Raw genomic sequence first — 56328 nt, 5'->3', positions numbered from 1 at the left:
TTAAAAATAAAACGTTGTTTAAACAATATGTGCAGCCGTTTCATGCGTGGTTTACCCGCGCAGAACAAAAAAAGCTTCGTTTTCTTGGCGCGCTATTAAAATTTGCTTACAGTTTAAACGATACGAAGCGAAACATCGTTGATCGTGTGCAGCTTGAGCTTCAAGATGAAACCGTCGTCGTACATCTTTTTTGCAGTCAATCGTTTAAAGCGGAAGAATATCAAGCGGAAAAACATAAGAAGCATGTCGAAAAAATGTTAAAACGCCCGATTCAATTACAGTTTCATTTGGAGGGATGAATATGGATTTAAGCCATCCGCGTTATTATAATAACCGCGAATTAAGTTGGCTTGCGTTTAACGAACGCGTTTTGCAAGAGGCGATGGACGAGCGCAATCCGCTGTTGGAACGGTTGAAATTTTTAGCCATTTTCAGCTCGAATTTAGATGAGTTTTTTATGGTGCGCGTCGCTGGGTTAAAAGATCAAGTGAAAGCCGGATTTAATAAGCCGGAAAATAAAGCGGGATTAACGCCGAAAGAACAGTTGAAAAAAATTGCGAAAAAAACGCATGCGCTTGTGAAGTGGCAGTACGACATGTACAACGAAACGTTGTTGCCGATGTTAAATAAAGAAGGGGTACATTTGCTTGCGCCAACCGAATGGAGCGCTGAACAAATGACGTACTTGCAGTCGTATTTTATGAAAAATATTTTTCCGGTATTAACGCCGATGGCTGTCGATGCGTATCGCCCGTTTCCGATGTTGTTGAACAAAAGTTTAAATTTAGCGATCGTCCTTGACGATGAAGAAGATGAAGAAGATCGGAAAAAATTAGCGATCGTGCAAGTGCCAGCGGTGTTAAATCGCTTCATTCCATTGCCAGCAAACGACGGCATGCATGTGTATGCGCTGTTAGAAGACGTCATTACGATGTTTATTCATACGTTATTTAAAGGGTACAACGTTTCGTCTGTGACGCAATTTCGCATTACGCGCAACGCCGATTTAACGATTCACGAAGAAGGGGCGCGCGATTTATTGAAAGAAATTGAAAAAGAGTTAAAAAAGCGAAAATGGGGAGCAGCGGTTCGGCTTGAAATGAGCAAAAAAGGGTTTGACGAATGGGTGCTCGATTATTTATTAGATGAGTTAGAAATTCACGAAAAAGATGTGTATCAAATTGACGGGCCGATTGATTTGACATTTTTATTTTCGTTTTATTATGAAGTGGCGAAATATAAAGAACATCTCATTTTCCAAACGCTCATTCCGCAACCGCCAAAAGATGTAGATGATGATGAAGATATATTTGAAAAAGCGAAAGAGCGTGATTTATTGTTTCACCATCCATATGAATCGTTTGAGCCGGTCATTGATTTTATTTCCGATGCCGCAGACGATCCAGACGTGTTAGCGATCAAACAAACACTTTATCGCGTCAGCGGAGATTCTCCAATTATTGAAGCGTTAAAACGGGCGGCGGAAAACGGAAAACAAGTGACCGTTCTCGTTGAATTGAAAGCGCGGTTTGATGAAGAAAATAACGTGCAATGGGCGAAAGAGCTTGAAAAAGCAGGCTGCCACGTCATTTATGGCATGACGCATTTAAAAACGCATAGTAAAATTACGTTAATTGTGCGCCAAAAACATGGGAAAATTGAGCGGTTCGTTCATTTAGGAACAGGCAATTATAACGACGCGACTGCCAAAGTGTACACTGATTTCGGTTTGATTACGGCGAATGAACAATTTGGTGAAGATGCGACAAACTTTTTTAATTATTTAAGTGGCTATATGGAAAAACCGGAATTTCACCATTTAGTCGTCGCCCCGTTTGATTTACGGCAACAATTTTTACAGCTCATCGACGAAGAAATTCGCTATCATAAACAATATGGCGATGGGCGCATCATTGCGAAAATGAACTCATTAACAGATAAACAGCTCATCATGAAGCTATATGAAGCGTCTCAAGCAGGGGTACAAATTGATTTAATTGTGCGTGGCATTTGTTGTTTACGTCCACAAATGAAAGGAGTAAGTGAAAACATTCGCGTCCGCAGCATCGTCGGTCGCTTTTTAGAGCATAGTCGCGTATATTATTTTCATCACCACGGACAAGCGCGCGTCTTTTTGTCATCTGCCGATTGGATGACGCGCAATATGGACCGCCGCATTGAAATTTTATTTCCGATTTTTAACAAAGAATTAAAACAGCGGCTCATTGACGTATTGCACATTTTGCTTGCGGATAACGTGAAAGCGCGCGAGCAAAACGAAGAGGGAGAATACGATTACGTGAAGCGAAAAGAAGGAGAAGAAGAAGTAGATAGCCAAATGATTTTATTTCAAATGGCATACGATGTTGCAGACGATGAAGAATAAGGAGATGATGACATGAAAGAAAGCGGAGCGGTTGCTCTTGGCGGAGCGCTAGGGGCGCTATGTCGATACGGTGTAGCGATCGTATTCCCGTTTCTTTCGTTTCCGTGGGGAACGTTGCTCGTCAATTATGTCGGTTCATTTTTGCTTGGGGCGCTTACGTCTTACGTCGGAAAGAGAAACATGGCGGAATGGTTGCGTCTTGCCATCGGAACAGGGTTTTGTGGCGGATTGACGACGATGTCAACGTTTAGTAAAGAGACGATCGCGCTATGGCATGACCATGTCGGACTGGCAAATGTATATGTGCTCACATCTTTTGTTGGAGGCTTGCTTTTTTGTTATGCAGGCGTGTATGTAGGGGAACGAATGGGTATGAAAAAAGTAGGTGAGGCGTCATGATTACCGTTGCGCTTGGCGGAGCGTTTGGGGCGTGGTGCCGCTATCAGCTTGGCATATGGCTATTACGTTGGACGAAAAAATCATCTGTGCCGGTTTCCATTTTGTTCATTAATTGGCTCGGTTCGTTCGGGCTTGGCATGACGCTTGCCCACGACGTGCAAGCCGTCGGGGTAACGATTGGCTTTTTCGGAGCGTTTACGACGTTTTCGACATTTAGCGTCGAAGCACTGCAACTATTGTTGCGAAAACAATATAAAGAAGCGTTTTTTTACATCGTTGCTTCGCTTATCGGAAGCATATGTATGTTTCAAGCCGGGTTTATGTTATAACCCGGCTTTTAATGTGAACAACGTTAATTCTGGTGGGGTCAAAAAGCGAAACGGCATGCGCGTCGTTCCAAGTCCGCGATTGACGTATAAGGTGAGTTGCTGTACATCGTAAAACCCTTCGACATATTGTTTTGCTAGCGGAGGGGTGACGAGCGGTCCAATCCACGGCAGTTGAATTTGTCCCCCGTGGCTATGACCAGACAGCTGAAGATGAAACGGATAGACGCTCGCTTGCGTCACGAGGTCGGGTTCATGAATAAGCGCAATCGTATACGTTTCCTTTGGCAACTGTTGCACCGTTTTTGCGAAATTCGGCTGACCGAGCATAAAATCGTCTAACCCTGCGATGACAATTTGTTCGTTGCCTTGACGAACACGTACCCATTCGTTCACAAGGAGACGAAATCCGGCGTTCTCCATCATGTCTTTATATATATTTGTTCCGTATCCGCCGTGATCGTGATTTCCATAAATACAGTACTTTCCAAGCGGAGCATGAAGCGTTGTCAATAACGATGTAATCGTAGCGACATGTTCGTATTCATTCGGTTTATCAAGCAAATCGCCTGTAAAACAAATGAGATGCGGATCGAGGTCGTTCATTCGTTGGACGACACGTTGAAAATGGTCAACAGAATAATGATACCCTAAATGCACATCGCTAAATTGAAGAAGCCGACATCCATCAAAGCTTTTTGGAATGAGTGGGTGCACGATGTCATAACGCCGTACTGTCAACTGCCTCGGCTCAATATATTTTGCATACATATATCCCGCTGTTGAAAGCAATGCTCCTTTAACGAATAAAGAAAAAAACGTGCGTAAAAAATCTCGTCGTTTCATGTCTCAAACCTTACCAAATGAAAATGTTCTTCATTCATTATAAAAGAAAAAAGTTGATAAAAACAGCAAAAACAATGTTAAAAATTTTCTAAATATATAGTACAATAAAAATGAATGAACAACCATTCATAAAAGGGGATGAGAAGATGAAGGGGAAAGTCGTGATTGTGACAGGCGGTTCAAGCGGCATGGGGAAATATATGGCGAAGCGTTTTGCAGATGAAGGAGCGCATGTCGTCATTACCGGAAGAAGAAAGGAAGCGCTTGAAGAAGCGGCGAAAGACATTGGGGGAAGCGTGCTTCCGATCGTCATGGACGTGCGTCAACCGGAATTAGTCGCAGCGATGGTGAAAGAAACAGATGAACGGTTCGGAAAAATTGATGCGTTAATTAATAACGCCGCAGGCAATTTCATTTGTCCAGCAGAAAAGTTATCGATTAACGGCTGGAATAGCGTCATCGACATCGTTTTAAACGGAACGTTTTATTGTAGTCGAGAAGTCGGAAACTATTGGATTGAAAAAGGACAAAAAGGATCGATCATTAACATCGTGGCTACATATGCTTGGGGAGCAGGAGCGGGCGTCATTCATTCGGCGTGCGCCAAAGCAGGTGTGCTAACGATGACGCGCACGTTAGCGGTCGAATGGGGGAAAAAATACGGATTTCGCGTCAACGCCATCGCTCCCGGTCCAATTGAGCGAACAGGTGGAGCAGAAAAGCTTATTTTATCAGAGGAGATGGAAAAGCGCGTCAAAGATAGTGTGCCGCTCGGTCGTTTCGGTACGCCAGAAGAAATTGCAGCAGTCGCCTCGTTTTTACTTTCTGATGCGGCCGCATACATTAACGGCGAGTGCATTACGGTCGACGGAGGGCAATGGCTGAATCAACATCCGTTTTAATGCGACGTTTGCTGACGTCGCTTTTCTTCTGTTTCCCGACAAGCACTTTTATTTTTCTTATGGTATAATGGGTGAAAAAACGGGGGAGGAAGCGTCGCTTTGGATGCACTAGACATTTTAACACACATCGATCAAGTCGTTCCGTATTACCAACCGATTTTTAGCGCCGACGAGCAATGCATCGTCGGATACGAAGTGCTTGGGCGCTTTCAACAAGGGGATGAAGTGATCAGCCTCGGCCCATTTTTTCACGACGAAACGATTCCAGAGGAGTTTCGCATGGAAGTCGATGTGGCAGTGACGACGAAAGCGCTCGAACAGTTTGTTCACGAGCAGCCTGCATCGCTTATTTTCATTAATCGTGATGCGAACGTGTTAATGATCGATCGGGGAGAATCGTTTTTGCAACTTCTTCTTCAATATAAAGAAAAAGGATTACAATTAAACCAAGTCGTTCTTGAAATTACGGAGCATCATTTTAAAGGCGACATTCAACAGCTCGGGCACGTATTGACGTATTTGCGTACATACGGTATTCAAATTGCAGTTGATAATATTGGAAAAGAAAGCAGCAACTTAGACCGCATTCGGTTGTTAGCGCCCGATTTATTAAAAATTGATTTGTATTCGTTGCGCACGTCAGCGACGACGGTATCGTACGATGATGTGCTTTATTCCATTTCGCTTTTAGCGCGAAAAATTGGGGCGACGCTTTTGTATGAAGATATCGAAAACGCCTTTCAACTCCAATATGCGTGGCGAAACGGCGGCCGATATTATCAAGGCTACTATTTGCACGAACCGTCACCGTCGTTTCTTCCACCGCATTTATTAAAAGAAACGTTGCGCACTCAGTTTCATACGTTCATTCAACATGAAAAAAAGAAACTGCAAACGTTATACGATATTTCCGAACAATTTCAAGCGCGCGTATCCGAGCTTGTGGCAAAACATAAAAAAGCTTCATCGTTTAACGAACTCATTTCTGTCTTAGCCAAACATTTGAGCGATTGTAGTTTTCGCATTTACGTATGCGATGAAGACGGATTTCAACAATCCGCAAACATATTTAAACGAGGCGAAACGTGGGAGTTACAGCCACAATACGAAATGAAAAATTGGAGCTGGCGTCCGTATTTTTTAGAGAACATTATTCGCATGCGTTCTCGCAAACGCGGCATTTTATCTGATTTGTACAGCGACATTGAAACAGGTGAAACGATTCGCACATACTCCTATCCGATTGATGAACATCATTATTTGTTTATCGATTTAACGTATGAGTATTTGTTTGAGCATAACGCCCATTTGTAATAAAACATCGCTCGCGGTGGAAAAGTAAGCGTAAGGCGCAAACGTTATGTCACAACAAGGCGATGTTTGCGCTCCGTTTCCTAGAGAGGTGAGCGATGATGGATACATTTTCTTGGATGCTTTTACTTGTTGCTAGCGGGGTATTAGTCGGGGGACTTGTTTATACGTATCAAGTAGGAAAGCGACAAAAAGTACAAGGCGAATACGATACGCCCGTCGGTGAAAAAGTGGCTGCTCATCCGTATGTGCGCAATCCGATTTTTATTGCATACATCGTGTTTGTCGCTCTTTTGCTCGGGTATATCGCATACGTCGCCTTTCAAACGTAAGCCCGCTTTTGTGGGCTTTCGTTTTTGTTTACTTTTTTCGCGAATCTTGGTACAGTAGTGAATAGTCGTTGAAATACGTATCGGAAAGGAATGAATGTCATGTCGCAATTATTAGGCATTATCCAACGGTTAATTAGCTTACAAGAACAAAAAACAGGAACGAACGAAGCGCCACAACGCAACTTTGAAGTGAATGGTGAAAAAAAATGTAGCGTGACATATTATGAAAAAACGAACACGTTCGTATTAGAAGTGTACGAAAAAGGCGAGAAGCCGAAATCGTATCAATTCGACAACATTGATATGATCGCCATTGAAATTTTCGATTTGTTGAATTAAGTCTTCACATAGGTGAAGGCTTTTTTATTGCACTTCTCGCTTTTCCATATCGAAACGAACATGATACAATGACAAATGGGGATTATATTGTGAAAGGCGGAATGACGATGCAACAACCATCGCTGACTGAACTGATGATTCCGTCCGATAAAGTGGCGCACGTGCAAGTGGGGAATCATTTACAACACGCGTTACTCGTCTTAACGCGCACAGGATACTCGGCTATCCCAGTATTAGATATGACGTATAAACTGCAAGGGCTCATTAGTATGACGATGATTATGGATGCCATTTTAGGCATTGAGCGGATCGAGTTCGAGCGGCTTGACACGATGAAAGTGGAACAAGCGATGCAGCGCAACATCCCGCGTCTACATGTAAACGATTCATTTTTAAAAGCGTTAAAGTTGCTTATTGATCACCCCTTTTTATGCGTAGAAAATGATGACGGTTATTTTGTAGGCATCGTGACGCGCCGTGAAATATTAAAGCGGTTCAATCGCTCGATGTACGAAAAGCGACAATAGGCTTGTCACCGTTTATATCATTTGTTAAAGTAAAAAAATAAAACGATAAGGAGGAAGTTGCGATGATGATGGATGCAAATGAAATTATTTCCTTTATTCAAAATAGTAAAAAGAAAACACCTGTGAAAGTATACATAAAAGGAGACGTCGCTGACATCGATTTTGGCCCGAGCGCGAAAACATTTATTACAGGTCAGACAGGCGTCGTATTTGGCGAATGGGCGGACATTGAAGCAGCGCTTGAAGCGAACAAACATAAAATTGAAGACTACGTCGTGGAAAACGACCGTCGCAATTCTGCCATTCCACTTCTTGATTTAAAACATATTAAAGCGCGCATCGAGCCGGGAGCGATCATTCGCGATCAAGTGCAAATTGGCGACAATGCCGTCATTATGATGGGTGCGGTCATTAACATCGGTGCGGTTGTTGGTGAAGGAACGATGATCGATATGAACGCTGTGCTTGGCGGACGTGCGACAGTCGGGAAAAACTGCCACGTTGGTGCAGGGGCAGTACTTGCTGGTGTCATTGAGCCACCGTCAGCCAAACCGGTCATTGTGGAAGATGATGTCATGATCGGAGCAAACGCGGTCATTTTAGAAGGAGTGACGGTCGGAAAAGGTGCTGTCGTTGCCGCAGGTGCGATCGTGACAGAAGATGTGCCTCCATATACCGTTGTGGCAGGCGTGCCAGCGCGCGTCATTAAACAAATTGACGAAAAAACAAAAGCAAAAGTAGAAATTAAACAAGAACTTCGCCAACTGTAAAGCGTGGAATGGATCCACGCTTTTTTCAAAAGGAGGATCGAAATGTTTATAAACATCCGCCGCGATTTGCATCAAATTCCTGAGCTCGGCTTTCAAGAGTGGAAAACACAACGATATATATTAGATTACTTAGCTAGTCTCCCACAAGAACGGTTGCAAATCAAAACGTGGCGCACAGGCATTTTCGTGCGTGTTCTCGGCATGGCGCCGACGAAAACGATCGGTTATCGGGCGGATATGGACGGATTACCGATTGACGAACAAACAGACGTGCCGTTTCGCTCAACGCATGAAGGACGTATGCATGCATGCGGACACGATATGCATATGGCAATCGCCCTCGGTGTGCTCACTCACGTCGTCCATCATCCGATTGACGACGACATGCTTTTTATTTTTCAACCAGCGGAAGAAGGGCCGGGCGGGGCTCTTCCGATGCTTGAAAGCGATGAAATGAAACAATGGATGCCTGATATGGTGATCGCTTTGCATATCGCTCCTGAATATCCGGTCGGAACGATTGCGACAAAAGAAGGGTTGTTGTTTGCGAATACGTCCGAGCTTTTTATTGATTTAATCGGCAAAGGGGGACATGCCGCCTTTCCGCATGAAACGAAAGATATGGTCGTTGCCGCAAGCGCCCTCATTATGCAGCTGCAAACGATCGTCTCTCGCAACGTCAATCCGCTTGATAGCGCGGTCATTACGATTGGCAAACTGACGAGCGGCAACGTACAAAACGTCATTGCCGAGCGGGCAAGACTAGAAGGGACGATTCGCACGCTATCTCCGGAAGCGATGGAAAAAGTAAAAGGGCGCATTGAAGCGATCGTGCGCGGCATCGAAGTCGCTTACGACTGCGAAGCGCATATCGATTACGGTTCGATGTATTACCAAGTGTATAACGATGAGGCGTTAACGAATGAATTTATGCAATTTGTGGATCAAAAAACAGACGTTCGTCTCGTTCGTTGTCAAGAAGCGATGACGGGCGAAGATTTCGGCTACATGCTCGCACGCATTCCTGGTTTTATGTTTTGGCTCGGCGTGCAATCCCCGTTCGGTTTGCATCATGCGAAGTTAAATCCGAACGAAGAAGCGATCGATGTGGCCATTGAACTTTTGACTCGCTATGTCGCATGGAAAGGAAATCATAAAGTAAAGGAAGAAGAATGATGAAATTACGAGAGCCTATGCCATCATTAGACGGAGCAACAGTCGTACTAAACGGAAACGTCACTCGCGAACAGCTCATCGGCAAACCGACGCTCATTCATTTTTGGGCGGTGAGTTGCCATCTTTGTAAAGACGGAATTAAACAAGTGAACGAATTTCGCGATCGCTATGAAGGACAATTAAACGTTCTTTCGATTCATATGCCGCGCCGCGACGGTGATGAAAACGTTGAAGTCGTGAAGCAGCTTGCTGAACAATACGGCATCACGCATCCGCTTTTCATTGACAACGATCACCGGTTAAAAGAAGCGTTTGATAATCGATGTGTACCGACGTATTACGTATTTGATGCAGACGGTATATTTCGCCATTATCAAGCAGGAAGCGGTGGAATGAATATGTTAGAAAAACGAATCATCCGCGTCATGGATGAATATCGAACAAGAGGGGATATGTCGTGAAGAAAAAAGAATTTGCGGTTATCGGTCTTGGGCGTTTTGGAGGTAGCGTATGTCGCACGTTAAGCGAGCAAGGAATGGAAGTGCTTGCGATTGATGTAGACGAAGAGAAAGTGAACGAATATGCATCGATTGCGTCCCAAGCCGTCGTTGCCGATTCAACGGACGAAAACGTTTTGAAAAGTTTAGGCATTCGCAACTTTGACCACGTGATCGTTGCCATCGGTGACAACATTCAAGCGAGCATTTTAACGACGCTTATTTTAAAAGAGCTTGGCGTCGAAAAAATTACGGTAAAAGCGACAAACGATTATCATGAAAAAGTGTTGAAAAAAATTGGTGCCGACCATATCGTTCATCCCGAGCGAGATATGGGTGAAAGAATTGCGAACAATATGATTTCAAACAATGTGCTTGATTATTTAGAGCTGTCCGATCGCCATAGCATCGTCGAAATTGTCGCAAATGAACGGCTCCATGGCCATTCGCTTCTCGAATTAGACATTCGCGCCAAATACGGCATTAACATCGTTGCGATTAAACGAAACAACGACATTATCGTTTCACCGCTTGCCTCAGAAGTCATTTACACAGGTGATATTTTAATCGTCATCGGTGCCGATCAAGACATTGACCGGTTTGAAAGCGAAGTCGTTGGAGAATAAAAAGAAGGTGTCACAAACGACACCTTCTTTTGCTATACTTCCATAATAATTGGTAAAATCATTGGCTTGCGTTTCGTTTTTTCGTATAAAAACGGTGCGAGCGTATCGGTAATTTCCGTTTTAATGTCCGACCATTGATTTGTTCCTTGTTCAAGTAGCTGTTGTAAATGTTTAGCAATCAGTTGTTGGGCATCGCTAATTAAATTGCCGGATTCACGCATATAGACGAATCCGCGTGAAATAATGTCTGGTCCGGAGGCGATTTTCATTTCTTTCATGTTAATGCTTACAACGACGATCACTAATCCTTCTTCTGACAAAATGCGACGGTCGCGTAAGACGATGTTGCCGATATCACCAATGCCGCTTCCGTCGATATACACGGAACCGGACGGAATTTTGCCGACGATGCTTGCTCCTTCTTCACTAATGCCGAGCACGTCTCCATTGTCCATAATAAAGCAGTTTTCTTCTGGGACACCGCAATCGACCGCAAGTTTTACATGCATTTTTTGCATGCGATATTCGCCATGAATCGGCATGAAATATTTCGGTTTCATTAAGCGAATCATTAATTTTTGTTCTTCTTGTCCCCCGTGACCAGACGTATGAATGTCGCTAAGCGGTCCGTGAATGACTTCCGCTCCTGCGCGCGCCAGCATATTAATAATACGATTGACGCTTACGGTATTGCCTGGAATTGGCGAAGATGAAAAGACGACTGTATCGCCTGGCATAATTTGAATTTGACGATGTGACCCGTTAGCAATGCGCGACAACGCTGCCATCGGCTCCCCTTGACTTCCGGTACAAAGAATCGTGACGCGATGGGCAGGGAGGCGATTAATTTGTGCCGCATCGACAAACGTATCTTTCGGACATTTAATGTAGCCGAGCTGTTGTCCAATTTCAATAGCCGCTTCCATGCTTCGTCCGAATACGGCAATTTTTCGATTGTTTAATACAGCGGCTTCCGTCACTTGTTGCAAGCGGTGAATGTTCGAAGCGAACGTGGCAAAAATAATGCGTCCTTGCACTTTTCGGAAAATGTCGTGAATGCTTTCGCCGACGCGCCGTTCCGACATTGTAAAATGCGGGATTTCGCTATTTGTACTATCAGACAATAAACAAAGAACGCCTTCTTTTCCGATTTCGGCCATTTTCGTTAAGTTCGCTGGCTCGCCAACAGGCGTAAAGTCGAATTTAAAATCGCCCGTATGAACGATTTGACCGACTGGCGTTTTGACGACGATGCCGTAGCTATCTGGAATGCTGTGCGTTGTACGGAAAAATGTCACCGCTGTTTTTCCGAACGAAATGACGTCGTCTTCTTTTACTTCGATTAGTTTCGTTTGACGCAACAATCCGTGTTCTTCTAGCTTGTTGCGAATGAGCCCGAGAGCCAATTTGCCGCCGTAAATCGGGACGTTCACTTGGCGAAGCAAATACGGAATGCCGCCAATATGGTCTTCATGTCCGTGCGTAATAAATAACCCTTTAATGTTTTCGGCATTTTTCACTAAATAGCTGTAATCAGGGATGACGTAATCAATTCCGAGCAACTCGTCTTCTGGGAACTTAATGCCGGCATCAATGATGATGATTTCATCTTCATATTGCACGCCATATGTATTTTTCCCAATTTCGCCTAGACCGCCGAGAGCGAAAACACCGACTTGCTTATTTTTTAACATGTTCATCGTTCAATCTCCAATACGTGAAAATCAGCGTTTTGTTGTTCGTACGCTAAATGTGCTCCCTCAAGCGGTTGAATGTATTCAATATTGATATGACGGTCTTGTAATTTTCGGCGCACATCTCGCTCGCTATCCGCTTCAATGTATAGCGTCTTCGTTTTTTCTCTTACAGGTACTTCATCGATCGTATCTTGGTAAAACACTTTAAAAATCAACGTCCATCTCTCCTTTTCATCATTTGTTTAAAAAATAAAGTGTTAGCCCCGAGCGTTTTCCGCTTTTCTTATTATATATAAAAAGTGTGGAATAGGAAACAAAATTGAAAAGAAGCCCTTCAACCGAAGGGCTCGTACAACTATGCAATCGATTTTCTGCGCAAAAGTTCTTTCCATTGTTTGAGCAGCTTGCGTTTCAACTTTTTCAACATGACGCATCACTCCTCACTTTTATTGTATCCGATTTTGCAGGAAAGTAAATGTCTTCTCTATGATTTATTATAAGAAGATCATCGACAAATTTTGCATAGGAAAATATGCCATTGTTTAACCGATTCGTTGACAATGTGATGCAATTCGGTTACGGTAGGCTTGTGAACTTTTACACGAGGAGCGAGAAACATGGAGAGAAAGATCGTTTTTTTCGATATTGACGGAACGTTGTTAGATCATGAGAAACAGTTGCCGACATCGACATATGAAGCGATACATGAATTAAAAAAGCAAGGGGTATATGTGGCGATCGCGACGGGGAGAGCGCCATTTATGTTTGAATCGCTTCGAGAACAGCTCGGGATTGAATCGTTTGTTAGCTTTAACGGACAATATGTCGTTTTTGAAAAAGAAGTGATTTACAATCAACCGCTTGATCGCGAACGGCTTCACGCCTTAAAACAAATGGCGCACGACAATGAACATCCGCTTATTTTCATGGACGCTGACACGATGCGGGCGAGTGTAGCCGATCATCCGTACATTCACGAAAGCATGGGAAGTTTAAAATCTGTCCATCCGCCATACGATGAAACGTATTACGAACAAAACGATATTTATCAAGCGCTTTTGTTTTGTAAGCCGGAAGAAGAACAGATGTACGTTACAGCGTTTCCGATGTTTCATTTTGTGCGCTGGCATGCGGTATCTACAGATATTTTACCGTATGGCGGCTCTAAAGCAGAAGGGATTAAAAAAATGATCGAGCAGCTCGGCATTGCGCGCGAAAACGTATATGCGTTCGGCGACGGGTTAAACGATACGGAAATGTTGCGCTTTGTCGGCACAGGGGTAGCGATGGGGAACGGCCATGAAGAAGCGAAAAAAGTAGCCGATTTCATTACAAAACCGGTCGATGAAGATGGCATTTTATTCGGTTTACGTCAGCTCGGATTGTTGAAATAAAAGGTGTCCGCAATGGACACCCTTTTTTTAACGTTCAATCGGAATGGCGCCAGCTGGCACGTCGTACGGATGTTGTTTATTAATATGATCATAAAACATAATGCCGTTTAAATGGTCAATTTCATGTTGAAATACGATCGCAGGCAATCCTTTTAAACGTAGCTTCACCGTTTCGCCTTCAAGCGTCGTCCCGGTGACTGTAATGCGCATATAGCGAGGAACGTAACCGGGGATCGGCTCGTCGACGGATAAACATCCTTCTCCGCTCGTTAAATAACACATTTCAACGGAATGGCTTACAATTTTCGGATTAAATAACGCATAGCTATGTAACGTTCCTTTTTCGTCCGTCACATGCACCGCAATCATGCGCTTCGAGACATTAATTTGCGGCGCAGCTAAGCCGATGCCCGGACGAAGTCCATACATTTTCGCTAACTCTGGATCTTGGCTCATTTTTACATATTCCAACAAGCTTGCTAAAATGCGGCGATCTTCTTCGGATGGGGGAAGCGGCACTTCTTCAGCTACTTTTCGTAACGTCGGATGACCGTCTTTAATAATATCTTTCATCGTAATCACGTTGTTTCCTCCTCACACGCAGTATAACCATTTTTATTATGAAGGATGGAATGAAAAAGTGCAATTGCGTGAGAAACATACATATTCACGTTGTAAAACAGAAATAATACAGATTAACGAAAAATAGTATAACAGATTCATAACACAGTTAAAATTTTCTAATTTTCATTTTTATATAGAAGGTGGCAAGCAAACTGATTGACGAGCGTTGTCGAACGGTGTAAACTGAAAGATGTAAAAAAACAGTTGTATTAATCACACTTGCTTTTCTCATTAATACAGCTTTCAATACACAACGTGTGGTAAAAAGAAACCGTTTTTGGGCAAATTAAAAGGTGCATCATTTTACGTTTTGAAAAGAAAGGATGAGGTGAACAAAATGGGTAAAAAACCCCTATTCGATGTGAAAAAGCAACTTGAAAAAGTCGCTGAGCAGTTCCCGACATTTCAAATTTTAAATGAAGAAGGCGAAGTCGTAAACGAAGCGGCGATGCCAGATTTAACAGATGAGCAGTTGAAAGAATTAATGCGCCGCATGGTATACACACGCGTGCTTGACCAACGTTGCATTTCGTTAAACCGTCAAGGACGTCTCGGCTTCTATGCGCCAACAGCAGGACAAGAAGCGAGCCAATTAGCGAGCCATTTTGCATTAGAAAAAGAAGATTTCATTTTACCGGGCTATCGTGACGTTCCACAAATGATTTGGCATGGTTTACCACTTTACCAAGCGTTTTTATTTTCACGTGGTCATTTCCATGGTAACCAAATTCCTGAAGGTGTCAACGTGTTGCCACCACAAATCATTATCGGTGCCCAAATTATTCAAACAGCCGGCGTTGCGCTCGGTATGAAAAAACGTGGCAAAAAAGCGGTCGCAGTTACATATACAGGTGACGGCGGTGCATCGCAAGGGGACTTCTACGAAGGAATTAACTTCGCAGGGGCATTTAACGCGCCAGCGATCTTTATCGTTCAAAACAACCGTTTCGCGATTTCAACGCCAGTCGAAAAACAATCTGCCGCAAAAACAATCGCGCAAAAAGCGGTTGCCGCAGGTATTCCGGGCATTCAAGTAGACGGAATGGATCCGCTTGCGGTATATGTGGCGGTGCGTGACGCTCGCGAGCGTGCGATTAACGGTGGAGGTCCAACATTGATTGAAACGCTTTGCTTCCGTTACGGTCCACATACGATGGCGGGAGACGACCCAACGCGCTATCGTTCGAAAGAGCTTGAAAACGAATGGGAGAAAAAAGATCCGCTCGTTCGCTTCCGCAAGTTTTTAGAAAACAAAGGATTATGGAGCGAAGAAGAAGAAAATCGCGTCATTGAACAAGCGAAAGAAGATATTAAAGAAGCGATTAAGAAAGCGGACGAAACACCAAAACAAAAAGTGACAGACTTAATGTCGATTATGTACGAAGAAATGCCAGCGTTCTTAAAAGAGCAATACGAAATCTATAAAGAAAAGGAGTCGAAATAACCAATGGCGCAAATGACAATGATTCAAGCAATCACGGATGCGTTGCGCGTAGAAATGCGCAAAGACCCGAACGTTCTCGTGTTCGGTGAAGACGTCGGTGTAAACGGCGGGGTATTCCGCGCGACAGAAGGATTGCAAGCAGAGTTTGGCGAAGATCGCGTATTCGACACACCGCTTGCGGAATCAGGAATTGGCGGTTTAGCGATCGGTTTAGCATTACAAGGATTCCGTCCTGTGCCTGAAATTCAGTTTTTCGGATTCGTATATGAAGTGATGGACTCAATTTCTGGTCAAATGGCGCGCATGCGCTATCGTTCTGGCGGTCGTTTCCATGCGCCAATTACTGTTCGTTCGCCATTTGGCGGTGGCGTACATACGCCAGAATTGCACGCAGATAGCTTAGAAGGTCTTGTCGCTCAACAGCCGGGATTAAAAGTCGTCATCCCATCAACGCCATACGATGCGAAAGGATTGTTAATTTCAGCGATTCGTGACAACGACCCTGTCATTTTCTTAGAGCATATGAAATTGTACCGCTCGTTCCGTCAAGAAGTGCCAGAAGGCGAATATACAATTCCGATCGGCAAGGCGGACATTAAACGTGAAGGAACAGACGTATCGATCATCACATACGGTGCGATGGTACATGAATCGTTAAAAGCAGCAGCGGAGCTTGAAAAAGAAGGCATCTCTGTTGAAGTCGTAGACTTGCGCACGGTTCAACCGTTAGATATTGAAACAATTATCGCATCAGTTGAAAAAACAGGGCGCGCGGTCGTTGTACAAGAAGCGCAAAAACAAGCAGGTATTGCGGCAAACGTTGTTGCAGAAATTAACGAACGTGCGATTCTTAGCCTTGAAGCGCCAGTATTGCGCGTAGCGGCACCAGATACAGTATATCCGTTCTCACAAGCAGAGCCAGTATGGTTACCGAACTTTAAAGATGTGATCGAAACAGTGAAAAAAGTAATGACGTTCTAATGGAGGGGAATGACCCCTCCACATTTAAGAAATAGGAGGTTGAGATACATGGCATTTGAATTTAAATTACCGGACATCGGTGAAGGAATTCACGAAGGTGAAATTGTCAAATGGTTTGTGAAACCGGGCGATGAAGTAAACGAAGACGACGTACTTTGCGAAGTGCAAAACGATAAAGCAGTTGTTGAAATTCCATCTCCAGTAAAAGGAAAAGTATTAGAAATTTTAGTAAGCGAAGGAACAGTCGCAACCGTTGGTCAAACGTTAATTAAATTTGATGCGCCAGGATACGAAAACTTAAAGTTTAAAGGCGATCATGGCGATGAGCCAAAAGTAGAAGAAAAGAAAGAAGAAGTGAAACAAGAACAAGAGCAAGTAGCACAAACACAGCCGAAAAAACGCGTCATCGCGATGCCATCTGTGCGCAAATATGCGCGTGAAAAAGGTGTCGACATTCGCCTCGTTCAAGGAACAGGTAAAAACGGTCGCGTGTTAAAACAAGATATTGATGCATACTTAGCAGGCGGCACAGCACCACAAACAGAAGCGAAAGCGCAAGCGGTAGAAGAAAAAGCTGCGCCAGCACAAGAACAAAAAGCAGCGCCAACAGCTCAACCGGTTGTATTAGAAGGCGAGTTCCCAGAAACACGCGAAAAAATGAGCGGCATTCGTCGTGCGATTGCGAAAGCGATGGTAAACTCGAAACATACAGCGCCGCACGTCACATTAATGGACGAAGTCGATGTGACAAAACTTGTTGCGCATCGTAAGAAATTTAAAGATGTGGCAGCGCAAAAAGGCATTAAGTTAACGTTCTTACCATATGTCGTTAAAGCGTTAACGTCTGCGCTTCGCGAATATCCAGCGCTTAACACATCCATTGACGATGCAACAGAAGAAATCGTTCATAAACATTACTACAACATCGGAATTGCAGCGGACACAGATAAAGGCTTGCTCGTTCCTGTTGTTAAACATGCGGACCGCAAATCAATTTTTGCGATCGCAAAAGAAATTAACGAACTCGCAACAAAAGCGCGTGAAGGTAAATTAATGCCAAACGAAATGAAAGGTGCAACATGCACAATTACAAACATCGGTTCAGCAGGCGGTCAATGGTTTACACCGGTCATTAACCATCCAGAAGTAGCGATTTTAGGTATCGGCCGCATTTCAGAAAAACCGATCGTGCGCGATGGTGAAATTGTCATCGCTCCAGTATTAGCGTTGTCGTTAAGCTTCGATCATCGTATGATCGACGGTGCAACAGCGCAAAACGCATTAAATCATATGAAACGTTTATTAAACGATCCTGAATTATTATTAATGGAGGCGTAATGCGATGGTAGTAGGCGATTTCGCAATTGAAACAGAAACTCTCGTCGTCGGTACAGGTCCTGGCGGTTACGTTGCAGCCATTCGTGCAGCGCAACTCGGTCAAAAAGTAACGATCGTTGAAAAAGGAAACCTCGGTGGAGTGTGCTTAAACGTCGGATGTATTCCATCAAAAGCGCTCATCTCTGCTGGTCACCGTTACGAAATTGCGACACATTCACAAGATATGGGCATTTTTGCGGAAAACGTAAAAGTTGACTTTGCGAAAGTGCAAGAGTGGAAAGCTGGTGTCGTGAAAAAATTAACGGGCGGTGTCGAAGGATTATTAAAAGGAAATAAAGTTGAAATCGTGCGCGGAGAAGCGTATTTCGTGGATGAAAATACCGTTCGCGTCATGACAGAAAATAGCGCGCAAACGTACAAATTTAAAAACGCCATTATCGCAACAGGTTCTCGCCCAATCGAGTTGCCAACGTTTAAATTTTCGAAGCGCGTGCTTGATTCAACTGGTGCATTAAACTTACCTGAAATTCCGAAATCAATGGTCGTCATCGGCGGCGGTTACATCGGTACAGAATTAGGAACAGCATACGCAAACTTCGGAACAAAAATTACGATTTTAGAAGGTGCGGACGAAATTTTATCTGGCTTTGAAAAGCAAATGAGCGCAGTCGTTCGTCGCCGCTTAAAGAAAAAAGGAGTAGACGTCTTTACGAACGCGCTTGCGAAAGGTGTCGAAGAGCGTGAAGACGGCGTAACGGTAACATTTGAAGTAAACGGCGAAACGAAAACGATTGACGCGGAATACGTGCTTGTCACAGTCGGTCGCCGTCCGAATACAGAAGAGATGGGACTTGAACAAATCGGCGTGAAAATGACGGAGCGCGGCTTAATTGAAATTGACAAACAATGCCGCACGAGCGTACCGAACATTTATGCGATCGGTGACGTCGTTGCAGGTCCACCGCTTGCGCATAAAGCATCATACGAAGGAAAAATCGCGGCTGAAGCGATCGCTGGTCATCCGTCTGAAATTGACTACTTAGCGATTCCAGCTGTCGTCTTCTCTGACCCTGAATGCGCATCTGTCGGTTACTTTGAAAAACAAGCGATCGAAGAAGGAATTGACGTCATTACAGCAAAATTCCCATTTGGTGCAAACGGCCGTGCCCTTGCATTAAATGAAACAGATGGCTTCTTAAAGCTCGTCTTAACGAAAGACGATGGCGTCATTATCGGAGCGCAAATTGTCGGCCCGAACGCATCAGATATGATCGCTGAGCTCGGTTTAGCAATTGAAGCAGGCATGACAGCAGAAGATATTGCGATGACGATTCACGCGCATCCAACGCTTGGAGAAATTACAATGGAAGCGGCAGAAGTGGCGCTCGGTAGCCCAATTCATATTATTAACAAATAAAGAGGATGGCTTCGCCGTCCTCTTTTTTCATGATTTTTTCGAGACGATCATATGATGTTCATAAGGGGTGTGTGAACATGTATATCGTCTTTCTACTTCAAATGATGATATGGAGTTTGTTTTCGTTTATTGAATGGAGATCGGCGCACGATCATTTTATTTTTAAGGCGTTATTATTCGGGATATTCATATATATTTCTTTTTTGCTTGCTCTTCGTTTGCATTTAACGAAAAAGCGCGCATGTTGGACAACCTTATTGACGATTGCCGTCTATTTCGTTTGCCGCAAGCTGTTTTGGTCTTATCTTTTATAATAGTACATGATGCGTCCGTTAAATAAATGCAGTTTTCCTGCCATTTGTTTGGCGAAAAATTTGCATAGTTCGTTTGCTTTCCCTTTATCGCCGTGCGTCGCTTGTTTTGGCAAGACGAACTGTACAGCACGGTCGTGCACGCGGCATTCAATCATATGATAGCGATCATCTTTTCCGACTAACAAAATGCGATCGTCTTTTGTGACGATGTCATATGGGAAAGCGGACTCGGCGTAATCCCACGCCAGCTGTTCGCCTGTTTTTTGTGCGATGTTTCGATATTGTTCGAGCAGTTGTTTGCATTGTTCTAACGTTACCGTCTCCCATGTTGATGCAGGGACAAGTTCAATGGTAGCTGTATGAGCCATTTTTTTCACCTCAACCATTTTTGAAATCACTTTCATTGTATCATGGACATATATGAAAAAACAAATAATTGCGAAAATATGAATAGTGCGATATAATAAAATTTAATATACAAGAAGGAGGGAATGATATGCACGTATTCGAAAAATTGTATGATGAGCATGAAAAAGTAAAAGTAAGGTTTGTCGGCTTTACGACGAAAGACGTCCGATACGACTTTGGCATCGTGTACACAAATATGTTTTTTGGTAAACCGCTTGTCATCTGTATGCAAACAGGCCGCTCAGCTCTCCTCGACCCGAAAGACATCGAAGACCACGACTATTTACAACGAACGTTCCGCATTGACACAAAAGAACAAGCTGAAGATTTAGCGGAATTTTTCTCAGACATTTTACCATCGACACCTTATGCTGAACAATATGAGTAAGAGGCGTGAAATACGTCTCTTTTTTTGTTTAAATATGTCATACTAATTCCTATTGACAAAATAAATGTGACATATTATTATGAAATCAGTAAAACGTTTTCAAACATTCCAAAGGAAAAGGGGTTATCGGGGATGGGTACAATTGTATGCCAAACATGCAATGCGACAATCGATCATTTTGAGGACGAAAAAGTAACGGTATTGTACGGGCAATGTAGCGGTTGCGATTGTGAAGACGAAGAATAAAACATAGATCGGAACGAGCTTTGGGGGATGAGGAGAAAATATAGAGAGAAGGGATCGGCATAGCCGGTCTCTTTTTATTGACGAAAAAAGCGGAACTCGATGTGAGCTCCGCTTTTCTTATTTCTGATGTTCTTTAATGACGCGCAACGTTTGTAACGTGTCGTCTTCTGGACCTTGAACAGGCAAGCCGACTTCTATATTTTTGCGAATGTAGTTTAAATTTTCTTCCGTAATAATTTCACCCGGAATGAAAATTGGAATGCCAGGTGGATATACCATGACAAACTCAGCGATAATGCGCCCTGCTGATTCGTCAAACGGCACGACTTCCGTTTCGGAATAAAACGCATCGCGCGGAGTAAGCGCAAGGACAGGAATGTCTGGTAAAAGCACTTTCGGTTTTTTTCCGACTTTGGCTTGATGGCGAAATTCGTTTGATAAACGACGAAGCGCTTCGACTAATACGCTCGTCTCCCGTTCTGTATCGCCCGGTGTAATAATACATAAAATGTTGTATAAGTCGGACAACTCAACTTCAATGTTGTAATGTTCACGAAGCCATTTTTCGACTTCATAGCCCGTCAATCCGAGCTCTTTGACCGAAATGATGAGCTTCGTTGGGTCGTAGTCAAACGTTGCCTTTGTGCCGATAATTTCTTTTCCGACGCAATATAAATAGTCGATGTCGTTAATTTGCTTGCGCGTTTCATTCGCGAGGCGAATCGCTTGTTCTGCTAGCTCATGTCCTTCTGTCGCAAGCCGTTTGCGCGCCACATCAAGCGAAGCAAGCAACAAGTAAGACGTCGATGTCGTCGTTAACATGCTTAAAATGGCTTGCACTCGTTTTGGCGACACAAGCCCTTCTTTCACGTTTAAAATCGAACTTTGCGTCATGGAACCGCCAAGTTTATGCACGCTCGTCGCCGACATATCCGCTCCTGCTTGCATCGCTGAAAGCGGCAAATCTTCATGAAAGTGAATGTGTACACCATGCGCCTCATCGACAAGGACAGGGACGTTGTATGCGTGCGCAATGTCAACAATTCGTTTTAAGTCGCCCGCAATGCCGAAATACGTCGGGTTAATGACGAGCACCCCTTTGGCGTCTGGATGTTGCTTTAACGCCGCTTCTACTGCTTCTGGTGTAATGCCGTGTGAAATGCCAAGCTCTTTATCAATTTCAGGATGAACGAAAATCGGTGTCGCTCCCGAAAAGACGATCGCTGACATGACGGATTTATGCACGTTTCGTGGGACGATAATTTTATCGCCAGGGCCTGCGACAGACATGACCATCGTCATAATGGCGCCGCTCGTCCCTTGCACGGAGAAAAACGTATAGTCCGCCCCGAACGCTTCCGCCGCTAACTGTTGGGCGCGTTTAATCATTCCTTTTGGCTGATGTAAATCATCAAGCGGACCGATATTAATTAAATCCATCGCTAACGCATTTTCTCCAATAAAGGAGCGAAACTGCTCGTCCATTCCTGCTCCTTTTTTATGACCAGGAATATGAAATTGAATCGGATTTTTCTTTATATGCTCTAACAGTCCGGTAAATAACGGTGTTTCATACTGTGACAATTTCGCTGTACACCTCTTTAACTTGGATTTACATAAAACAAAGTGAATTATAGCACTTCTTTATACGTTTGGAAAGATGATTTTTTTGCTTAAAAATCAAAACGATTGCATATTTCTTCATTTATTGTTTGTGAAGGACTTTTCTTTATAAGTGAAGAATGATAAAAAGTAAAGGGGGAATGATGTGTGAACTGGAACACGAGAGTAACCGAGCTGTTAGGCATCCGTTATCCGATTATTCAAGGTGGATTGGCGTATTTGGCGTATGCGGATTTAGCGGCGGCGGTATCGAATGCCGGGGGGCTAGGGCAAATTACAGCGATGTCGCTCGAGACGCCAGATGAGTTGCGAGAAGAAATTAAAAAAGTGCGCGAAAAAACGGACAAACCGTTTGGAGTCAATTTTGCGATCGGACAACATGGACGCCCGTTTGCGCACATGCTTGATGTGGCGATTGAAGAAAAGGTGCCGGTCATTTCGATGACGGGCGGAAATCCTGCGCCTATTTTTGAACAGTTAAAAGGAGTATCCGTGAAAAAGCTTGTGCTCGTGGCGGCAGTACGCCAAGCAGTGAAAGCGGAGGAGCTTGGAGCGGATGCGGTTATGGTTGTCGGTCAAGAAGGGGGCGGCCATCTCGGCAAGCACGATATCGGGACGTTCGTATTAGTGCCGCGCGTCGTCGATTCCGTATCGATTCCTGTCATCGCTTCAGGGGGGATCGGAGATGGGCGCGGTTTGATGGCTGCGCTTGCGCTTGGAGCAGAAGGAATTGAAATGGGCACGCGCTTTATTGCGACAAAAGAATGCATTCATGCCCATCCCGTGTATAAACAAATGCTTGTGGAACGCACAGAAAGCGATACCGTCGTCATTAAACGTACGCTCGGTGCGCCTGCACGCGCTTTGTTAAACGAATGGACGGAAAAAATTTTACAGTTTGAACAAGAAGGAAAAGGATACGAACAGTTAAAAGAGTACATTAGTGGAAAGGCGAACAAACGATTCATTTACGATGGCTGCACGGAAGAAGGATTTGCATGGGCGGGGCAAGTGATCGGACTCATTCGCGACGTGCCGACAGTGAGTGAACTTTTTGCGCGCATGATTCAAGAAGCGGAACAAATTCGCACCCGTTGGGCAAACTAAAACAGACAGCAAAAAAGAAAGGTGAACATCATGAAATACGCATACCCGATTGATTACAGTTGGTCAACAGAAGAAATTATTGACGTCATTAAGTTTTACGAAGGCATTGAACAAGCATACGAACGAGGCATTGAGCGAGAGCAACTGATGAAATTATATCGTCGCTTTAAAGAAATTGTCCCAAGCAAAGCGGAAGAGCGAAAACTATGCGATGAATTTGAAAAAGTAAGCGGCTATTCATTGTACCAAACGATGAAAAAAGGAAAAGAGTTGTCCGCCGGAGATATTGTGAAAATGTAAAGTTGCATATCCCCTTTCCGTTACATAGTATATAAAAAAGAAAATTTTCAGAAAAAAGAATGTTTCAAACGGAAGGGGTGCACAATATGAAAAAAACAGCTGATGCATTTAAAAAAATGGACGGAGAACGACGAAAAAAAGTATTAAAGCTTGAAGTTGACTATGAGCTAGCCACCCTTTATGAAGCGATGTTAGAAAATAACGAAGCGAAAAAAAACGAATGTAAACGAAAACTAGAAAGACTGCGCCAAGAATTGATTCGTCTGTCGAACTGAAAGGCGGCAAGCGCCGCCTTTTCTACATAAGTATATGCAGGAGGTCTTGTATGTGGAACGAAATTGATCAACATATGCAGCATTGGATTCGGGAAGCAGGGGAGCGCATCCGCGATGCGTTTCAAACGAAACTAAAAATCGAAACGAAATCAAGTCCGTCCGACTTAGTGACAAACGTCGATCGGGAAATTGAGCAATTTTTTATTGAACGCATTCGCCAAACGTATCCGACGCATCGCATTTTAGGAGAAGAAGGATTCGGTGATACGCTTGAAGCGCTAGACGGCATCGTTTGGATCATCGACCCGATTGACGGAACGATGAATTTCGTTCATCAACAGCGTCATTTTGCGATTTCTGTCGGGGTGTTTCAAGATGGTGTCGGCATGCTTGGCTACATTTACGACGTGGCTTTTGATGAGCTGTATTATGCCGAAAAAGGAAAAGGAGCGTTTGTAAACGGCACGCCGCTTCCACCGCTTGAAAAAACGTCGCTTGACCGTGCGATCATTTCATTAAACGCGACGTGGGTGACGGAAAATCGTCGCATCGACCCGAACGTCCTTGCCCCGCTTGTGAAAAAAGCGCGCGGCACGCGTTCATACGGCTCCGCTGCGTTAGAAATGGCATATATCGCTTCAGGGAAACTCGATGCGTACATCACGCTTCGTTTGTCGCCGTGGGATATTGCTGGCGGGATGGTGATCGTGCAAGAAGTGGGTGGGATCGTGACAAACTTGTACGGGGAGCCGCTCAATATGATTGAGAAAAGCTCCGTATTCGTCTCGAAGCCGGGGTTACATGAAGAAGTGCTTGCGATCATTCAGCGCTAACGAATCGTTAGCGCATTTTTTTCTTTCTTTTCAATGAAAATCCGACGCCCATGACGGCAAATAAAGCAACGATGGACGCGACGATCGCTGGCACATGTCGGTAAGCAATCGCAATGCCGATGCTAATCATCGCCGCCGTGGCAAGTAGTGCAATCATAAAAAAAAGCGGTTGAAATTTGTTCATTTTCTTCCTCCTCATCCTCTTTCCTTTTAGGTTACAACAAAACATTCCGCTTTTCTACTATGTTTATGCTATAATAGACGCGCAATGTTGAAAAATAGGAGTTGACATAAGTGAGAAACGATATTCGTAACATCGCGATTATTGCGCACGTTGACCACGGAAAAACGACGTTAGTCGACCAATTGCTTCGCCAATCTGGAACGTTTCGGGCGAACGAACAAGTGGAAGAACGCGCGCTTGATCGCAACGATTTAGAACGTGAACGAGGCATTACCATTTTAGCAAAAAATACAGCCATTCAATACAAAGGCACGCGCATTAACATTTTAGATACGCCGGGCCACGCTGATTTTGGTGGGGAAGTGGAGCGCATTATGCGGCTTGTCGATGGCGTATTGCTCGTCGTCGATGCATATGAAGGATGCATGCCGCAAACGCGCTTCGTCTTGAAAAAAGCGCTCGAACAACATTTAACGCCAATTGTCGTCGTCAACAAAATCGACCGTGAGTTTGCCCGTCCGCACGAAGTGGTCGATGAAGTGATCGATTTATTTATTGAGCTTGGCGCAACGGAAGATCAGCTTGAGTTTCCGGTCGTGTATGCTTCAGCGATTAACGGGACGGCAAGTTTAGATGCCGATAAACAAGATGATGATATGACAGCGCTATTTGAAACGATTATTGAACATATTCCTGCCCCGCCGGACAATAGCGATGAACCGCTGCAATTTCAAGTGGCGCTTCTCGATTATAACGACTACGTCGGCCGCATTGGGATTGGACGCATTTTCCGCGGACGTATGCAAGTTGGACAACAAGTGGCGCTCATGAAGCTGGACGGTTCCGTCAAAACGTTTCGCGTGACAAAGCTGTTTGGCTTCCTCGGCTTAAAGCGCATTGAAATTGAAGAAGCTAAAGCAGGCGATTTAGTTGCCGTTTCCGGTATGGAAGATATTAACGTTGGAGAAACGGTATGTCCGCTTGATGTGCAGGAACCGTTGCCGCCGCTTCGCATTGACGAACCGACGTTGCAAATGACGTTTCTCGTCAACAATAGCCCGTTTGCAGGACGGGAAGGAAAACATGTGACAGCGCGAAAAATCGAAGAACGTCTTCGCTTACAGTTAGAAACAGACGTGTCGCTTCGCGTTGAGCCAACGGATTCGCCAGATGCATGGATCGTGTCAGGACGCGGAGAGCTTCATTTATCGATTTTAATTGAAAATATGCGCCGTGAAGGATTTGAGCTACAAGTATCCAAACCGGAAGTCATTATGAAAGAAATCGACGGCGTCATGTGCGAGCCTGTTGAGCGCGTGCAAATCGACATTCCTGAAGAATATACAGGAGCGATTATGGAGTCGCTTGGGGCGCGCAAAGGAGAAATGATCGATATGATCAACAACGGAAACGGACAAGTCCGTCTCATTTTCCTCGTTCCTGCGCGCGGATTAATCGGCTATCGGACGGAATTTATGTCGCTTACGCGCGGATACGGCATTTTAAACCATTCGTTCGACAGCTATCAACCAGTCATCCAAGGGCAAATTGGCGGCAGACATCAAGGTGTGCTCATTTCGATGGAGACAGGAAAAGCGACTGCGTATGGCATTATGCAAGTCGAAGACCGCGGCGTCATTTTTATTGAACCGGGAACGGAAGTGTATGAAGGGATGATCGTTGGCGAACATAGCCGCGACAACGATTTAGTCGTCAACGTATGCAAAATGAAACATGTAACAAACGTCCGCTCATCAACGAAAGAACAAACGGTGACGATGAAAAAACCGCGCCTCATGACGTTAGAAGAAGCGCTCGAATATTTAAATGACGACGAATATTGCGAAGTGACTCCACAATCCATTCGTTTACGGAAAAAAATATTAGATAAAAACGAACGTGAAAAAATTGCGAAAAAGAAAAAACTCGCTGAGCAAAAGAAATAGGGGGAAGTCGTCATGGATGTGATCGGTCGCCTGTCGTTTTTCGCTTCGCTATACAACGTGCATGAACAGCCGACGAAAGGAATGTGGCTGTTGTATGCGACGATTGTCGTTTTATCGATCATTGTGTATCGTCTTGGCTTTGCGCGCAAACTGCCGATGTTAAAAAACGTTATCATTTACTCGTTGCTTGTGCTCGGTTGTACCATTTTAACGTTTTTCGCCGTTTTTTTACCTGTCGCGGAAGGATTACTTGTTGCGGCAGTCGTATTAATCATTTATAAATGGCGGCTTCGTCGTGAAGGAGAGAACACAGCATGAAACTACAAGATGCGGTGTACAATTGGTTGACGATTACAGTCGTTGCCCATGCGCGCCCAGACGATACAGCAGCACAAGAAACAGAACGATTTTTTGCCGATTTGTTGCGCGAAGATCATGCGGTTGAGCAAATCGCATATACAAAAGAAGACGACGTCTATACAGTCACATTTACCGTAAACAATGAATCGCGCACGTTTCGCTTTCCGGCTGAACTCGTCGAAACGATGCTCGATCAAATCAATCGCGAACCTGAAAAATACGTCAATTACGAATAAGCGCCCATGTTTTCTGCTGGGCGCTTTTTCATATGTTAATATTCTAACGTATGAAAGAAAAAAGACTTTTGTTGACGAATAAAGATGTCGAAAAAAGTATGCGAGGTGAATGTATGTCCATTGACCACGATCGTCTGTTTAAACAGTTGATTCAAACGTTTTTTGAGGAATTTATTGTTCTCTTTTTCCCGACAATGCACGAGCATATCGATTTTCGCCACGTATCGTTTTTATCCGAGGAGCTGTTTACCGATGTGACGGCAGGAGAAAAGTACCGCGTTGATTTGCTTGTCGAAACGAAGTTAAAAGGCGAAGACGGGTTAGTGATCGTGCATATCGAAAACCAAAGCTACGTTCAACCATCATTTCCAGAACGGATGTTTATTTATTTTAGCCGTTTGTTTGAAAAGTACCGTAAACCCATCGTACCAATTGCTGTATTTAGCTACGATACGATCCGCGACGAACGATCTGCATTTACGCTCCAATTTCCATTTGGCCACGTGCTTGACTTTCGTTTTTTCACTTTGGAACTTCGTAAACAAAACTGGCGAAACTACATTCGTCAAGACAATCCAATCGCTGCTGCACTGCTAAGCAAAATGGGATATACTGAAAGTGAACGGGTAGAACTGAAAAAACAATTTTTACGCATGCTTGTCCGATTGGAATTAGACGAAGCGAAACAACGATTGCTGTTTGGCTTTTTTGAAACATATGTAAAACTATCAGACGAAGAAGAACAACAGTTGCGAAGAGAGGTGAGTGAGATGGAGACGAAAGAAAAAGAACAAGTGTTGGAACTCATTATTTCGTATGAACAAAGGGCGTTGGAGAGAGGGAGAGAGGAAGGAATGAAACAAGGGATGAAGCATATTGTACAAACGATGGCGCGAAAAGGGATGAGTATACAACACATTGCGAGCATGACAGATCTTACGGAAGAAGAAGTGAAACAATTGTTGGAAAACAAATAAGTTGTTTGCTATGTCCCCTCCGATCGTGCAAGAGGGAGGGGACGATTACCATTCCGTTTCGTGTTTGCTCGTGCGGAAAAAGCGAAACTTGCCGGTCGCTAGTCGCTCTTTCGTTTTTTGCGCAATCCGTTCATGGCACGTTTCGCACATATATGTATGAATCGGGCGGTTGCGCAATCGTTTTGCAAGCAACGTTTCATCGTTTAACGTATCTATTTTTTCGCAAAGAATGCATCGTACTCTCATCGTCAAACCTCACATGTTTTTTTAAAAATTAGTATATCATATTGTTTGAAACTGTGTGAAAAAAAGGTATGATAAAAACAAGGAGGGATACATATGCCAAATGCGGTAGAACCGACATTAATTGAGCCGTTATTCCAATCGCTGCAAAAAGAACGATTTGTCATCGTATGCACGATCGACCATGAAACAGGTGCACCAAATACAAGTGCGATTTCATGGGTGTATGCCCCAACACCTGACCGATTGTATTTTGCGGTCGATCAACGTTCCCGCATCGTTGCGAACGTGCGTGCCAACAGCGCTATTTCCATCGTGCTCATCGCGAATGAGTCGACGTACTCCATTAGCGGAAAAGCGCATGTGAAAGTAGAAAAGCTAGAAAACGTTCCGCTAAAACTTGCTGCTATTCAAGTGGACATTGAAGAAGTGCGCGATGTCATGTTTTACGGTGCAAAAATTTCAGTCGAACCGAAATACGAAAAAACGTACGATGCGCAAGCCGCTACCAAGCTCGATCAACAAGTGATGAGCGCATTAAAACAAGCATAAGCCGAGCGATACGCTCGGCTTATTTCATATGGTCGTTTGATTGCTTTTGTTGTTCGTTTTCTAACTGATTTTGCTCGTTTCGATTCAGCTGATCATCGTTTTGTCTTGTAGAGCGCGGATTTTTCGTTTGAATAAAATCACTCGGAATTTCAGGCATGACCCGTCCGACAATGGCCGCGAGCTCATCCATAAATCCTTGAATCGGCTTTCCTTTTTCTACTTGTTTTTGAATCGCTTTCAGCCGCTCATTTAAATCTGCATCGGCAATGACAATCGCATTCGCCCCGTACGGATCTTTTTGCAAACTTTCCGCAACGGAATATTTCACCGTTCCGACGCGCGACGGATCAAGTTTTGCGTTTACATCGATGCCTACTAACGCATATTTCCCGACAACTAATACGGTCGCATCGTTCACATTTGGGACGCTGCTAGCTAGATGCGCAAGATGGCGAGCAATTTGTTGACCGGATTTGTTCACGATTCGTTCATTTGTCGTATTTTTCACATGAACGAGCGAGTCGCGATTGTTCGGTTGCGCTTGTTGTCCGCAGGCACTCATGAAAAGCAACAGCAATATGATCATATATTTCAATCGTTCCACCCCTTTTCGTCTTTAACTTTATTTTGCAAAACTTCTTCTATCTTTATGCGCCCATTCATATATATAAACAACAATCCCGTCCAACGACGGTCGTCAAGGGGGAAAAAACGTGGGCAAAAAAATATACGTATTAGATACAAACGTGCTTTTACAAGATCCGTATTCTATTTTTTCCTTTCAAGATAACGAAGTTGTCATTCCGGCTGTCGTATTAGAAGAAGTGGACTCAAAAAAACGGTATATGGATGAAGTAGGCAGAAATGCGCGTCAAGTGTCTAAAATTATCGATAACTTAAGACAAAATGGAAAACTGCATGAAAAAATTCCGCTCGAAAATGGCGGCATGTTGCGCATTGAATTGAACCATCGTTCGTTTCAGCAACTGCAAGAAATTTTCGTTGAAAAAACGAACGACAACCGCATTTTAGCTGTGGCAAAAAATTTATTGCTTGAAGAACAAACGAAAGAAGACGGTCGCCCCGTCATTTTAGTTAGCAAAGATGCGCTCGTGCGCGTGAAGGCAGATGCGATTGGGCTAGAGGCGGAAGATTTTTTAAGCGATCGCGTCGTTGAAATTGACCATATTTACACCGGTTTTTTAGATTTGTACATAAGTCCAGAGCATTTAGGGCGCTTTTATGAAAAGGGTGAATTGGTGCTTTCGGAAATTACGAACCATCCGTTTTATCCGAATCAATTTATCGTCATGAAAGATGCGCTTGGCGGCTCTTCATCGGCGCTTGGCATCGTCGATCATACAGGAAAAAAAGTGCGCAAACTCGTCTTTCATTACGATCATATTTGGGGCATTCGTCCGCGCAACGTTCAGCAAACGATGGCGCTTGAATTGTTGTTGCGCACAGACATTCCGCTTGTGACGCTCATCGGAAAAGCAGGGACAGGAAAGACGTTGCTTGCGTTAGCGGCAGGGTTGATGCAGACGGAAGATTTACGGCTATATAAAAAATTGCTCGTCGCTCGTCCGATTGTGCCTGTCGGAAAAGATATCGGCTATTTGCCGGGAGAGAAACAAGAAAAATTGCGGCCGTGGATGCAGCCGATTTTCGATAATTTACACTTTTTATTTGATACGAAAAAGCCGGGTGAGCTTGATGCGATTTTATCGGGCATGGGTTCTATCGAAGTGGAGGCGCTCACGTATATACGTGGTCGAAGCATTCCAGAGCAGTTTATTATTATTGATGAGGCGCAAAACTTAACGAAACATGAAGTGAAAACGATTTTAACGCGCGTCGGGGAACGAAGCAAAATCGTGTTAATGGGCGACCCTGCTCAAATTGATCACCCATATTTAGACGAATATAATAACGGGCTGACATACGTCGTTGAAAAATTTAAAGAACAAAAAGTGGCCGGGCACGTTCGATTAATTAAAGGGGAGCGTTCCGCGCTCGCCCAGCTTGCCGCCGACCTTTTATAAAGAAAAGAGGCGAAGCGCCTCTTTTCACTCGACGATAAATTCCCGCACGTGCGTGATCGGGTTGTCGCGATTGGAGCCGTCTCCGAAATAAATATGGACAGGCCCGTCTTCTTTTAGCGGTTTGCCGTCTTTTGAAAAGCATAATAACAGCTCATAAGCTTCGTCAAGTGAAACGGTCGTATTTCCGTTTTCTGTCACGATGATGAAACGGTTGGCATCGTCGTTCGGTTCCGCGTTGCGCAAAAATGGGGCAAGCACCATGCCGAACGTACCAGATAATATTTTTTCTTTTTCAAACTGTTTTTCTGTTTGCAATGTTGGAGGAGACACGGCTCCTTCTTGAATTTCGCGGTCCCAATACGCTGAAATTTTTTGAATGTCGTCTATGTCTTCTCGTTGTTCTGTTTGCGGATGACGTGTAAAATAAGTATGTACATCTACTTTGCGATCGTCAAAAATCCATACGCTCGGATCGAGCGTAATTGTAAATTTGACGTTCCCTTTGATGACGATGACCATGTTCATTCCCCCTATCTGACTTTCATTATATGATGAAAGCGCTTGTTTGTAAAATTGTTCGTCAAGACACGGTGCTTGCATTTTTTTCGTATTCACGATAAGATGAAGAAACAGGAACGTACGGAACGGAGGGGTCAACGTGACGCCTGAAGTGGCGATAAACTTTCGAGAAAGAGCCTATTCGTTGTTGCAAGCGGATGCGGAAAAAATTGTGAAGCTGATCCAAGTGCAAATGGATCATTTAACGATGCCGCAATGCCCGCTATATGAAGAAGTGTTAGATACGCAAATGTTCGGTTTATCTCGTGAAATTGATTTTGCCGTCCGTTTAGGGCTTGTCGATGAAAAGGACGGGAAGGCGATTTTAGACCGACTTGAGCGCGAACTTTCGGCATTGCATGAAGCGTCCACGAAAAAGAAGAAAAAATGACAAAAACTCAAACGAATTTCGTTTGGGTTTTTTCTGTTTTATAGTACAATGCAAATAAGAAAGTGAAAAGGAAGATGGGATCGATGCGATTGAAAACGTTTATGAAATACCATGACTATCCGCTCATTATCGCGATATGTTTATTGTCGTTGTTCGGGCTTGTGATGGTATATAGTGCGAGCATGATTACGGCTGTTACTCGTTTTCATACGGCGAGCGATTATTTTTTCCAAAAACAAAAATGGGCATGGATCATCGGTGCAGTGTTTTTTTTATTTACGGCATTTGTTCCGTATAAACATTATGCGCGCAAAAAGTTTTTACAATTCGTTTTTTTCGCCATGCCTTTGCCGCTCATTTACGTCCTTTTGTTCGGCCATACCGTAAACAATGCGACAAGTTGGATTAAAATCGGTCCGATTAGCATTCAGCCAGCGGAGTTTGCCAAAATCGGTTTAATCGTCTATTTAAGCGGAGTATTAGCAAACAAGCAAAAAAAATTACAAACATCGCCGCAAGACGTCCTATTTCCAATCTACTATATGTTGTTTATTTGCTTATTAATTTTTCTTCAACCAGACGTCGGTACGATGTTGATTATCGGAATGATTTGTGCGGTCATCATCCTTTCTTCCGCCGCAAGCAAACGGTTATTGATGAAACAGTTGTTTCTGTTCGTTTTAATTATCGGAGTTGTCGCAGCGATTTCCGGTCCGTTTATATACGATCGAGTGTTTACGAAAGAGCGTTTATCGCGCATTGACGTCTTTTTGCATCCGTTTAAGTATGAAAAAGATGAAGGATACCAACTCATCAACTCGTACATTGCGATCGGAAATGGGGGATTAAAAGGGCTCGGACTTGGACAAGGCATTCAAAAATACGGTTATTTGCCAGAAGCGCATACCGACTTTATTATGGCGGTCATCGCCGAAGAGCTCGGGTTATTTGGCGTTTCGTTCGTCCTCCTTCTCTTATCGTTTATCGTTTTGCGCGGCTTTTTGATCGCAAGAAGGTGCCAAGATGCGTTCGGCAGTTTATTAGCGATCGGCATTTCAGCGATGATCGGCGTTCAATCGTTCGTCAACCTAGGTGGAATATCAGGGCTCATCCCACTGACAGGGGTTACATTGCCGTTTGTTAGCTACGGTGGTTCATCGCTCGTTTTATTAATGATGTGTGCCGGAGTGTTGGCAAACATCGCCGCGGTAACAAATTACGAACAAAAACATCAAACAGAAAAACAAAGCAATATTCAAAAAAATCATATTTCTTTTTCGTAATTGTATTTACAAATACAGAAAATTCGTTATAGTTTTTATATGAAGGATAGGGGGAGGATGCATATGAGGCGTATTCAAAAAGTACTTGTCGCAAACCGTGGAGAAATTGCGATTCGCGTGTTTCGCGCCTGCAACGAACTAGGAATTCGCACCGTTGCCATTTATTCGCGCGAAGATGCAGGATCGTACCATCGTTACAAAGCGGATGAAGCGTATTTAGTTGGAGAAGGAAAAAAACCGATTGAAGCATATTTAGACATTGAAGGCATTATCGAAATCGCGAAAATGCATGATGTCGATGCGATTCATCCGGGCTATGGCTTTTTATCGGAAAACATCGAATTTGCGAAACGATGCGAAGAAGAAGGCATCATTTTCATCGGTCCGAAACAAGCGCATTTAGATATGTTTGGCGATAAAGTAAAAGCGCGCCACCAAGCGAAACAAGCGGGCATTCCGGTCATTCCGGGAAGCGACGGGCCTGTGCAAAGCTTGGAGGATGTCGTGCGCTTCGGCGAGACATACGGTTATCCGATGATCATTAAAGCGGCATTAGGAGGCGGTGGACGCGGAATGCGCATCGTTCGTTCGCAAGCGGAAGTGAAAGAAGCGTATGAGCGGGCGAAATCGGAAGCGAAAGCGGCATTTGGCAGCGATGAAGTGTATGTCGAAAAATTAATCGAAAAACCAAAACATATTGAAGTGCAGATTTTAGGTGACGAATACGGCAACATCGTTCATTTATATGACCGAGACTGCTCGGTGCAACGCCGCCATCAAAAAGTTGTTGAAGTGGCGCCAAGCGTATCGCTTTCAAAAGCGCTCCGCGAAGACATTTGCCAAGCGGCAGTGAAACTAATGAAAAACGTGCAATACGTGAACGCAGGAACGGTTGAGTTTCTCGTTTCTGGCGATGCGTTTTACTTCATTGAAGTGAATCCGCGCATTCAAGTCGAACATACAATTACAGAAATGATTACAGGGATTGATATCGTTCAATCGCAAATTTTAATTGCGGAAGGACATGCGCTACATAGCGAAAAGGTCGGCATTCCGAAACAAGAAGACATCCGCGTTCACGGATATGCGATTCAATCGCGCGTGACGACAGAAGATCCGTTAAACAATTTTATGCCAGATACAGGGAAAATTATGGCGTATCGTTCAGGCGGTGGCTTCGGCGTTCGTTTAGATGCCGGAAATAGCTTTCAAGGCGCCGTCATTACGCCGTATTACGATTCGCTGTTAGTCAAAGTGACGACGTGGGCATTAACGTTTGAGCAAGCGGCGGCGAAAATGTTGCGCAACTTGCGCGAGTTTCGTATTCGCGGCATTAAAACGAACATTCCGTTTTTAGAAAATGTCGTGCAACATCCGAAGTTTTTAACAGGCGAATACGATACGTCGTTTATCGATACGACGCCAGAGCTATTTGTGTTCCCGAAACGGAAAGACCGCGGAACAAAAATGTTATCGTATATCGGAACGGTTACTGTCAACGGTTTTCCAGGCATCGGGAAAAAGAAAAAGCCGGTATTCGATCCGCCGCGCATTCCGAAAGTGAACCATATTGAACCGATGCCAAAAGGGACGAAACAAATTTTAGATGAACGGGGAGCAGACGGGCTCGTTCAATGGATCAAAGAACAACCGCGCGTGTTGTTGACAGATACGACGTTTCGTGATGCCCATCAATCGCTTTTAGCGACGCGCGTGCGCACAAACGACTTATTGCGCATTGCGGAGCCGACCGCGCGTTTATGGCCGCAACTATTTTCGATGGAAATGTGGGGCGGAGCGACGTTTGACGTCGCGTATCGCTTCTTAAAAGAAGATCCGTGGGATCGTTTAATTCAATTGCGCGAAAAAATTCCGAACGTTTTGTTTCAAATGTTGCTTCGCGCGTCGAATGCGGTCGGATATAAAAACTATCCAGATAACGTCATTCGAGAGTTTGTTGCGCAATCAGCCGAAGCCGGCATTGACGTATTCCGCATTTTCGATAGTTTAAACTGGGTAAAAGGAATGACGGTCGCCATTGATGCGGTACGTCAAACAGGAAAAGTGGCGGAAGCGGCGATTTGTTATACGGGCGATATTTTCGATTCGACGCGCACAAAATACAATCTCGATTACTATAAACAGTTAGCGAAAGAGCTCGAGCAAGCTGGTGCGCACATTTTAGCGATCAAAGATATGGCGGGGCTATTAAAGCCACAAGCGGCTTATACGTTTATTTCTGCGTTAAAAGAAGTTGTCGACATTCCGATTCATTTGCATACGCACGATACGAGCGGAAACGGCATTTATACGTACGCCAAAGCGATTGAAGCAGGAGTCGATATTGTTGACGTCGCGGTAAGTTCGATGGCTGGTTTAACGTCGCAGCCGAGCGCAAACACGCTTTATTATGCTCTTGAAGGAACAGAACGTGCGCCGGAAGTCGATATCGCATCGCTTGAGAAATTGTCGCGTTATTGGGAAGATGTGCGCAAATATTACGTCGACTTTGAAAGCGGCATGAATGCGCCGCATACGGAAGTATATATGCACGAAATGCCGGGCGGACAATATAGCAACCTTCAACAACAAGCGAAAGCGGTCGGCTTAGGTGATCGTTGGGATGAAGTAAAAGAAATGTATCGCCGCGTCAACGACTTATTTGGCGACATTGTTAAAGTAACGCCATCGTCGAAAGTGGTGGGTGACATGGCGCTATATATGGTCCAAAACAATTTAACCGAACAAGACATTTATGAGCGCGGTGAAACGCTTGATTTCCCAGATTCCGTCGTTGAACTGTTTGAAGGTTATCTCGGTCAGCCGCATGGCGGATTCCCAGAAACGTTGCAGCGCATCATTTTAAAAGGGCGTGAACCGATTACCGTTCGTCCAGGTGAGCTGTTAGAGCCGGTCGACTTTGAGAAGTTGCGCGAAGAGTTATACCATATCGTTCAACGTGAAGTGACTGACTACGATGTGTTAGCTTATGCGCTATATCCGAAAGTGTTTGTGGAATACGCCCGTACGGTCGAACAGTTCGGTGACGTATCTGTGCTTGATACACCAACGTTTTTATACGGCATGCGTCTCGGTGAAGAAATTGAAATTGAAATTGAAAAAGGAAAAACGTTAATCGTCAAGCTCGTTTCGATCGGTCAGCCGCAAGCGGACGGAACAAGAGTTGTATATTTTGAGCTAAACGGTCAACCGCGCGAAATCGTCATTAAAGACGAAAGCATTAAAACAACGGTCGTTGCGCGTGTGAAAGCGGATCGCAACAATCCGAACCATATTGCTGCGACGATGCCGGGAACAGTTGTCAAAGTGCTTGTTGAAAAAGGGGAAAAAGTGAAAAAAGGTGACCATTTAATGATTACCGAAGCGATGAAAATGGAAACGACCGTGCAAGCACCGTTTTCCGGTATGGTGAAAGACATTTACGTCAAAGGTGGCGACGCCATCCAAACAGGCGACTTATTGCTTGAATTAGCGGAAAAATAAAAGAACGAGGGGGTCCCCTCGTTCTTTTATTTTAATACGGCAGATGGAACGGCTTGATGCTCTACCTCTTTTTCTTTTTTACTACGTGTCGCCAGTAACACGAAGTAGCTTAATACACCAAATAAACATGAAATGAAAAACGCATGAGCTAAGGCGACGTATAAGTTTAACCCTGTAAAGACGACAAGCGCTCCTGTTGCGACTTGACAGCTAACGAGAAGGAGTGCGATGAGCCAGCCCCAGTATATAATCGGCTGATGTTTATATCGTTTAATCGCATATATCGTCGCCCATAAAATCCAAAGAAACAATAATCCCGCTGCAAAACGGTGCCCCATTTGCACCCATTCATGCAGTTGCGTTGGAAATAAGCGCGTTTGTGCGCAAAACGGCCAACTTGGGCACGCTAAACTCGCTTGTTTATGGCGAACGAGCGCTCCGGTATAGACGACGATATAGCAATATGCAATAATGCCGTAAATATGAAATGTCATCGTACGATCGAGCACAACGGATGCGGCATGAAATTTTTTATCTACTTCAAAAATAAAGAGCGTTAATAAAAAGACAGCCGCAAACGAAATGAGCGAAATGCCAAAATGAAGCGCAAGCACGACGTCCGATTGTCCCCACACGACCGCAGCAGCGCCAATGAGCCCTTGCAAGACGAGAAACACGAACGAAACGACGGCTAAAAATTTCGTTTCTCGAATATGTCCGATCGCTTTCCATGCCCAAATCGATAAAATAAGCACCATCAATCCGACGACGCCTGAGACGACGCGATGGCTTAATTCAATAAGCAACTCAGCTGTAATGTGAGACGGAATGAGTTGCCCGTGACAGAGCGGCCACGAACGACCGCACCCCATGCCTGAGCCTGTTTTCGTCACAAGTGCGCCACCAATTAAAACGAAAAGCATGCCGATTGTTGTCGCTACCGCAAACCATTTTAAAAGCCGTTGCAATGTGTTCACTTCCTTAATGCGAAATTTTATCTAGCAAATGCCTAGTAAAAACTGTATAATAAATGTGAAATACGTGTGAAGAAATGCTACTCTCATATTAGCGGAAAATGTCGAAAAGCGCAAAGTTTTATTATTTTACAATATAGCAAACGTTGCAAATATGGTTGAATATTTGTATGGAGTTTGCTAGAAATATAAGTGCAGTCATTTTTCAATGTTTTCATTGTAACAATATCGTTTTGACACAAATTCGACACAATTAAGACAAAAAAAGTTCACAATTTGACGAAGAAATGTGCTTTAATATACAGAGACGACATATCGTTATCGTGTATAGATTGGAAACGCCTTCAAAGGCATAAGAGAGGAGTGGCGGCAGATGGCGGATGTAGTCGAAGATGTAAAAACGACAAAAATCCAATCCGGTGTACTAAAAGATGTATTCGCTGTCGTAAAAATTGGCATTGTCAATTCCAATTTAATTACGACGTTTACGGGACTTTGGTTAGCCCTTCATTTTACAGGACAAGGTTTTTTAAGCAATTTGCATACGGTGTTTTTCGCGCTTATTGGATCTGCGCTCGTCATTGCAGGTTCTTGTGCGTTAAATAATTTCATTGATCGCGACATCGACCATCTTATGGAACGGACGAAAAGTCGCCCAACGGTGAGCGGAAGCGTAGAGCCGAAGCGCGTGCTTTGGTTCGGTGTACTTCTTGTCACGATCGGTACGCTCAGTTTGCTTATGACAACGGTCACCGCCGCCATCATCGGACTCATTGGTATGGTGACATACGTCTTTTTATATACGATGTGGTCTAAGCGAAGCAATACGTTCAATACGGTGATCGGAAGCATTTCTGGTGCCGTTCCGCCAGTCATCGGTTGGACAGCGGTCGATGACGGATTTCATATCGTTCCAGTCATTTTGTTTTTGCTTATGTTTTTATGGCAACCGCCACACTTTTTAGCGTTGGCGATGAAGCGATGTGAGGAGTATCGCGCAGCTGGCATTCCGATGCTTCCTGTCGTACATGGATTTGCGATGACAAAACGGCAAATCGTCATTTGGATTGTGGCGCTTTTACCGCTTCCGTTTTACTTATTTTCATTAGGCGTGCCGTTTTTAGTGATCGCGACGTTGTTAAATGTCGGTTGGTTAGCGCTCGGACTAGCGGGCTTTAAAATGAAAGACGATATAAAATGGGCGAAATGGATGTTCATTTATTCGCTCAACTATTTAACGATTTTGTTTGTGACGATGGTGATTGTCACGATTGACTAATGAAGCGCCTACAACGGCGCTTCGGAAAATAAAAAAGGTTTACAATTCTTTCTTTTTGTAAAGAAAGAATGTATATATTTCACTTTATTTCATAATCGAAAGAGGGGTTTGATTAGGCTATGAAGAAGTGGCTACGAAATTGGCGCTTGGTTTCTCTTGTATCCGCCATGGCGCTTTTGCTAGCTGGTTGCGGTAAGCCGTTTTTATCGACGCTTCAACCAGCAGGAGAAGTAGCTGACATGCAGTACAAGCTTATGCTGCTCAGCACGGCCATTATGGTCATCGTCATTGCGGTTGTAACGATCATCTTCCTTTACGTTGTGACTCGCTTCCGTCGTCGTAAAGGGGAAGAAAACAAAATTCCAAAACAAGTAGAAGGAAGCCATACGCTTGAAATTATTTGGACAGTTATTCCGATTATTTTACTAATCATCTTAGCTGTTCCGACGGTTTTATACACGTTTAAATTGGCGGATGTAAAACCGATGAACAAAAAAGAACGCGACGTTGTTGTCGTCAACGTGCGCGCGAATTTGTACTGGTGGGAGTTTGAGTACCCAGATTACGGCATTATTACAAGCCAAGATTTAGTCGTTCCAACAGGTGAACGCGTGTATTTTAACTTAAAAGCATCTGACGTAAAACACTCGTTCTGGATTCCTGCCGTCGGAGGAAAAATGGATACAAATACAGATAACACGAACCAATTTTTCCTCACATTTGATGACAAACGTGCCGAAGAAGCAGGACGTCTCTTTTACGGAAAATGTGCGGAGCTTTGCGGTCCGTCACACGCATTAATGGACTTTAAAGTGAAGGCGCTTCCTCGTGCTGAATTTGATCAATGGGTAGAAAAAATGAAAAATGCAAAACCTGTTGCAGCAACAGACCCAGTTGTGAAGCGAGGAGAGGAAGTTTTCAACAAAAGCTGTATTGGCTGTCACGCTGTTACACCAGTTGATGGTCGTCCAGAGCAAGCTCGCCTTGCGCCAAACTTAGGCAACTTTGCGGATCGTGAACGCATTGCCGGCATTTTAGAACATAACGAAGAAAACTTAAAAGCTTGGTTAAAAGATCCAGAGAAAATTAAGCCAGGCAACAAAATGACAGGTACTTATCCAGCATTATCTGATGAAGAGCTAGAAGCATTAACAAAATATTTAATGACATTATCTGTTGAGTAAGGGGATTATCGATAAAGGGAGGTTAAACTGTGAGTACGTTAGCTCGGAAAAAAGGTGTCGGCGCAGTCATTTGGGACTACTTAACGACAGTAGACCATAAGAAGATTGCGATTTTGTACTTAATCGCCGGCGGAGTTTTCTTCTTGCTTGGCGGTTTAGAAGCGATGATTATTCGCATTCAGCTCGCCGTGCCAAACAACGACTTCATTAGCGCAGGTTTTTACAATGAAGTGTTGACGATGCACGGGACGACGATGATTTTCCTTGCGGCGATGCCGCTCGTGTTTGCGATGATGAACGCCGTTGTGCCGATTCAAATCGGTGCGCGCGACGTAGCGTTCCCGTTTTTAAACGCGCTTGGATTTTGGTTATTTTTCTTCGGTGGTGTATTTTTAAACTTATCATGGTTTTTAGGTGGAGCACCTGATGCCGGTTGGACATCGTACGCATCATTATCACTTGCGTCACCAACGCACGGTATTGACTTTTACGTATTAGGCTTGCAAATTTCCGGTTTCGGAACGTTAATTGGTGGAATTAACTTCCTTGTGACAATCATTAATATGCGCGCGCCAGGAATGACATATATGCGCATGCCGATGTTTACATGGGCAACGTTTGTCACATCTGCGCTCATTTTATTCGCGTTCCCGCCATTAACAGTCGGTTTAATTTTCATGATGATGGACCGTTTGTTCGGTGGAAACTTCTTTGATCCAGCGCTTGGTGGAAATACGATCATTTGGGAGCACTTGTTCTGGATTTTCGGTCACCCAGAAGTATACATTCTCGTCTTACCAGCGTTCGGTATTTTCTCAGAAATTTTCGCGACGTTCTCGCGTAAACGTTTATTCGGTTATTCATCGATGGTATTCGCGACGGTGTTAATCGGGTTTTTAGGATTCATGGTATGGGCGCACCATATGTTTACCGTTGGGATGGGCCCAATTGCAAACGCCATCTTTGCGGTTGCGACAATGGCGATTGCCGTGCCAACAGGAATTAAAATTTTCAACTGGTTATTTACGATGTGGGGCGGAAGCATTCGCTTTACAACGCCAATGATGTATGCGGTAGCGTTCATTCCATCGTTCGTTATCGGTGGGGTAACAGGGGTCATGAACGCAACAGCTGCGGCAGACTATCAATATCACGATAGCTATTTCGTCGTTGCACACTTCCACTACGTTATCGTCGGTGGGGTTGTATTCGCGCTACTCGCAGGGGCACACTATTGGTGGCCAAAAATGTTCGGTAAAATGTTAGATGAAAAATTAGGAAAAGTGACATTCTGGTTGTTCTTTATCGGTTTCCATTTAACGTTCTTTATTCAACATTTCCTTGGCTTAATGGGTATGCCACGCCGTGTATTCACGTTCTTGCCTGGTCAAGGATTTGAAACAGGAAACATGATTAGTACAGTCGGTGCATTTTTCATGGCAGCAGGTACAGTCGTATTATTAGCAAACGTTGTCATTACGACAGTAAAAGGAAAGCGTGTTGGCAACGACCCTTGGGAAGATGGACGCACATTGGAATGGGCCGTATCTTCGCCAGCACCAGAGTACAACTTTGCACAAACACCACTTGTCCGTGGTTTAGACGCGTATTGGATTGAAAAAATGGAAGGCAAAAAAGGATTAACGCCAGCAGAGCCGCTAGGTGACATTCATATGCCGAATCCATCGATTTTACCGTTTGTTATTTCACTTGGCTTATTTGTGGCCGCATTCGGTTTCTTGTTCCATCAAGATCATGCGTGGGGAACTCCAGTCGGCGTAGTCGGCTTACTCATTACGCTCGGCGCGATGTTCTTCCGTTCAATTATTGATGACCACGGCTTCCATATTCATAAAGAAGAAGTGATGGAAGCGGAGAAGAAGGGGGCTGGGGCATAATGCATGTGGAAGAAAAATTAACGGCAGAGACGTTTCCGGCAGAGCCTGAAAAAGCGACCCTTGAAGGGAAAAATAAATTTTTAGGTTTCTGGTTTTTCCTCGGCGGAGAGACGGTATTGTTCGCCTCTCTCTTCGCCACATTTTTGGCGTTAAGAGATTCTGTTGCAGGCGGTCCGTCTGCGAAAGAATTGTTCCAAATGCCGATCGTCTTTTTAGCGACGATGCTGTTACTAACAAGCAGTTTAACGAGCGTATATGCGATGCATCATATGCGCAACTTTGATTTTAAAAAAATGCAGCTTTGGCTCGGCATTACCGTTTTTCTTGGTGCAGCTTTCTTAGCGCTTGAAATTTACGAGTTTACAGAGTACGTACATGAAGGATTTAAATTTTCAACAAGTGCGTTTTCTTCATCGTTTTACACGTTAGTTGGTACGCACGGTGGCCACGTCGCATTCGGTTTACTTTGGATTTTAACGTTAATGATTCGCAATGCGAAACGTGGGTTAAACTTATATAACGCACCGAAGTTTTACGTTGCCAGCTTATATTGGCACTTTATCGACGTCGTGTGGGTGTTCATTTTCACGGTCGTATACTTAATGGGAATGGTGGGGTGATTGTATGGCAAATCATACACATGTACAAAACCCAAAAGTAGATGTGCAATATCGCCGGAAAAAAAATGCAGAAGAAATGAAACATCAAATTGTTTCATTTACGTTAATGATTTTTTTAACGCTCATCGCCTTTTTTGCGGTTGGATATGAAGGATTTTCTGCTTGGTTTTCCGTACCGTTCATTTTATTGTTAGCGGTCGTGCAAGTTATTTTCCAACTGTATTACTTTATGCATATGAGCCATAAAGGACACGAACTGCCAGCACTGTTCATCTATGGCGGTGTCGTTGTGGCGTTCGTTACGATTTGGGCGTTTTTAACGGTCGTTTGGATTTAAGAAGCTAGCGTTGGCTAGCTTCTTTTCTTTTCACGTTTGTTACGTTTGTAGTATAATAAAGTCGGAAAAAAAGTGAGGTGAATATGATGCCGTTAAGTATATTTGGTTTTGAGGCGATGTGGAGTCCGTACTTTTTCATTTTTTTAGTTGCTGTGACGATTGCTTATTTTTGGTTAGTTAACCGTGCAAAAGAACAAACGACGACAAAGCAAAAAACGTTGTTTGTGACTGCCATCGTTTTGCTTTACATTTGTAAAGGCTCTCCAGTTGACTTGTTAGGGCATTTAATGTTTAGCGCCCATATGACGCAAATGGCCATTCTTTATTTAATGGTGCCGCCGCTCCTTATTAAAGGCATTCCGTCATGGATGTTTGAAGCCGTTTTTCGCATTCCAATCATTCGCTCGACGTTTGCCTTTTTCACGAAGCCGTTAATTGCTTTATTTTTGTTTAATGGTATTTTTTCGTTATACCACGTGCCGTTGATTTTTGATGTGGTGAAAACAAACATGTGGTTGCATGCGCTCATGACGATTGCTATTTTTATTGCGGCGATGATGATGTGGTGGCCGCTCGTCAATGACGTGCGAGGATTTCCGTCGTTGTCTGGCTTGAAAAAAATCGGTTACATTTTTGCTGATGGGGTGTTGTTGACACCTGCATGTGCGCTCATTATTTTTGCGGATACCCCGCTATATGCGACGTATTACGATCCAGCTGCTTGGATAAACGCTTTAGCGCTTTGCGTTCCACAAACGACGTTAGCGTCGCTTGAATTAAGCGGACCGGAAATGTTTAGTTCGATGTCGCTATTGCACGACCAGCAGCTTGGTGGCGTATTAATGAAAATCATTCAAGAAATTGTATATGGAGTGATGTTGTTTTTCATTTTTATTGAATGGTATCGAAAAGAACGAAATGAAGAACATGTCGCTGTTCAAACAACGAAATAAAGAGAGGGAGAAACGATGGTACCGATTTTACCTACAATTAGTACAAGCTTTATCGTCATTAGTGCCATTCTCGTTGCGATTGGTTGGTATTTTATTCGTCAAAAACAAATCGAGAAGCATGAAAAGACGATGTGGATTGCCGCTGCTTTTGCGCTCGCGTTTTTCATCATTTACTTGTCGCGCACGATTTTTATCGGCAATACAAGCTTCGGTGGTCCAGACGATATAAAAATATATTATACGATCTTTTTGTTTTTCCACATTTTTTTAGCGACAGCTGGCGCCGTTTTCGGCATTGTCACGTTGCTGTCTGCGGTGAAAAAAAATTGGTTGCGCCATAAAAAAATCGGTCCGATCACGAGTATCATATGGTTTTTTACCGCAACAACAGGAGTTGCTGTTTATTTATTGCTATACGTATTTTATCGTGGTGGGGAAACGACATCAGTTATTAAAGCGATTTTAGGATTTTAAAAAAGAGGGTGAACATTCACCCTCTTTATAGTTTAAAGTGAAACTTAATAATCCCTGCTTCTTTCGCTGATTTGATCGCAATGAGTAAGAGCGGGAATAAAATAAGACCGAGTCCGCCCATCACCTTCACGCCTAAGTACATCGAAATGAGCGTCGCTAGCGGAGATAAACCGATATGCGCGCCCATCACTTTCGGCTCAATCGTTCGGCGTAAAATTAACAAAATGACACCGAGAATCGATAGTTTTGTCGCTAATACCGTATCGCCTGTGACGAAGTGGAAAATGGCCCAAGGTGCCATAATGACAATCGATCCGATAATGGGAATAAAATCGATCACCCAAATAATAAATGCGGTAAATAACGCCACTTTCGGTGTAATGAGCAACAGTCCGACGAGAGATACGGCAAAAATAATTAAACTAACGAGAAATTGCGCTTTCCAAAAGCCAAATACGACATACGATAGACGCGACATCATAAAATGTACTTTTTCTTTCGTTTCTTCTGTTAAATGCGAAAAAATCGCTTCGCGTATTTTCGGTAAATCGTGCATAAATAAAAATAAAGTAATTAAATAAACGAGAAAGTTAATTAAAAACTTTGGAACGTTTGCGACAAGCGCGCTTACTTTATTAAAGCTTAATGAAGCGGTTAGTTGCGTTTTTAATTTTGTTAAAAACAAATCGACTTGATGGCTTAATTCCGCCACAACAAACGGCGGCAATTTTTCTGTCTGCTTGTACCAGCGAGCGACAAGCTCATTCCATCCCGCAATCATTTCATTCAAATATAGCGGCGAGTTTCTAAAAAAGTGAAACGCTTCCGTCACAATTTTTGTAATAATAAAATAACCGCTTAAACACATAAATAGCGTAAATAAACTAAACACAAGCAGGGTAGCGGACTGTCGCTTAAACCCGAGCCGCTGCTGTGCTACTTTCACTGCTGGCTCTAAAAAAATGGCAGTAATCAATGCAAATAAAATCGGAACGGCAATGGGGGCGACCCAGTATGTCAATAAGACGATCGCGAGTAAAATAATAATCATGTATATGGATCGCTTTGGAATTTTCTCGAACAACGAAACGACACCTGCTTTCATTTCATAAATCGTATGGAGGATGTATATGCATAAACCTATTATAACGATTGTTGCGATGAGTGTACAACCGTTTGATGATGTCATATTAGAAGATGTGAAAGTGTATGAGCAACAAAAGCGGCTGACGATTCATATAACCGTTTCGTTCAAAATGAAGCAAAACATGCTCGCTTTCTGTGAACATATTCAAAAACAAGTGATGGACGACATATACGAGATGACAGGAAAAGAAGTTTTTGCTGTGCATCTGTACGTTCGTCGGCTCGTTGACGGAAAAAACGCATGAGCGTGCTCATGCGTTTATGTTCGCAAGACCTTCTTTTACTTTCGCTAAAATCGCTTCACATTGGCTCACTAATGACGAAGGAAAGTTTTCCCCCTCACCATATTCTACACCATGTGGATAATAATGTTTGCCAAGCAGCGGCTTTATTAACTTAATGACTGCATGGCGACCGCCAACATCTCCTTCAACCGCATAGCCTTGCACGCGTAAATAAAACACATCGTTTTTAATCTCGAATTTGCGGTCATATGTGACACGGTCGTAATCCCATTGACCTGCACGCACGAAGCCGAGGCTTTCCATGAGTTCGTCTAAACGTGTTAATGGCGCTGTTTGATTTTCAATACCTGTATTTTCAAAGCGCATCGTTCATATCCCCCTTATGTAAAATAAAACATTCCTCCATTAATAATAGTACGAAAGCGCATAACTTTCAATGACGAGCTTCATAATTGTTCCGATTTTGGTGAAACTAATGTGCGAAAGGAGAGATGCATATGCCAAAAGTAAAAGAGATGATGACGACAGAAGTCGAATGTTGTACGCCGCTTGATAATATGTACGAAGCAGCAGTGAAAATGCGCGATTATAACGTCGGTGCCATTCCAATTACAGATGGAAATCGGCTCATTGGTATTGTGACAGACCGCGATTTAGTCGTGCGCGGCATTGCCGAGAAAAAGCCCGGTTCAACAGCTGTCACCGAAGTGATGAGTGAACAGCTTGTGACAATTTCACCAGATGCTTTTGTTACCGAAGCGGCTCGTTTAATGGCGAAACATCAAATTCGCCGCTTACCTGTTGTCGAAGGGGATACGCTTGTCGGAATGATGTCGCTTGGCGATTTAGCGATCCATGAAGCAAGCGACGAAAAAGCCGGCGAAGCATTAACAGAAATATCACAATATCATTAATCAAAGCAGTCTGAGGCTATGTTTTCGCATAGCCTTATTTTTTAGTGTTGCGACATAGGCAAGCTGTATATAATGGAAGTATATACAACGATTGAGGGAGAATGATGCATGCGTTGGATAGTGGCCCTTATATTTATTTTTATGATCATTTTTTATTTTTCACCAACAAACGAACAAGCCCCATTAAACGATACGTCGATCATGAGTGAACAAGCGAGCGAAAAAATCGTTTCAGAAGGGCTCGGTACATGGATTGGAAAAACAGAAGAAGAAGTGAAACGAACGTTCGGACAACCTGCGCGTATCGATCCGTCTGCTTACGGTTACGTCTGGTGGGTGTATAACGACCCGAAAACGTATATGCAAATCGGTATACTTGATGGACGAGTCGTCACCATTTATGCGTGCGGACCTGAAGTAAACGTCGCTCCATTTCAATTAAATCGCTCCATTAACGACTTATTGCAAACGATGCCGCTTCACGATACGATTCATGTGCAACTTGACGATGGGGTGTATCGCTTCCAACTCACTGAAGAAGATTTAATGATTCAACCGCTTCTTTCGTTTGGCGATGCATATGTACAGTTATATATTGACCGTTTTACCGGCAACTTATCAAGCATTCGATGGATCGATGGCGAGACGTTAGTGAAGCTTCGCCCGTACGAATTGGAGTATCGTGGACCGCTACCGGAAGTCACACTTGATGAAACGATGGAAAAACAAGTGGAACAAGCGAATGCGAATCAAATTTTTGATATAACGAATGTGATGCGCGCACGCCATGGTGTTCCTCCATTGACATGGGATGACCGTGTGGCAAAAGTGGCATATGAACATAGTAAAGATATGGCGGAGAACAAATTTTTTGCGCACGAATCGCCAACAACCGGCGATTTACAACAACGGCTCATAAAAGCAAACATTCCATTTGAAGTCGCTGGGGAAAATATTGCGGCAGAATATATTGATGCACCTGCTGTTGTTGAAGCATGGTTAAATAGCCGAAGTCATCGCCAAACGTTGTTAAATGAAGAATTGACGCATTTAGGGGTAGGTGTATATAAGCGGCATTATACACAAAACTTTATTCGTCCTTTTTCTCCACCAAAATAGGCGCACCCATTGGCCATTCGGTCGTAATATATGATAGGCACAAAACAAGAAAGGAGCGGCCGATATGTCTATTGAACAATTTAAACAATTTGTAAAAAAACATCCAAAACTCATTGAGGAGGTGCGCCAAGGAAAAAAAACGTGGAAAGAGCTATATAACGATTGGTACGTATTCGGCGAGGACGATGACATGTGGGATGAGTATCGGTCTACCGAAAAAAATGAACAAGGAGATCTCGTCCAAAAGTTAGCGAGCTATTTAAAACATCTTGACGTGAATGAACTTCAAACGCACATTACAAACGTTCAACAAGCAATCGCGTCCATTCAAGAAGTCGTCCGTCAAATGCAACATACAAAAAAAGACCCGTTTTCGTTTCGAAAAGATTAAGGAGATCACGAATGAGAAAAGACGTATACGAATATATTGTCGCTAAGCCGAAGATTCATCAATTTTTGCGTGAACAGCCGTCATGGTATCGAAGGTTAACGAGACGACCGATGGATATAAAAGAATTGGAAAAAGAGGCAAGACAATATTATAAACAAACGTTGCCACATAAAGTCGAACAGGTCGTCCAAACGATTGAAATGGCAAAAATGATGATGGCGATGATGAAACTGATGAAGGACACTCATAATTAAACGAGAAACGCAAACACTATCACTACGAAAGGATGGTGAACGTGTTGCGCTTCTTTTTTTTATGTATGGCGTTATTGTTTTTCACGTATATGAACGATCATGATACCGCTTTTGCTGAACAAAAGCAAACGTTATTTGTCAAACATCATGTCAAAGGGAATAACGTATTTGTTGAATGTATCGTTGATCAATTTACGTTTACAAAAGGAACGCATCCGAAAAAAAGCGGACAAGGACGCATTCACATTTATGTGAATGGCAAAAGGGTGAGCGAAACGACAACGGCGGCGTTCGTTATTCGTGGTTTGCCGATGGGGAAACATACGATTCGACTAGAACTTGTGCATAATGATGCAAGTAAGTATCACGTTTCGCACGAATTTACGGTAACGATTCCATAAGTCTGGGGCGACCAGACTTATTTGTTTTGTGGAGAAAATCGTGTTATGATACGGTTGTGGAGGTGTTGCTCGTGCTTGTAGCAACGATCGAACGATTGCAGTTGTTAGATGTTGCTGAACAACTTGGCAAAATGATTGTCGAATCAGACGTGGCGGAGGAATATCGTCGCTGTTTTTATCATATGCAACAAGATGAGAAAGCGCAGCAGCTCATTCATCGTTTCGTTCAGTTAAAAGAACGATACGAAGACGTGCAGCGCTTTGGGAAATATCATCCTGACTACAAAGAAGTGACAAAACAAGTGCGCGAGGCAAAGCGTGAATTGGATTTATACGGTCCGATTGCCGCGTTTAAACGAGCGGAAAAAGAGATGCAGTCGCTTTTAGATGAAATTAGCACGATGATCGGTCGGGCGGTATCTGAAAACATTAAAGTGCCGACCGGAAATCCGTATTTTGATTCTTTATCTTGCGGTGGAGGATGTGGATCTGGCGGAGCGTGCGGCTGTCGGACGAAATGAAAAAGGGGGGATGGGCGCATGTTTCCAATGCGTCAAGGCATTATCGTTTGGCTTTATTCGTTAAAACATAGCAAACAATTACGAAAATACGGAAACGTTCATTACGTATCGAAACGATTAAAATATGCTGTTTTATATTGCAATATGGACGAAGCGGAAGGCGTGATGAAAAAACTCGCTTCTTTACCGTTTGTAAAGCGAGTGGAGCCGTCTTACCGCCCGTATGTTAAAGTCGAATTCGAATCGAAAGCAGATAAAGAAAAAGAATATGAATACGGAATATAAAAGGATGTCCACGCGTGACATCCTTTTGCTTTTTTACAAGATAAGAAAGTATAAAATTTCACATTTGGGGCGCTTTGCGCTTTTCTTATTGTAGAGGCGGAATGAACCGATTCATGCGCATAATGCCGATTAAATGTTGATAGTACAATTGTAAGTCGGCAAAAAAAGTTGACGGTTTTACATCTAAATGAATAATTTCTTGATTTAATTCTTTCGCTAAATCGAGGAACAACTCATATCGTTTTGTCACTTTCACAGACGGATGTGGAATGCCTTCCCGGCAAATGTATAACGGTTGAAAATCACCCGGATCCGTCGGATGAAGCACAACGACGAACGATGTGAGCGCTTTACCGTCTTTCATCGTATGAAATGCAAACAAACCAGATAAGCGGTGACGGTTTGATTTCGCGATTTCGATGAGCTCATAAATATCAGAATATCCTTCTCCTAGTTCAATAAAACGTTGAATCATCTGTTCATTCCCTCACTTTATATGTATTCCATCATTACTTTATCACGTTCAACTTTTTTCGACAATTAGTGAAAACGGTGTATGACAACGGAATGAAATTTTGCTATTGTTATAATATAAACTGCTAATGAAGGAGCAATTGTATGTGGAGAATAGCTTTCATTTCGACCTTCCTTTTCCTTGGAGTTAGCGCAGGAGCTTTATATTATCAATGGGATGAATATCATACGGAAGCGACAAAGCAATCGGTGCTCCAGCATGACATTGAAGCGAAGTTTACCGGAAAAACGATTGAAGTCGTTCATCATATACGTGGGGCTGTCACGAACACATACGAAGTAACGGTCCCAAAAGAAGTGAAAGATGTTTCGTGTGTAAAACAAAAACAATGCGTGAAACAAAAAAACGGAAAAATGATCGTTAATGTGCCACATACGGGCACGCTTTCCCTCACTTATCGCGTGACGGTTGCGCAAAAAGAGCCGCTTTTCATGAAAGAATGGCTCATTCGCTTTCATACGACACAACAGCAACAAATGAATGTATCGCTCACCGATGTCGTTCATCCGAAAGGCATATGGGCGGCGGACGGAAAGCTCATTGGCTACGTATATAAACCGTCTTTTTCGTTTTTTATGTGGGAGAAAAAAGGGGGACAAACCGTTCCTCTCTATTTTCAAACGAAGCCGCTACGCACATCGTTTGATGAAGATTTTAGCATCTATACAACAAAGCCATTAAACGATGCTGAGCGATTATTTTGGAGGCAAAACGGCGTGCAGACGCTTGTCGTCACCCCATTTCGTCTTCAGTACATGACGCCGACGTTCGTCATTATACCGGATACGTCTTCGTTTTCCGACGTGCAGCGCGCTTACGTTCGCGTGCAGTTAGAACAGCGCTTTCCAAATAGCGTTGTCCCCGATTGGATATGGGATTTCTTCGTTTCGTATATGACGAAAACCGAACCGGTCACAACAAAAGCAAAACGTGCGTTGCAACAATTGAAACAAACGTTAACGAAAGAAGAACAACAAACGTTTTGGACGCTCGTTCAAACAAGTGGCGGTCAATCGTTGACGACGAAAAAGCTAGATGAATGGTTAGGCAAGGCATATGGGGGAAATACGACATTTTTTCAACGCGAACAATCGTACATGACATTTACGGAACGAAAAATGCTCGTCGTCAATGACGTGAAATTGCCGACAGCTCATGTATTATTAAAAGATGGTCAGCAACTGTTTCCATTCGTTCCGATTATGCGCGCGCTTGGCTATACGGTTCAACGTTCAGGAGAAGCTGTATTTATTGAAAAAGATGGGGCACGTTGGCGCTTTTTTATTAACGGCACGAAGACGGTCGTTCAACAGTGGGACGGAACGTTATACATGGAGCGAACTGAATTTCCAAAATGGTTTTCCGTCTACATTAGTGAAACGAGCGAAGAAATACACGTCGTTGGGCAATAATATAAAAAATGCCCTGTGGCATATGCCGCAGGGGCCCTTCCATTCTTTTTCGGACAAGCCGAAAAAGAGAAGGAAAAAAGGGAGAGGAGAAACCGGAGGAAGAACTTATGGGGAACGTAAGTCTTCTCCGTGGTTGGCAACAACATCATTAACGATGTTGTTACTATGAGTATAACCATTGTTTTGCATTGTATACATGATTATCATTTTTTTCTCACTTCTTTCTTTGTTTCGTTATGTTCTGACTATAAAAGCGAGGTGAAAGATGATGCGGGTTATATCAGGGAAATGCAAAGGCAAACCGCTTCAAGCTGTTCCGGGGATGACGACGCGTCCGACGACAGATAAAGTAAAAGAAGCGATCTTTAATATGATTGGTCCGTATTTTTCAGGAGGACTCGGGCTCGATTTATTTGGTGGAAGCGGTGGACTCGGTATTGAAGCGCTCAGCCGCGGTTTAGATCGCGTCATTTTCGTTGACCATGACCCGAAAGCCGTTCAAACGATAAAAAAGAACGTCACCGCTTGTCGCCTAACAGATCAAGCGGAAATTTATCGCAACGATGCGGAACGAGCATTAAAAGCAATCATCAAACGAGGCTTGACGTTTCGCCTCATTTTTCTTGATCCCCCTTATAAAAATAAGCAGCTTGAAGCGCTTATTGGGATCATCGATAGTCATCAACTGTTACAAAAAGACGGCTTTGTTGTCGCTGAGCACGGAGCGGAAGGACAGCTTGCCAAACAAATTGGCCGCTTAACGCAAGTAAAACATGAAACGTATGGCATCACCGCTGTATCGATTTACGCCTATGTCGATGAGGAAGGGGAATAAATATGGCAAGCATCGCAGTATGCCCAGGGAGTTTTGACCCTGTTACGTATGGGCATTTAGATATTATTCGCCGCGGGGCAAAAGTGTTTGACAAAGTATATGTTGTCGTATTAAACAATTCATCGAAAAAACCATTATTTTCAACAGAAGAGCGAGTGCAATTGCTAGAAGAAGTGACGAAAGATTTACATAACGTCGTTGTCGACTCTTATCAAGGACTGCTTGTCGACTATGCGAAAAGTAAACAGGCGAGCGCGATTTTGCGCGGATTGCGCGCCGTCTCCGATTTTGAATACGAAATGCAAATCACATCGATGAACCGCATATTAAACGAACAAATTGAAACGTTTTTTATGATGACGAACAACCAATACTCTTTTTTAAGTTCAAGCATCGTAAAAGAAGTGGCGAAATATAACGGCAACATTTCCGAACTCGTGCCAAAAGTTGTGGAAGAAGCGCTTCGGAAAAAGTTTTCTGATGCAAAAAACCACCTTTAAGCAGGTGGTTTTTCACGTCGAAAAGCGATGGCGACATATAACAAACAGGCTGTTGCAGTGATCATAAAGCCGTATTGTTCGATCCAATGTATGTATAATACAGGCCAATCGATCGTTGCTTTCGGAAGCCATACCGGTAACGTTTCTACCGATTCAAGCGGCTGAACGTATAGCGGTTTCCAAAGAATTGAAGCAAAACAAGCGGCAAATAGTCCGTGAAATATGCGAGCGATGAAAAACGGTTGAAAGCGAATATTTGCTTCCGCTAAAATGCTCGCCACTTGTGCTTGTACCGAAAAACCGCCAAAAGCGAGAATAAAGCTTGTGACGATCACTTTTTGCAACAATGTCGCATTTGTTGCTTCGCTCGCCATTTGGCTGCCGAGCGTAATTTCAAACACCCCTGCGATGAGCGGAACACTTAATTCGCGCGGCAAATGAAAAATGGCTAGCACGTATTGTACAACATGTGCAAGCATGTCTGTTATATTTGTCACATAAAGCAATCGATTGAGAACAGAAAACAAAATAATAAACCCGCCGATCATAAAAAGCGTTTGAATCGAGGAGCGGACGGCATCTCCGAGCAGCTTTCCGATCGCTTGGTTATTTTTTAAGCGCGTTTTATGCATCGCGCGGAATGCTTGACGGAAAATGCCTTTTTTTTGTTTTTGAACAACATATTCTTCCTCTTTTCCGTGAAAGCGCATAATGAATCCGACGCAAATGTTGCCAAGATAATGAGATAAGGCAAGAACGATACCGATGTTCGGATTATGAAAAAAACCGACCGAAATCGCGCCAAAAATAAAGAGCGGATTAGACGAGTTTGTAAACGAAACGAGCCGTTCTGCTTCAATGGCAGAAAGTTGTTGTTGCTGTCTTAACCGTGCGGTCAGCTTCGCGCCAGCAGGGTAGCCGGAAGCCATCCCCATCGCCCAAACGAACCCGCCGATGCCTGGCACTTTAAAAAGCGGACGCATCAATGGCTCAAGCAATACACCGAGAAAATGAACGACACCAAATCCAATTAAAATTTCTGATACAATAAAAAAAGGGAGAAGGGAAGGAAAGACGACATCCCACCACATATGCAATCCGCGCACTGCTGCTTCAAACGACTGTTGTGGATAGCGGAGCAATGCGATACATAAACAAACAATTATAGATGATAGCATCAACGTTTTCCATTTTTCTTTCATCGTTCGTTGGCCTCCTCATTCGCCGATCGTGCTCGTTTTAATATACGAGTATATGTGGACATTTTAGACCATAGTATTGAACAGGGAAGGGGGAACATGAATGAAAATCGGGTTAGCCTTAGGCTCCGGCGGGGCGCGCGGCTTTGCGCATGCGGGTGTCATTAAAGTGTTAGAAGAAGAAAATATCCCGATTCATATGATCGCAGGAAGCAGCATGGGCGCCCTCGTTGGAGCGTTATATGCATCGGGGATGTCAACGGAACGATTATATCGGCTAGCGACAGCGTTTCGACGCAACGATTATATTGATTGGACAGTGCCGAAAATGGGGTTAATTTCGGGGGCGCATATTAAGCAGTTCATCGCTGTCATGACAAAACAAATGCGAATCGAACATACTCGCATTCCGTTAGCGATTGTCGCAACCGATTTACAAAAAGGAGAAAAAGTTGTGTTCCGCGAAGGAAAAGTAGCCGATGCGGTGCGGGCAAGCATTTCGATTCCCGGCATTTTTGTACCAGAGCGATGGAATGGACGGTTGCTTGTCGATGGCGGGGTGATCGATCGCGTGCCAGCTGCTGTCGTTCGGGAGATGGGTGCTGACGTTGTCATCGCTGTCGATGTCGCTTCCGTTAAAAAGAACGATACGATTTCATCTATTTTCGATGTCATTTTACAAAGTTTAGATATTATTCAAGCTGAGCTCGCTTCTCATCGCATCGCCCAAGCGGATGTCGTCATTCGTCCGCAGCTAGAACGTTATAGTTCGTATGCATTTACCCATGCGAAAGAAATGATTCAAATCGGTGAAGAAGCGGCGCGGCAACAGCTTCCAGCCATTCGCCAACTGCTTGCAGAGAAGGGGTTTGAACAATGAAGAAAAAACGCTATATTGCAACGACAATCATGATCGCACTACTATTCGTTTTTGCTACGTTTTTCCACTTGCCGTATTACGTCACGATGCCCGGAACGGCTGAACCGTTGCGTCCGCTCGTTGAAGTCGAAGGCGGCTATAAAGAAAAAGGAAAATTTATGTTAACGACCGTTCGAATGGGGCAAGCCAATCTTTTTTCATTTGCGCTTGCGCACATGAGTAAATATAACGAACTATATCGGATGGATGAAGTGCGTCAAGAAGGAGAAAACGATGAAGAATATACGCACCGTCAATTAAAAATGATGGAAAATTCAAAAGAAACGGCGATTGCTGTCGCGTATAAAAAAGCAAATCGACCGTTTTCGTATCGAAATAAAGGGGTGTATGTGCTTTACGTCGTTGACGGCATGCCTGCGGCAAACGTCTTGAAAAGCGGCGATCAATTAGTGGCCATTGACGGACAACGAATTGAAGAAGCAGATGCGTTTATTGAATACGTAAGCAGAAAGAAAAAAGGAGATCGCGTTCGTGTCACATATAAGCGAGCGGGAAAAGAAAAAACGGCGACATTTGCGCTAGCGCCGTTTCCGAAAGAAAAAAACCGCGTCGGCCTGGGGCTTTCCGTCATGACTGATCGCGATATTGTCACAGATCCACCTGTTCGCATTGAATCGGATCAAATTGGTGGACCGTCAGCTGGGCTTATGTTTGCGCTCGAAGTGTACAACCAACTCATTCCAGAAGATTTAACAAAAGGATATCGCATTGCTGGGACCGGAACGATTAACATCGACGGAGAAGTCGGACCGATCGGCGGCATTTCTCAAAAGGTGATTGCAGCCCATAAAGCAGGTGCGGACATTT

General features: G+C 43.7%; 68 protein-coding genes and 1 pseudogene (2 of these 69 cut by a window edge). 54 read left to right on the top strand and 15 right to left on the bottom strand.

Going from position 1 to position 56328, the window contains the following annotated elements; genetic code table 11:
• The 4 genes in view from K1I43_RS01510 to crcB (K1I43_RS01495) are tightly spaced (at most 12 nt apart) and all read left to right on the top strand, a layout consistent with a single transcriptional unit that may run on beyond the window.
• Window positions 1-299, top strand: the end of a protein-coding gene (locus K1I43_RS01510; protein WP_019417987.1) for a Ppx/GppA family phosphatase. Its footprint begins 1213 nt before the window's first position; 299 of the gene's 1512 nt are visible here — the last part of the coding sequence; its start codon lies beyond the left edge, outside the window; its stop codon occupies window positions 297-299.
• A 2-nt stretch (window positions 300-301) separates the two neighbouring features.
• Window positions 302-2386, top strand: coding sequence for an RNA degradosome polyphosphate kinase (locus tag K1I43_RS01505; RefSeq protein ID WP_083842732.1), 2085 nt, complete (start codon window positions 302-304; stop codon window positions 2384-2386).
• A 12-nt stretch (window positions 2387-2398) separates the two neighbouring features.
• Window positions 2399-2785, top strand: coding sequence for a fluoride efflux transporter CrcB (gene crcB, locus K1I43_RS01500; RefSeq protein ID WP_009362588.1), 387 nt, complete (start codon window positions 2399-2401; stop codon window positions 2783-2785).
• Window positions 2782-3114 (top strand): fluoride efflux transporter CrcB, encoded by a 333-nt coding sequence (crcB, locus tag K1I43_RS01495; protein WP_019417985.1) that lies wholly within the window; start codon window positions 2782-2784, stop codon window positions 3112-3114. The genes crcB (K1I43_RS01500) and crcB (K1I43_RS01495) overlap by 4 nt, the downstream gene beginning before the upstream one ends.
• On the opposite strand, the gene K1I43_RS01490 is transcribed toward crcB (K1I43_RS01495), so the two are convergent.
• Window positions 3109-3957: a metallophosphoesterase gene (locus tag K1I43_RS01490; RefSeq protein ID WP_019417984.1), complete on the bottom strand. Its 849-nt coding sequence runs from the start codon at window positions 3955-3957 to the stop codon at window positions 3109-3111. The genes crcB (K1I43_RS01495) and K1I43_RS01490 overlap by 6 nt on opposite strands.
• Before the next feature lie 146 nt (window positions 3958-4103).
• On the opposite strand from K1I43_RS01490, the gene fadH reads away from it, so the two are divergent.
• The 9 genes from fadH (at window position 4104) to K1I43_RS01445 (ending at window position 10437) form a co-directional block, all read left to right on the top strand.
• Window positions 4104-4859 (top strand): 2,4-dienoyl-CoA reductase, encoded by a 756-nt coding sequence (gene fadH, locus K1I43_RS01485; protein WP_009362591.1) that lies wholly within the window; start codon window positions 4104-4106, stop codon window positions 4857-4859.
• Window positions 4860-4958: 99 nt separating this feature from the next.
• Window positions 4959-6173: an EAL domain-containing protein gene (locus tag K1I43_RS01480; protein WP_009362592.1), complete on the top strand. Its 1215-nt coding sequence runs from the start codon at window positions 4959-4961 to the stop codon at window positions 6171-6173.
• 95 nt (window positions 6174-6268) lie between these two features.
• Window positions 6269-6502: a hypothetical protein gene (locus K1I43_RS01475; RefSeq protein ID WP_009362593.1), complete on the top strand. Its 234-nt coding sequence runs from the start codon at window positions 6269-6271 to the stop codon at window positions 6500-6502.
• 99 nt (window positions 6503-6601) lie between these two features.
• A complete protein-coding gene (locus K1I43_RS01470) occupies window positions 6602-6841 on the top strand; it encodes a YkuJ family protein (RefSeq protein ID WP_003396622.1) in 240 nt (79 codons plus the stop codon).
• Window positions 6842-6909: 68 nt separating this feature from the next.
• Window positions 6910-7368: a cyclic-di-AMP-binding protein CbpB gene (cbpB, locus tag K1I43_RS01465; protein WP_019417983.1), complete on the top strand. Its 459-nt coding sequence runs from the start codon at window positions 6910-6912 to the stop codon at window positions 7366-7368.
• A gap of 62 nt (window positions 7369-7430) precedes the next feature.
• The gene (gene dapD / locus K1I43_RS01460; protein ID WP_009362595.1) at window positions 7431-8138 is read left to right on the top strand and encodes a 2,3,4,5-tetrahydropyridine-2,6-dicarboxylate N-acetyltransferase; all 708 of its coding nucleotides are present in this window, start codon (window positions 7431-7433) and stop codon (window positions 8136-8138) included.
• 42 nt (window positions 8139-8180) lie between these two features.
• Complete coding sequence (locus K1I43_RS01455) at window positions 8181-9314, top strand: N-acetyldiaminopimelate deacetylase (protein ID WP_033383502.1); 1134 nt, start codon at window positions 8181-8183, stop codon at window positions 9312-9314.
• Window positions 9314-9775 (top strand): TlpA disulfide reductase family protein, encoded by a 462-nt coding sequence (locus K1I43_RS01450; protein ID WP_009362597.1) that lies wholly within the window; start codon window positions 9314-9316, stop codon window positions 9773-9775. Before K1I43_RS01455 ends, K1I43_RS01450 begins: the two co-directional genes overlap by 1 nt.
• Window positions 9772-10437, top strand: coding sequence for a potassium channel family protein (locus K1I43_RS01445; protein WP_019417981.1), 666 nt, complete (start codon window positions 9772-9774; stop codon window positions 10435-10437). Before K1I43_RS01450 ends, K1I43_RS01445 begins: the two co-directional genes overlap by 4 nt.
• A gap of 32 nt (window positions 10438-10469) precedes the next feature.
• Here K1I43_RS01445 and rnjA read toward each other — a convergent pair whose 3' ends face one another.
• Entirely contained in the window at window positions 10470-12137 is a 1668-nt protein-coding gene (rnjA, locus tag K1I43_RS01440; protein WP_009362599.1) for a ribonuclease J1, read from the bottom strand.
• A complete protein-coding gene (locus tag K1I43_RS01435) occupies window positions 12134-12349 on the bottom strand; it encodes a DNA-dependent RNA polymerase subunit epsilon (RefSeq protein ID WP_009362600.1) in 216 nt (71 codons plus the stop codon). The genes rnjA and K1I43_RS01435 overlap by 4 nt, the downstream gene beginning before the upstream one ends.
• A 402-nt stretch (window positions 12350-12751) precedes the next feature.
• Here K1I43_RS01435 and K1I43_RS01430 point away from each other — a divergent pair, with 402 nt between their 5' ends.
• Window positions 12752-13528 (top strand): Cof-type HAD-IIB family hydrolase, encoded by a 777-nt coding sequence (locus K1I43_RS01430; protein WP_009362601.1) that lies wholly within the window; start codon window positions 12752-12754, stop codon window positions 13526-13528.
• Between the two features lie 27 nt (window positions 13529-13555).
• Here the strand turns inward: K1I43_RS01430 and def are convergent, their stop codons facing one another.
• A complete protein-coding gene (gene def / locus K1I43_RS01425; protein ID WP_019417979.1) occupies window positions 13556-14110 on the bottom strand; it encodes a peptide deformylase in 555 nt (184 codons plus the stop codon).
• A gap of 379 nt (window positions 14111-14489) precedes the next feature.
• On the opposite strand from def, the gene pdhA reads away from it, so the two are divergent.
• The 5 genes from pdhA (at window position 14490) to K1I43_RS01400 (ending at window position 19646) form a co-directional block, all read left to right on the top strand.
• On the top strand, window positions 14490-15596 hold the full coding sequence (gene pdhA / locus K1I43_RS01420; RefSeq protein WP_220382596.1) for a pyruvate dehydrogenase (acetyl-transferring) E1 component subunit alpha: 1107 nt from the start codon (window positions 14490-14492) through the stop codon (window positions 15594-15596).
• Between the two features lie 3 nt (window positions 15597-15599).
• Window positions 15600-16577, top strand: coding sequence for an alpha-ketoacid dehydrogenase subunit beta (locus K1I43_RS01415; protein WP_019417977.1), 978 nt, complete (start codon window positions 15600-15602; stop codon window positions 16575-16577).
• Window positions 16578-16625: 48 nt separating this feature from the next.
• A complete protein-coding gene (locus tag K1I43_RS01410; protein WP_026011740.1) occupies window positions 16626-17915 on the top strand; it encodes a dihydrolipoamide acetyltransferase family protein in 1290 nt (429 codons plus the stop codon).
• 4 nt (window positions 17916-17919) lie between these two features.
• A complete protein-coding gene (lpdA, locus tag K1I43_RS01405; protein ID WP_019417975.1) occupies window positions 17920-19332 on the top strand; it encodes a dihydrolipoyl dehydrogenase in 1413 nt (470 codons plus the stop codon).
• Window positions 19333-19409: 77 nt separating this feature from the next.
• The gene (locus K1I43_RS01400; RefSeq protein ID WP_019417974.1) at window positions 19410-19646 is read left to right on the top strand and encodes a hypothetical protein; all 237 of its coding nucleotides are present in this window, start codon (window positions 19410-19412) and stop codon (window positions 19644-19646) included.
• On the opposite strand, the gene K1I43_RS01395 is transcribed toward K1I43_RS01400, so the two are convergent.
• Window positions 19634-20014, bottom strand: a complete 381-nt coding sequence (locus K1I43_RS01395; RefSeq protein WP_020424572.1) for a DUF1885 family protein — start codon at window positions 20012-20014, stop codon at window positions 19634-19636. The genes K1I43_RS01400 and K1I43_RS01395 overlap by 13 nt on opposite strands.
• A gap of 128 nt (window positions 20015-20142) precedes the next feature.
• On the opposite strand from K1I43_RS01395, the gene K1I43_RS01390 reads away from it, so the two are divergent.
• Both K1I43_RS01390 and K1I43_RS01385 read left to right on the top strand, forming a co-directional pair.
• Window positions 20143-20442 carry a DUF3055 domain-containing protein gene (locus K1I43_RS01390; RefSeq protein WP_021094455.1) on the top strand — a complete coding sequence of 100 codons (300 nt, stop codon included), beginning with the start codon at window positions 20143-20145 and terminating at the stop codon, window positions 20440-20442.
• Between the two features lie 132 nt (window positions 20443-20574).
• Complete coding sequence (locus tag K1I43_RS01385) at window positions 20575-20688, top strand: GapA-binding peptide SR1P (RefSeq protein WP_019417972.1); 114 nt, start codon at window positions 20575-20577, stop codon at window positions 20686-20688.
• Window positions 20689-20805: 117 nt separating this feature from the next.
• Here K1I43_RS01385 and K1I43_RS01380 read toward each other — a convergent pair whose 3' ends face one another.
• Window positions 20806-22272, bottom strand: coding sequence for an aminotransferase class I/II-fold pyridoxal phosphate-dependent enzyme (locus K1I43_RS01380; protein ID WP_009362609.1), 1467 nt, complete (start codon window positions 22270-22272; stop codon window positions 20806-20808).
• A 186-nt stretch (window positions 22273-22458) separates the two neighbouring features.
• Here K1I43_RS01380 and K1I43_RS01375 point away from each other — a divergent pair, with 186 nt between their 5' ends.
• From K1I43_RS01375 to K1I43_RS01360, 4 genes are all read left to right on the top strand, one after another.
• The gene (locus K1I43_RS01375) at window positions 22459-23418 is read left to right on the top strand and encodes an NAD(P)H-dependent flavin oxidoreductase (protein WP_009362610.1); all 960 of its coding nucleotides are present in this window, start codon (window positions 22459-22461) and stop codon (window positions 23416-23418) included.
• A gap of 30 nt (window positions 23419-23448) precedes the next feature.
• Entirely contained in the window at window positions 23449-23718 is a 270-nt protein-coding gene (locus tag K1I43_RS01370) for a UPF0223 family protein (protein WP_026011739.1), read from the top strand.
• 86 nt (window positions 23719-23804) lie between these two features.
• Window positions 23805-23993 carry a hypothetical protein gene (locus tag K1I43_RS01365; protein WP_009362612.1) on the top strand — a complete coding sequence of 63 codons (189 nt, stop codon included), beginning with the start codon at window positions 23805-23807 and terminating at the stop codon, window positions 23991-23993.
• Between the two features lie 50 nt (window positions 23994-24043).
• Window positions 24044-24826: an inositol monophosphatase family protein gene (locus K1I43_RS01360; protein WP_009362613.1), complete on the top strand. Its 783-nt coding sequence runs from the start codon at window positions 24044-24046 to the stop codon at window positions 24824-24826.
• A gap of 7 nt (window positions 24827-24833) precedes the next feature.
• On the opposite strand, the gene K1I43_RS01355 is transcribed toward K1I43_RS01360, so the two are convergent.
• Entirely contained in the window at window positions 24834-25010 is a 177-nt protein-coding gene (locus K1I43_RS01355) for a DUF5325 family protein (protein WP_009362614.1), read from the bottom strand.
• Between the two features lie 110 nt (window positions 25011-25120).
• Here K1I43_RS01355 and typA point away from each other — a divergent pair, with 110 nt between their 5' ends.
• From typA to K1I43_RS01335, 4 genes are all read left to right on the top strand, one after another.
• Entirely contained in the window at window positions 25121-26956 is a 1836-nt protein-coding gene (gene typA / locus K1I43_RS01350; RefSeq protein ID WP_009362615.1) for a translational GTPase TypA, read from the top strand.
• 12 nt (window positions 26957-26968) lie between these two features.
• Window positions 26969-27274 (top strand): YlaH-like family protein, encoded by a 306-nt coding sequence (locus K1I43_RS01345; protein ID WP_009362616.1) that lies wholly within the window; start codon window positions 26969-26971, stop codon window positions 27272-27274.
• Entirely contained in the window at window positions 27271-27552 is a 282-nt protein-coding gene (locus tag K1I43_RS01340) for a hypothetical protein (protein ID WP_009362617.1), read from the top strand. The genes K1I43_RS01345 and K1I43_RS01340 overlap by 4 nt, the downstream gene beginning before the upstream one ends.
• Window positions 27553-27665: 113 nt before the next feature.
• Window positions 27666-28529 carry an Rpn family recombination-promoting nuclease/putative transposase gene (locus tag K1I43_RS01335; RefSeq protein ID WP_035067904.1) on the top strand — a complete coding sequence of 288 codons (864 nt, stop codon included), beginning with the start codon at window positions 27666-27668 and terminating at the stop codon, window positions 28527-28529.
• A 45-nt stretch (window positions 28530-28574) separates the two neighbouring features.
• Here K1I43_RS01335 and K1I43_RS01330 read toward each other — a convergent pair whose 3' ends face one another.
• On the bottom strand, window positions 28575-28775 hold the full coding sequence (locus tag K1I43_RS01330) for a YlaI family protein (protein WP_004891284.1): 201 nt from the start codon (window positions 28773-28775) through the stop codon (window positions 28575-28577).
• A 93-nt stretch (window positions 28776-28868) separates the two neighbouring features.
• On the opposite strand from K1I43_RS01330, the gene K1I43_RS01325 reads away from it, so the two are divergent.
• Window positions 28869-29324: a pyridoxamine 5'-phosphate oxidase family protein gene (locus tag K1I43_RS01325; protein WP_019418704.1), complete on the top strand. Its 456-nt coding sequence runs from the start codon at window positions 28869-28871 to the stop codon at window positions 29322-29324.
• A gap of 19 nt (window positions 29325-29343) precedes the next feature.
• Here K1I43_RS01325 and K1I43_RS01320 read toward each other — a convergent pair whose 3' ends face one another.
• Window positions 29344-29928: a YhcN/YlaJ family sporulation lipoprotein gene (locus tag K1I43_RS01320; protein WP_019418703.1), complete on the bottom strand. Its 585-nt coding sequence runs from the start codon at window positions 29926-29928 to the stop codon at window positions 29344-29346.
• A gap of 109 nt (window positions 29929-30037) precedes the next feature.
• Here K1I43_RS01320 and K1I43_RS01315 point away from each other — a divergent pair, with 109 nt between their 5' ends.
• Window positions 30038-31369, top strand: a complete 1332-nt coding sequence (locus K1I43_RS01315; protein WP_019418702.1) for a PhoH family protein — start codon at window positions 30038-30040, stop codon at window positions 31367-31369.
• A 24-nt stretch (window positions 31370-31393) separates the two neighbouring features.
• On the opposite strand, the gene K1I43_RS01310 is transcribed toward K1I43_RS01315, so the two are convergent.
• Window positions 31394-31888 carry a hypothetical protein gene (locus tag K1I43_RS01310; RefSeq protein WP_019418701.1) on the bottom strand — a complete coding sequence of 165 codons (495 nt, stop codon included), beginning with the start codon at window positions 31886-31888 and terminating at the stop codon, window positions 31394-31396.
• A 139-nt stretch (window positions 31889-32027) separates the two neighbouring features.
• Between K1I43_RS01310 and K1I43_RS01305 the strand changes: the two genes are divergently transcribed.
• The 3 genes from K1I43_RS01305 to pyc all read left to right on the top strand — a co-directional run bounded on the left by K1I43_RS01305 (window position 32028) and on the right by pyc (window position 37105).
• Window positions 32028-32318: an Fpa/YlaN family protein gene (locus K1I43_RS01305; protein WP_009373472.1), complete on the top strand. Its 291-nt coding sequence runs from the start codon at window positions 32028-32030 to the stop codon at window positions 32316-32318.
• A gap of 74 nt (window positions 32319-32392) precedes the next feature.
• Window positions 32393-33601 carry a putative lipid II flippase FtsW gene (ftsW, locus tag K1I43_RS01300; protein ID WP_019418700.1) on the top strand — a complete coding sequence of 403 codons (1209 nt, stop codon included), beginning with the start codon at window positions 32393-32395 and terminating at the stop codon, window positions 33599-33601.
• Between the two features lie 57 nt (window positions 33602-33658).
• A complete protein-coding gene (gene pyc / locus K1I43_RS01295) occupies window positions 33659-37105 on the top strand; it encodes a pyruvate carboxylase (protein ID WP_033383663.1) in 3447 nt (1148 codons plus the stop codon).
• Window positions 37106-37131: 26 nt separating this feature from the next.
• Here pyc and K1I43_RS01290 read toward each other — a convergent pair whose 3' ends face one another.
• A complete protein-coding gene (locus tag K1I43_RS01290; RefSeq protein WP_026011796.1) occupies window positions 37132-38073 on the bottom strand; it encodes a COX15/CtaA family protein in 942 nt (313 codons plus the stop codon).
• Between the two features lie 433 nt (window positions 38074-38506).
• On the opposite strand from K1I43_RS01290, the pseudogene cyoE reads away from it, so the two are divergent.
• From cyoE to K1I43_RS01255, 7 genes and pseudogenes are all read left to right on the top strand, one after another.
• Window positions 38507-39358: pseudogene (gene cyoE, locus K1I43_RS01285) on the top strand (heme o synthase); the annotation flags it as partial.
• Between the two features lie 119 nt (window positions 39359-39477).
• Window positions 39478-40542 (top strand): cytochrome c oxidase subunit II, encoded by a 1065-nt coding sequence (gene coxB / locus K1I43_RS01280; RefSeq protein ID WP_019418318.1) that lies wholly within the window; start codon window positions 39478-39480, stop codon window positions 40540-40542.
• A gap of 29 nt (window positions 40543-40571) precedes the next feature.
• A complete protein-coding gene (gene ctaD / locus K1I43_RS01275) occupies window positions 40572-42440 on the top strand; it encodes a cytochrome c oxidase subunit I (RefSeq protein WP_009373478.1) in 1869 nt (622 codons plus the stop codon).
• Window positions 42440-43060, top strand: a complete 621-nt coding sequence (gene ctaE, locus K1I43_RS01270; protein ID WP_019418319.1) for a cytochrome c oxidase subunit III — start codon at window positions 42440-42442, stop codon at window positions 43058-43060. The genes ctaD and ctaE overlap by 1 nt, the downstream gene beginning before the upstream one ends.
• A 4-nt stretch (window positions 43061-43064) precedes the next feature.
• Window positions 43065-43397, top strand: coding sequence for a cytochrome c oxidase subunit IVB (gene ctaF / locus K1I43_RS01265; RefSeq protein ID WP_009373480.1), 333 nt, complete (start codon window positions 43065-43067; stop codon window positions 43395-43397).
• Window positions 43398-43480: 83 nt separating this feature from the next.
• Window positions 43481-44350, top strand: a complete 870-nt coding sequence (ctaG, locus tag K1I43_RS01260) for a cytochrome c oxidase assembly factor CtaG (RefSeq protein ID WP_009373481.1) — start codon at window positions 43481-43483, stop codon at window positions 44348-44350.
• A gap of 15 nt (window positions 44351-44365) precedes the next feature.
• A complete protein-coding gene (locus K1I43_RS01255; protein WP_019418321.1) occupies window positions 44366-44824 on the top strand; it encodes a DUF420 domain-containing protein in 459 nt (152 codons plus the stop codon).
• Window positions 44825-44849: 25 nt separating this feature from the next.
• On the opposite strand, the gene ytvI is transcribed toward K1I43_RS01255, so the two are convergent.
• Entirely contained in the window at window positions 44850-45929 is a 1080-nt protein-coding gene (gene ytvI / locus K1I43_RS01250; RefSeq protein WP_049720871.1) for a sporulation integral membrane protein YtvI, read from the bottom strand.
• A 25-nt stretch (window positions 45930-45954) separates the two neighbouring features.
• Between ytvI and K1I43_RS01245 the strand changes: the two genes are divergently transcribed.
• Window positions 45955-46215: a hypothetical protein gene (locus K1I43_RS01245; protein ID WP_009373484.1), complete on the top strand. Its 261-nt coding sequence runs from the start codon at window positions 45955-45957 to the stop codon at window positions 46213-46215.
• 6 nt (window positions 46216-46221) lie between these two features.
• Here the strand turns inward: K1I43_RS01245 and K1I43_RS01240 are convergent, their stop codons facing one another.
• Window positions 46222-46581 carry a YugN family protein gene (locus tag K1I43_RS01240; protein ID WP_009373487.1) on the bottom strand — a complete coding sequence of 120 codons (360 nt, stop codon included), beginning with the start codon at window positions 46579-46581 and terminating at the stop codon, window positions 46222-46224.
• A gap of 131 nt (window positions 46582-46712) precedes the next feature.
• Here K1I43_RS01240 and K1I43_RS01235 point away from each other — a divergent pair, with 131 nt between their 5' ends.
• The 7 genes from K1I43_RS01235 (at window position 46713) to K1I43_RS01205 (ending at window position 50100) form a co-directional block, all read left to right on the top strand.
• Window positions 46713-47129, top strand: a complete 417-nt coding sequence (locus tag K1I43_RS01235) for a CBS domain-containing protein (protein ID WP_026011797.1) — start codon at window positions 46713-46715, stop codon at window positions 47127-47129.
• A 108-nt stretch (window positions 47130-47237) separates the two neighbouring features.
• Window positions 47238-48248, top strand: a complete 1011-nt coding sequence (locus K1I43_RS01230) for a CAP domain-containing protein (RefSeq protein WP_019418325.1) — start codon at window positions 47238-47240, stop codon at window positions 48246-48248.
• Between the two features lie 64 nt (window positions 48249-48312).
• Window positions 48313-48639 carry a YlbD family protein gene (locus K1I43_RS01225; protein ID WP_019418326.1) on the top strand — a complete coding sequence of 109 codons (327 nt, stop codon included), beginning with the start codon at window positions 48313-48315 and terminating at the stop codon, window positions 48637-48639.
• Window positions 48640-48650: 11 nt separating this feature from the next.
• Complete coding sequence (locus tag K1I43_RS01220; protein WP_019418327.1) at window positions 48651-48893, top strand: YlbE-like family protein; 243 nt, start codon at window positions 48651-48653, stop codon at window positions 48891-48893.
• 32 nt (window positions 48894-48925) lie between these two features.
• The gene (locus K1I43_RS01215; RefSeq protein WP_238148415.1) at window positions 48926-49294 is read left to right on the top strand and encodes a hypothetical protein; all 369 of its coding nucleotides are present in this window, start codon (window positions 48926-48928) and stop codon (window positions 49292-49294) included.
• Between the two features lie 71 nt (window positions 49295-49365).
• On the top strand, window positions 49366-49815 hold the full coding sequence (locus tag K1I43_RS01210; protein WP_009373495.1) for a YlbF/YmcA family competence regulator: 450 nt from the start codon (window positions 49366-49368) through the stop codon (window positions 49813-49815).
• Between the two features lie 18 nt (window positions 49816-49833).
• Window positions 49834-50100, top strand: coding sequence for a YlbG family protein (locus K1I43_RS01205; protein ID WP_009373496.1), 267 nt, complete (start codon window positions 49834-49836; stop codon window positions 50098-50100).
• Window positions 50101-50185: 85 nt separating this feature from the next.
• Here the strand turns inward: K1I43_RS01205 and K1I43_RS01200 are convergent, their stop codons facing one another.
• Entirely contained in the window at window positions 50186-50575 is a 390-nt protein-coding gene (locus K1I43_RS01200) for a DUF7147 family protein (protein WP_009373497.1), read from the bottom strand.
• A gap of 143 nt (window positions 50576-50718) precedes the next feature.
• Here K1I43_RS01200 and K1I43_RS01195 point away from each other — a divergent pair, with 143 nt between their 5' ends.
• The 3 genes from K1I43_RS01195 to coaD all read left to right on the top strand — a co-directional run bounded on the left by K1I43_RS01195 (window position 50719) and on the right by coaD (window position 53382).
• Entirely contained in the window at window positions 50719-52047 is a 1329-nt protein-coding gene (locus K1I43_RS01195) for a hypothetical protein (protein ID WP_019418330.1), read from the top strand.
• A gap of 268 nt (window positions 52048-52315) precedes the next feature.
• Window positions 52316-52882, top strand: a complete 567-nt coding sequence (gene rsmD / locus K1I43_RS01190; protein WP_019418331.1) for a 16S rRNA (guanine(966)-N(2))-methyltransferase RsmD — start codon at window positions 52316-52318, stop codon at window positions 52880-52882.
• Between the two features lie 2 nt (window positions 52883-52884).
• Window positions 52885-53382 (top strand): pantetheine-phosphate adenylyltransferase, encoded by a 498-nt coding sequence (gene coaD, locus K1I43_RS01185; RefSeq protein WP_009373500.1) that lies wholly within the window; start codon window positions 52885-52887, stop codon window positions 53380-53382.
• On the opposite strand, the gene ylbJ is transcribed toward coaD, so the two are convergent.
• Complete coding sequence (gene ylbJ / locus K1I43_RS01180) at window positions 53379-54584, bottom strand: sporulation integral membrane protein YlbJ (RefSeq protein ID WP_019418332.1); 1206 nt, start codon at window positions 54582-54584, stop codon at window positions 53379-53381. The two genes, coaD and ylbJ, sit on opposite strands and share 4 nt — an antisense overlap.
• A 100-nt stretch (window positions 54585-54684) precedes the next feature.
• Here ylbJ and K1I43_RS01175 point away from each other — a divergent pair, with 100 nt between their 5' ends.
• Window positions 54685-55461 carry a patatin-like phospholipase family protein gene (locus tag K1I43_RS01175; protein WP_220382595.1) on the top strand — a complete coding sequence of 259 codons (777 nt, stop codon included), beginning with the start codon at window positions 54685-54687 and terminating at the stop codon, window positions 55459-55461.
• Window positions 55458-56328: the 5' portion of a SepM family pheromone-processing serine protease gene (locus K1I43_RS01170; RefSeq protein ID WP_009373503.1), read on the top strand. 143 nt of this gene lie beyond the right edge of the window; the window shows 871 of its 1014 coding nt (coding positions 1-871); the start codon lies at window positions 55458-55460; its stop codon lies beyond the right edge, outside the window. Before K1I43_RS01175 ends, K1I43_RS01170 begins: the two co-directional genes overlap by 4 nt.

It is taken from the genome of Anoxybacillus sp. ST70 (assembly GCF_019553625.1).
GTDB classification, from domain to species: Bacteria; Bacillota; Bacilli; order Bacillales; family Anoxybacillaceae; genus Anoxybacillus; species Anoxybacillus gonensis.
Note: the sequence above shows the minus strand (reverse complement) of the source record. Positions and strands in the feature narration are given on the sequence as shown.

Coding starts and splice junctions, on each gene's coding strand:
- K1I43_RS01505 (WP_083842732.1), top strand. CDS start 302: ATGGATTTAAGCCATCCGCGTTATTATAATAACCGCGAATTAAGTTGG.
- crcB (WP_009362588.1), top strand. CDS start 2,399: ATGAAAGAAAGCGGAGCGGTTGCTCTTGGCGGAGCGCTAGGGGCGCTA.
- crcB (WP_019417985.1), top strand. CDS start 2,782: ATGATTACCGTTGCGCTTGGCGGAGCGTTTGGGGCGTGGTGCCGCTAT.
- K1I43_RS01490 (WP_019417984.1), bottom strand. CDS start 3,957: ATGAAACGACGAGATTTTTTACGCACGTTTTTTTCTTTATTCGTTAAA.
- fadH (WP_009362591.1), top strand. CDS start 4,104: ATGAAGGGGAAAGTCGTGATTGTGACAGGCGGTTCAAGCGGCATGGGG.
- K1I43_RS01475 (WP_009362593.1), top strand. CDS start 6,269: ATGATGGATACATTTTCTTGGATGCTTTTACTTGTTGCTAGCGGGGTA.
- K1I43_RS01470 (WP_003396622.1), top strand. CDS start 6,602: ATGTCGCAATTATTAGGCATTATCCAACGGTTAATTAGCTTACAAGAA.
- cbpB (WP_019417983.1), top strand. CDS start 6,910: ATGACAAATGGGGATTATATTGTGAAAGGCGGAATGACGATGCAACAA.
- dapD (WP_009362595.1), top strand. CDS start 7,431: ATGATGATGGATGCAAATGAAATTATTTCCTTTATTCAAAATAGTAAA.
- K1I43_RS01455 (WP_033383502.1), top strand. CDS start 8,181: ATGTTTATAAACATCCGCCGCGATTTGCATCAAATTCCTGAGCTCGGC.
- K1I43_RS01450 (WP_009362597.1), top strand. CDS start 9,314: ATGAAATTACGAGAGCCTATGCCATCATTAGACGGAGCAACAGTCGTA.
- rnjA (WP_009362599.1), bottom strand. CDS start 12,137: ATGAACATGTTAAAAAATAAGCAAGTCGGTGTTTTCGCTCTCGGCGGT.
- K1I43_RS01430 (WP_009362601.1), top strand. CDS start 12,752: ATGGAGAGAAAGATCGTTTTTTTCGATATTGACGGAACGTTGTTAGAT.
- pdhA (WP_220382596.1), top strand. CDS start 14,490: ATGGGTAAAAAACCCCTATTCGATGTGAAAAAGCAACTTGAAAAAGTC.
- K1I43_RS01415 (WP_019417977.1), top strand. CDS start 15,600: ATGGCGCAAATGACAATGATTCAAGCAATCACGGATGCGTTGCGCGTA.
- K1I43_RS01410 (WP_026011740.1), top strand. CDS start 16,626: ATGGCATTTGAATTTAAATTACCGGACATCGGTGAAGGAATTCACGAA.
- lpdA (WP_019417975.1), top strand. CDS start 17,920: ATGGTAGTAGGCGATTTCGCAATTGAAACAGAAACTCTCGTCGTCGGT.
- K1I43_RS01400 (WP_019417974.1), top strand. CDS start 19,410: ATGTATATCGTCTTTCTACTTCAAATGATGATATGGAGTTTGTTTTCG.
- K1I43_RS01395 (WP_020424572.1), bottom strand. CDS start 20,014: ATGGCTCATACAGCTACCATTGAACTTGTCCCTGCATCAACATGGGAG.
- K1I43_RS01390 (WP_021094455.1), top strand. CDS start 20,143: ATGCACGTATTCGAAAAATTGTATGATGAGCATGAAAAAGTAAAAGTA.
- K1I43_RS01385 (WP_019417972.1), top strand. CDS start 20,575: ATGGGTACAATTGTATGCCAAACATGCAATGCGACAATCGATCATTTT.
- K1I43_RS01370 (WP_026011739.1), top strand. CDS start 23,449: ATGAAATACGCATACCCGATTGATTACAGTTGGTCAACAGAAGAAATT.
- K1I43_RS01365 (WP_009362612.1), top strand. CDS start 23,805: ATGAAAAAAACAGCTGATGCATTTAAAAAAATGGACGGAGAACGACGA.
- K1I43_RS01360 (WP_009362613.1), top strand. CDS start 24,044: ATGTGGAACGAAATTGATCAACATATGCAGCATTGGATTCGGGAAGCA.
- K1I43_RS01355 (WP_009362614.1), bottom strand. CDS start 25,010: ATGAACAAATTTCAACCGCTTTTTTTTATGATTGCACTACTTGCCACG.
- K1I43_RS01345 (WP_009362616.1), top strand. CDS start 26,969: ATGGATGTGATCGGTCGCCTGTCGTTTTTCGCTTCGCTATACAACGTG.
- K1I43_RS01340 (WP_009362617.1), top strand. CDS start 27,271: ATGAAACTACAAGATGCGGTGTACAATTGGTTGACGATTACAGTCGTT.
- K1I43_RS01335 (WP_035067904.1), top strand. CDS start 27,666: ATGTCCATTGACCACGATCGTCTGTTTAAACAGTTGATTCAAACGTTT.
- K1I43_RS01330 (WP_004891284.1), bottom strand. CDS start 28,775: ATGAGAGTACGATGCATTCTTTGCGAAAAAATAGATACGTTAAACGAT.
- K1I43_RS01325 (WP_019418704.1), top strand. CDS start 28,869: ATGCCAAATGCGGTAGAACCGACATTAATTGAGCCGTTATTCCAATCG.
- K1I43_RS01310 (WP_019418701.1), bottom strand. CDS start 31,888: ATGGTCATCGTCATCAAAGGGAACGTCAAATTTACAATTACGCTCGAT.
- ftsW (WP_019418700.1), top strand. CDS start 32,393: ATGGGATCGATGCGATTGAAAACGTTTATGAAATACCATGACTATCCG.
- pyc (WP_033383663.1), top strand. CDS start 33,659: ATGCATATGAGGCGTATTCAAAAAGTACTTGTCGCAAACCGTGGAGAA.
- coxB (WP_019418318.1), top strand. CDS start 39,478: ATGAAGAAGTGGCTACGAAATTGGCGCTTGGTTTCTCTTGTATCCGCC.
- ctaE (WP_019418319.1), top strand. CDS start 42,440: ATGCATGTGGAAGAAAAATTAACGGCAGAGACGTTTCCGGCAGAGCCT.
- ctaF (WP_009373480.1), top strand. CDS start 43,065: ATGGCAAATCATACACATGTACAAAACCCAAAAGTAGATGTGCAATAT.
- ctaG (WP_009373481.1), top strand. CDS start 43,481: ATGATGCCGTTAAGTATATTTGGTTTTGAGGCGATGTGGAGTCCGTAC.
- K1I43_RS01255 (WP_019418321.1), top strand. CDS start 44,366: ATGGTACCGATTTTACCTACAATTAGTACAAGCTTTATCGTCATTAGT.
- ytvI (WP_049720871.1), bottom strand. CDS start 45,929: ATGAAAGCAGGTGTCGTTTCGTTGTTCGAGAAAATTCCAAAGCGATCC.
- K1I43_RS01245 (WP_009373484.1), top strand. CDS start 45,955: ATGCATAAACCTATTATAACGATTGTTGCGATGAGTGTACAACCGTTT.
- K1I43_RS01240 (WP_009373487.1), bottom strand. CDS start 46,581: ATGCGCTTTGAAAATACAGGTATTGAAAATCAAACAGCGCCATTAACA.
- K1I43_RS01235 (WP_026011797.1), top strand. CDS start 46,713: ATGCCAAAAGTAAAAGAGATGATGACGACAGAAGTCGAATGTTGTACG.
- K1I43_RS01230 (WP_019418325.1), top strand. CDS start 47,238: ATGCGTTGGATAGTGGCCCTTATATTTATTTTTATGATCATTTTTTAT.
- K1I43_RS01225 (WP_019418326.1), top strand. CDS start 48,313: ATGTCTATTGAACAATTTAAACAATTTGTAAAAAAACATCCAAAACTC.
- K1I43_RS01220 (WP_019418327.1), top strand. CDS start 48,651: ATGAGAAAAGACGTATACGAATATATTGTCGCTAAGCCGAAGATTCAT.
- K1I43_RS01215 (WP_238148415.1), top strand. CDS start 48,926: ATGGTGAACGTGTTGCGCTTCTTTTTTTTATGTATGGCGTTATTGTTT.
- K1I43_RS01205 (WP_009373496.1), top strand. CDS start 49,834: ATGTTTCCAATGCGTCAAGGCATTATCGTTTGGCTTTATTCGTTAAAA.
- K1I43_RS01200 (WP_009373497.1), bottom strand. CDS start 50,575: ATGATTCAACGTTTTATTGAACTAGGAGAAGGATATTCTGATATTTAT.
- K1I43_RS01195 (WP_019418330.1), top strand. CDS start 50,719: ATGTGGAGAATAGCTTTCATTTCGACCTTCCTTTTCCTTGGAGTTAGC.
- rsmD (WP_019418331.1), top strand. CDS start 52,316: ATGCGGGTTATATCAGGGAAATGCAAAGGCAAACCGCTTCAAGCTGTT.
- coaD (WP_009373500.1), top strand. CDS start 52,885: ATGGCAAGCATCGCAGTATGCCCAGGGAGTTTTGACCCTGTTACGTAT.
- ylbJ (WP_019418332.1), bottom strand. CDS start 54,584: ATGAAAGAAAAATGGAAAACGTTGATGCTATCATCTATAATTGTTTGT.
- K1I43_RS01175 (WP_220382595.1), top strand. CDS start 54,685: ATGAAAATCGGGTTAGCCTTAGGCTCCGGCGGGGCGCGCGGCTTTGCG.